General features: G+C 56.4%; 49 protein-coding genes (1 of these 49 cut by a window edge). 17 read left to right on the forward strand and 32 right to left on the reverse strand.

Features of this window, described 5'->3' with window-relative positions:
• Nucleotides 1-123: 123 nt before the first annotated feature.
• The gene (gene amiC / locus B3X29_RS13055) at nt 124-1,377 is read right to left on the reverse strand and encodes an N-acetylmuramoyl-L-alanine amidase AmiC (RefSeq protein WP_290554598.1); all 1,254 of its coding nucleotides are present in this window, start codon (nt 1,375-1,377) and stop codon (nt 124-126) included.
• 229 nt (nt 1,378-1,606) lie between these two features.
• On the opposite strand from amiC, the gene argA reads away from it, so the two are divergent.
• Nucleotides 1,607-2,938, forward strand: a complete 1,332-nt coding sequence (gene argA, locus B3X29_RS13060) for an amino-acid N-acetyltransferase (RefSeq protein WP_159339806.1) — start codon at nt 1,607-1,609, stop codon at nt 2,936-2,938.
• A 48-nt stretch (nt 2,939-2,986) separates the two neighbouring features.
• Here the strand turns inward: argA and recD are convergent, their stop codons facing one another.
• The 12 genes from recD to rppH form a co-directional block, all read right to left on the reverse strand.
• Complete coding sequence (gene recD, locus B3X29_RS13065; RefSeq protein ID WP_159339807.1) at nt 2,987-4,807, reverse strand: exodeoxyribonuclease V subunit alpha; 1,821 nt, start codon at nt 4,805-4,807, stop codon at nt 2,987-2,989.
• Nucleotides 4,804-8,349 (reverse strand): exodeoxyribonuclease V subunit beta, encoded by a 3,546-nt coding sequence (gene recB / locus B3X29_RS13070; RefSeq protein WP_290554601.1) that lies wholly within the window; start codon nt 8,347-8,349, stop codon nt 4,804-4,806. Before recB ends, recD begins: the two co-directional genes overlap by 4 nt.
• On the reverse strand, nt 8,346-11,228 hold the full coding sequence (gene ptrA / locus B3X29_RS13075) for a pitrilysin (protein ID WP_159339809.1): 2,883 nt from the start codon (nt 11,226-11,228) through the stop codon (nt 8,346-8,348). The genes recB and ptrA overlap by 4 nt, the downstream gene beginning before the upstream one ends.
• Nucleotides 11,229-11,369: 141 nt before the next feature.
• Nucleotides 11,370-14,744: an exodeoxyribonuclease V subunit gamma gene (gene recC, locus B3X29_RS13080; RefSeq protein WP_290554603.1), complete on the reverse strand. Its 3,375-nt coding sequence runs from the start codon at nt 14,742-14,744 to the stop codon at nt 11,370-11,372.
• A gap of 11 nt (nt 14,745-14,755) precedes the next feature.
• Nucleotides 14,756-15,079 carry a prepilin-type N-terminal cleavage/methylation domain-containing protein gene (locus B3X29_RS13085; protein ID WP_159339811.1) on the reverse strand — a complete coding sequence of 108 codons (324 nt, stop codon included), beginning with the start codon at nt 15,077-15,079 and terminating at the stop codon, nt 14,756-14,758.
• Nucleotides 15,064-15,468 carry a DUF2509 family protein gene (locus tag B3X29_RS13090; protein ID WP_159339812.1) on the reverse strand — a complete coding sequence of 135 codons (405 nt, stop codon included), beginning with the start codon at nt 15,466-15,468 and terminating at the stop codon, nt 15,064-15,066. The genes B3X29_RS13085 and B3X29_RS13090 overlap by 16 nt, the downstream gene beginning before the upstream one ends.
• Nucleotides 15,465-16,028, reverse strand: coding sequence for a prepilin peptidase-dependent protein (locus B3X29_RS13095; RefSeq protein ID WP_159339813.1), 564 nt, complete (start codon nt 16,026-16,028; stop codon nt 15,465-15,467). The genes B3X29_RS13090 and B3X29_RS13095 overlap by 4 nt, the downstream gene beginning before the upstream one ends.
• Nucleotides 16,019-16,483 carry a prepilin peptidase-dependent protein gene (locus B3X29_RS13100; protein WP_159339814.1) on the reverse strand — a complete coding sequence of 155 codons (465 nt, stop codon included), beginning with the start codon at nt 16,481-16,483 and terminating at the stop codon, nt 16,019-16,021. Before B3X29_RS13100 ends, B3X29_RS13095 begins: the two co-directional genes overlap by 10 nt.
• A 183-nt stretch (nt 16,484-16,666) precedes the next feature.
• The gene (gene thyA, locus B3X29_RS13105; RefSeq protein ID WP_103180965.1) at nt 16,667-17,461 is read right to left on the reverse strand and encodes a thymidylate synthase; all 795 of its coding nucleotides are present in this window, start codon (nt 17,459-17,461) and stop codon (nt 16,667-16,669) included.
• 6 nt (nt 17,462-17,467) lie between these two features.
• A complete protein-coding gene (lgt, locus tag B3X29_RS13110; protein ID WP_103180966.1) occupies nt 17,468-18,340 on the reverse strand; it encodes a prolipoprotein diacylglyceryl transferase in 873 nt (290 codons plus the stop codon).
• Nucleotides 18,341-18,525: 185 nt separating this feature from the next.
• Nucleotides 18,526-20,772, reverse strand: a complete 2,247-nt coding sequence (gene ptsP, locus B3X29_RS13115; RefSeq protein WP_159339815.1) for a phosphoenolpyruvate--protein phosphotransferase — start codon at nt 20,770-20,772, stop codon at nt 18,526-18,528.
• Nucleotides 20,773-20,784: 12 nt separating this feature from the next.
• On the reverse strand, nt 20,785-21,315 hold the full coding sequence (gene rppH, locus B3X29_RS13120; RefSeq protein ID WP_103180968.1) for an RNA pyrophosphohydrolase: 531 nt from the start codon (nt 21,313-21,315) through the stop codon (nt 20,785-20,787).
• 684 nt (nt 21,316-21,999) lie between these two features.
• Between rppH and mutH the strand changes: the two genes are divergently transcribed.
• The 3 genes from mutH (at nt 22,000) to B3X29_RS13135 (ending at nt 24,197) form a co-directional block, all read left to right on the forward strand.
• Nucleotides 22,000-22,692, forward strand: a complete 693-nt coding sequence (gene mutH, locus B3X29_RS13125) for a DNA mismatch repair endonuclease MutH (RefSeq protein ID WP_103822739.1) — start codon at nt 22,000-22,002, stop codon at nt 22,690-22,692.
• A gap of 129 nt (nt 22,693-22,821) precedes the next feature.
• Complete coding sequence (locus B3X29_RS13130) at nt 22,822-23,040, forward strand: YgdI/YgdR family lipoprotein (protein ID WP_039029896.1); 219 nt, start codon at nt 22,822-22,824, stop codon at nt 23,038-23,040.
• A gap of 116 nt (nt 23,041-23,156) precedes the next feature.
• Complete coding sequence (locus B3X29_RS13135) at nt 23,157-24,197, forward strand: NADP(H)-dependent aldo-keto reductase (protein ID WP_159339816.1); 1,041 nt, start codon at nt 23,157-23,159, stop codon at nt 24,195-24,197.
• Between the two features lie 159 nt (nt 24,198-24,356).
• On the opposite strand, the gene lplT is transcribed toward B3X29_RS13135, so the two are convergent.
• Nucleotides 24,357-25,550, reverse strand: coding sequence for a lysophospholipid transporter LplT (lplT, locus tag B3X29_RS13140; RefSeq protein WP_114388371.1), 1,194 nt, complete (start codon nt 25,548-25,550; stop codon nt 24,357-24,359).
• On the reverse strand, nt 25,543-27,702 hold the full coding sequence (gene aas / locus B3X29_RS13145; RefSeq protein ID WP_159339817.1) for a bifunctional acyl-ACP--phospholipid O-acyltransferase/long-chain-fatty-acid--ACP ligase: 2,160 nt from the start codon (nt 27,700-27,702) through the stop codon (nt 25,543-25,545). Before aas ends, lplT begins: the two co-directional genes overlap by 8 nt.
• Before the next feature lie 621 nt (nt 27,703-28,323).
• Here aas and galR point away from each other — a divergent pair.
• Nucleotides 28,324-29,340, forward strand: a complete 1,017-nt coding sequence (galR, locus tag B3X29_RS13150; protein WP_103180972.1) for an HTH-type transcriptional regulator GalR — start codon at nt 28,324-28,326, stop codon at nt 29,338-29,340.
• Here galR and B3X29_RS13155 read toward each other — a convergent pair.
• From B3X29_RS13155 to B3X29_RS13170, 4 genes are all read right to left on the reverse strand, one after another.
• Entirely contained in the window at nt 29,301-29,777 is a 477-nt protein-coding gene (locus tag B3X29_RS13155; protein ID WP_103180973.1) for a GNAT family N-acetyltransferase, read from the reverse strand. The genes galR and B3X29_RS13155 overlap by 40 nt on opposite strands.
• The gene (locus tag B3X29_RS13160) at nt 29,774-30,547 is read right to left on the reverse strand and encodes a GntR family transcriptional regulator (RefSeq protein WP_159339818.1); all 774 of its coding nucleotides are present in this window, start codon (nt 30,545-30,547) and stop codon (nt 29,774-29,776) included. Before B3X29_RS13160 ends, B3X29_RS13155 begins: the two co-directional genes overlap by 4 nt.
• A 90-nt stretch (nt 30,548-30,637) precedes the next feature.
• Nucleotides 30,638-32,065 carry a glycoside hydrolase family 1 protein gene (locus B3X29_RS13165; protein ID WP_103180975.1) on the reverse strand — a complete coding sequence of 476 codons (1,428 nt, stop codon included), beginning with the start codon at nt 32,063-32,065 and terminating at the stop codon, nt 30,638-30,640.
• Nucleotides 32,062-33,399: a PTS sugar transporter subunit IIC gene (locus tag B3X29_RS13170; RefSeq protein WP_159339819.1), complete on the reverse strand. Its 1,338-nt coding sequence runs from the start codon at nt 33,397-33,399 to the stop codon at nt 32,062-32,064. The genes B3X29_RS13165 and B3X29_RS13170 overlap by 4 nt, the downstream gene beginning before the upstream one ends.
• Before the next feature lie 291 nt (nt 33,400-33,690).
• On the opposite strand from B3X29_RS13170, the gene B3X29_RS13175 reads away from it, so the two are divergent.
• Entirely contained in the window at nt 33,691-34,728 is a 1,038-nt protein-coding gene (locus B3X29_RS13175) for a LacI family DNA-binding transcriptional regulator (protein WP_103176844.1), read from the forward strand.
• On the opposite strand, the gene lysA is transcribed toward B3X29_RS13175, so the two are convergent.
• On the reverse strand, nt 34,698-35,960 hold the full coding sequence (gene lysA, locus B3X29_RS13180; protein ID WP_159339867.1) for a diaminopimelate decarboxylase: 1,263 nt from the start codon (nt 35,958-35,960) through the stop codon (nt 34,698-34,700). The genes B3X29_RS13175 and lysA overlap by 31 nt on opposite strands.
• Before the next feature lie 120 nt (nt 35,961-36,080).
• Between lysA and B3X29_RS13185 the strand changes: the two genes are divergently transcribed.
• Nucleotides 36,081-37,019, forward strand: coding sequence for a LysR family transcriptional regulator (locus B3X29_RS13185; RefSeq protein WP_159339820.1), 939 nt, complete (start codon nt 36,081-36,083; stop codon nt 37,017-37,019).
• Here B3X29_RS13185 and B3X29_RS13190 read toward each other — a convergent pair.
• On the reverse strand, nt 37,006-37,698 hold the full coding sequence (locus B3X29_RS13190) for an aspartate/glutamate racemase (RefSeq protein ID WP_159339821.1): 693 nt from the start codon (nt 37,696-37,698) through the stop codon (nt 37,006-37,008). The two genes, B3X29_RS13185 and B3X29_RS13190, sit on opposite strands and share 14 nt — an antisense overlap.
• 137 nt (nt 37,699-37,835) lie before the next feature.
• On the opposite strand from B3X29_RS13190, the gene B3X29_RS13195 reads away from it, so the two are divergent.
• The 6 genes from B3X29_RS13195 (at nt 37,836) to B3X29_RS13220 (ending at nt 44,129) form a co-directional block, all read left to right on the forward strand.
• Nucleotides 37,836-38,159: a cupin domain-containing protein gene (locus B3X29_RS13195; protein WP_039029883.1), complete on the forward strand. Its 324-nt coding sequence runs from the start codon at nt 37,836-37,838 to the stop codon at nt 38,157-38,159.
• Nucleotides 38,160-38,706: 547 nt separating this feature from the next.
• Nucleotides 38,707-39,597, forward strand: coding sequence for a carbohydrate ABC transporter permease (locus tag B3X29_RS13200; protein ID WP_103176848.1), 891 nt, complete (start codon nt 38,707-38,709; stop codon nt 39,595-39,597).
• A complete protein-coding gene (locus B3X29_RS13205) occupies nt 39,590-40,492 on the forward strand; it encodes a carbohydrate ABC transporter permease (protein WP_103176849.1) in 903 nt (300 codons plus the stop codon). The genes B3X29_RS13200 and B3X29_RS13205 overlap by 8 nt, the downstream gene beginning before the upstream one ends.
• A gap of 12 nt (nt 40,493-40,504) precedes the next feature.
• Entirely contained in the window at nt 40,505-41,632 is a 1,128-nt protein-coding gene (locus B3X29_RS13210) for an ABC transporter ATP-binding protein (RefSeq protein ID WP_159339822.1), read from the forward strand.
• 13 nt (nt 41,633-41,645) lie between these two features.
• Nucleotides 41,646-42,935 carry an ABC transporter substrate-binding protein gene (locus B3X29_RS13215; RefSeq protein ID WP_103176851.1) on the forward strand — a complete coding sequence of 430 codons (1,290 nt, stop codon included), beginning with the start codon at nt 41,646-41,648 and terminating at the stop codon, nt 42,933-42,935.
• A 66-nt stretch (nt 42,936-43,001) separates the two neighbouring features.
• Complete coding sequence (locus B3X29_RS13220) at nt 43,002-44,129, forward strand: oligogalacturonate lyase family protein (RefSeq protein ID WP_159339823.1); 1,128 nt, start codon at nt 43,002-43,004, stop codon at nt 44,127-44,129.
• Nucleotides 44,130-44,202: 73 nt separating this feature from the next.
• Here the strand turns inward: B3X29_RS13220 and araE are convergent, their stop codons facing one another.
• From araE to kduI, 3 genes are all read right to left on the reverse strand, one after another.
• A complete protein-coding gene (gene araE, locus B3X29_RS13225) occupies nt 44,203-45,636 on the reverse strand; it encodes an arabinose-proton symporter AraE (RefSeq protein ID WP_259935569.1) in 1,434 nt (477 codons plus the stop codon).
• A gap of 296 nt (nt 45,637-45,932) precedes the next feature.
• On the reverse strand, nt 45,933-46,694 hold the full coding sequence (gene kduD, locus B3X29_RS13230; RefSeq protein ID WP_103176854.1) for a 2-dehydro-3-deoxy-D-gluconate 5-dehydrogenase KduD: 762 nt from the start codon (nt 46,692-46,694) through the stop codon (nt 45,933-45,935).
• A 62-nt stretch (nt 46,695-46,756) separates the two neighbouring features.
• Nucleotides 46,757-47,593: a 5-dehydro-4-deoxy-D-glucuronate isomerase gene (gene kduI, locus B3X29_RS13235; RefSeq protein ID WP_159339824.1), complete on the reverse strand. Its 837-nt coding sequence runs from the start codon at nt 47,591-47,593 to the stop codon at nt 46,757-46,759.
• A 454-nt stretch (nt 47,594-48,047) separates the two neighbouring features.
• On the opposite strand from kduI, the gene B3X29_RS13240 reads away from it, so the two are divergent.
• Nucleotides 48,048-49,223, forward strand: a complete 1,176-nt coding sequence (locus tag B3X29_RS13240; protein ID WP_159339825.1) for an oligogalacturonate lyase family protein — start codon at nt 48,048-48,050, stop codon at nt 49,221-49,223.
• A gap of 153 nt (nt 49,224-49,376) precedes the next feature.
• Here B3X29_RS13240 and B3X29_RS13245 read toward each other — a convergent pair whose 3' ends face one another.
• From B3X29_RS13245 to B3X29_RS13260, 4 genes are all read right to left on the reverse strand, one after another.
• Nucleotides 49,377-50,060: a porin gene (locus B3X29_RS13245; protein ID WP_103176857.1), complete on the reverse strand. Its 684-nt coding sequence runs from the start codon at nt 50,058-50,060 to the stop codon at nt 49,377-49,379.
• 329 nt (nt 50,061-50,389) lie between these two features.
• Entirely contained in the window at nt 50,390-51,568 is a 1,179-nt protein-coding gene (locus B3X29_RS13250) for an acetyl-CoA C-acetyltransferase (protein WP_103176858.1), read from the reverse strand.
• 171 nt (nt 51,569-51,739) lie between these two features.
• Nucleotides 51,740-52,252: a cupin domain-containing protein gene (locus B3X29_RS13255; RefSeq protein WP_103176859.1), complete on the reverse strand. Its 513-nt coding sequence runs from the start codon at nt 52,250-52,252 to the stop codon at nt 51,740-51,742.
• A 74-nt stretch (nt 52,253-52,326) separates the two neighbouring features.
• Complete coding sequence (locus B3X29_RS13260) at nt 52,327-53,202, reverse strand: LysR family transcriptional regulator (RefSeq protein ID WP_103176860.1); 876 nt, start codon at nt 53,200-53,202, stop codon at nt 52,327-52,329.
• 104 nt (nt 53,203-53,306) lie between these two features.
• Between B3X29_RS13260 and B3X29_RS13265 the strand changes: the two genes are divergently transcribed.
• Nucleotides 53,307-53,768 (forward strand): multidrug/biocide efflux PACE transporter, encoded by a 462-nt coding sequence (locus tag B3X29_RS13265; protein WP_103176861.1) that lies wholly within the window; start codon nt 53,307-53,309, stop codon nt 53,766-53,768.
• A gap of 118 nt (nt 53,769-53,886) precedes the next feature.
• Nucleotides 53,887-55,116, forward strand: coding sequence for an amino acid permease (locus B3X29_RS13270; RefSeq protein WP_159339826.1), 1,230 nt, complete (start codon nt 53,887-53,889; stop codon nt 55,114-55,116).
• Nucleotides 55,117-55,153: 37 nt separating this feature from the next.
• Here B3X29_RS13270 and B3X29_RS13275 read toward each other — a convergent pair whose 3' ends face one another.
• Nucleotides 55,154-55,426 (reverse strand): GNAT family N-acetyltransferase, encoded by a 273-nt coding sequence (locus tag B3X29_RS13275; protein ID WP_103176863.1) that lies wholly within the window; start codon nt 55,424-55,426, stop codon nt 55,154-55,156.
• A 10-nt stretch (nt 55,427-55,436) separates the two neighbouring features.
• Nucleotides 55,437-55,667, reverse strand: a complete 231-nt coding sequence (gene yjdI / locus B3X29_RS13280; RefSeq protein WP_040074154.1) for a 4Fe-4S mono-cluster protein YjdI — start codon at nt 55,665-55,667, stop codon at nt 55,437-55,439.
• 185 nt (nt 55,668-55,852) lie between these two features.
• On the opposite strand from yjdI, the gene B3X29_RS13285 reads away from it, so the two are divergent.
• A complete protein-coding gene (locus tag B3X29_RS13285) occupies nt 55,853-56,215 on the forward strand; it encodes a hypothetical protein (RefSeq protein WP_236560468.1) in 363 nt (120 codons plus the stop codon).
• 54 nt (nt 56,216-56,269) lie between these two features.
• On the opposite strand, the gene ompA is transcribed toward B3X29_RS13285, so the two are convergent.
• Together ompA and B3X29_RS13295 are read right to left on the reverse strand one after the other, a co-directional pair.
• Complete coding sequence (gene ompA, locus B3X29_RS13290; protein WP_159339828.1) at nt 56,270-57,313, reverse strand: porin OmpA; 1,044 nt, start codon at nt 57,311-57,313, stop codon at nt 56,270-56,272.
• A 115-nt stretch (nt 57,314-57,428) separates the two neighbouring features.
• Nucleotides 57,429-57,671, reverse strand: the end of a protein-coding gene (locus tag B3X29_RS13295; protein WP_159339829.1) for a helix-turn-helix domain-containing protein. It continues 387 nt past the right edge of the window; 243 of the gene's 630 nt are visible here — the last part of the coding sequence; the start codon falls outside the window, past its right edge — the gene reads right to left on this strand; it ends in the stop codon at nt 57,429-57,431.

Genomic DNA, 57,671 nt, shown 5'->3' on the forward strand with positions numbered 1-57,671 from the left:
AAATCCGGCCCCCGCAACCAACACTTCTTAAAACAATAAACACCCTTCCGGGTGTTTTTTTGTTTTTGTCGTCAGCCCACCCGTAGGCCCGCGCAGGCGCAGCGCCGCCGGGCAGTGTTGATCTTATCCGCGTCTCGCCAGCGTCGCCCCGTCAGAGAAATAGGCTTTAATCCCCGCCAGTATTGACTCCGCCACTTCCTGCTGGAACTTAGCCGTTTTAAGTTTGCGCTCCTCTTCCACGTTACTGATAAAGGCGGTTTCCACCAGAATCGACGGGATGTCCGGCGCTTTCAACACCGCAAATCCGGCCTGCTCGACGCTGTTCTTATGCAGCTTGTTCACATGCCCGAGCCTGCCCAGCACCGCTTTACCAAACTTCAGGCTGTCGGTGATGGTCAGCGACTGGACCATATCGAACATGGTGTGGTCGACATAGCGATCGCCGCTCCGCCCTACCCCACCGATAAGGTCGGAGGCGTTCTGGGTATCGGCAAGATAGCGTGCTGCGGTACTGGTCGCCCCTTTGGTAGAGAGGGCAAACACTGATGACCCGCTGGGCTGACGGCTGGTAAAGGCGTCCGCATGGATAGAGATGAAGAGATCCGCACGCTGCTTTTGTGCTTTCGCCACACGCACTTTTAACGGAATAAAGACATCTTCGTTGCGCGTCATGTAGGCGCGCATGTTGCCTTCTCTGTCGATCATCGCCTTCAGGCGACGGGCGATTTGCAGCACCACATCTTTTTCCCGGGTCCGGTATTTGCCTACCGCGCCGGAGTCTTCGCCGCCGTGCCCCGGATCGAGCATGATCACAATCGGGCGATCGCGTCCCGCTTTGCCGGGCTGCGGGCCACTTTGCGCAGGCGGTACCTGTTTTTCCAGATCGCCTTTGTTGTAATCCTCCAGCAGGGCCAGCAGCGGATCCTGAATATCGGTCGCGTTGGCAGGATAGAGATCCATAACCAGACGTTCTTTAAAACCGGCCACCGGTGCGAGGGCAAACAGCTGCGGTTTGACGTTCTGCTTGAGCTCAAACACCATGCGCACGGTTTTCGGATCAAACTGCCCTACCCGCGCGGATTTGATAAAGGGATCGTCGCCGCGGATCTGGGCGCTCATTCCTTTCAGCACCGAGTTAAGATTTACGCCTTCGATATCCACCACCACCCGCTCCGGGTTGCTCAACGCGAATTGCTTATAGTTCAGCACCCGGTTTGACTCGACCGTCACGCGCGTATAGGTCGAAGACGGCCAGACGCGCACCGCAACAACCTGGCTGACAGCGGCAAACGCGACCTGACTGACGCTAAGCAACCACATTGCTCCGGCCCCTTGTAACAGGCGACGACGACTTAATGCTTTACTGGATCCCGACATGCTTCTCCCGAGCAAAGATATCGAATAACTTTTCATAACGTCCAAATTGACCGAAAACTTTAACGAATGATGCATAACCTGTCATCCCTAAAAGGGTAAACAATCATGCGTTAACGATAACTTAGCTGAATCTTTTCTTTGCTTCGAAGAAAAGTTTGGCTTGCGCACAGAGCGATAATCGAATAAAAATACAAAAATTACGAATAAACATTCATTAAGGGGTTGTGCCGTGGTGAAGGAACGTAGAATCGAACTGGTCCAGGGATTCCGCCATTCTGTTCCCTATATCAACGCCCACCGGGGAAAGACGTTTGTCGTCATGCTGGGTGGCGAAGCCATTGAGCATGAGAATTTCTCCAGTATTGTCAATGATATCGGCCTGCTGCATAGCCTGGGTATTCGTCTGGTTGTCGTGTATGGCGCTCGCCCGCAGATCGAGGCGAATCTGGCCGCGCATCATCACGAGCCGATCTACCACAAACATACCCGCGTCACCGACGCTAAAACGCTGGAGCTGGTTAAGCAGGCCGCCGGTCTGCTGCAGCTGGACATCACCGCGCGCCTGTCGATGAGCCTTAACAACACCCCGCTGCAGGGGGCGCATATTAATGTGGTCAGCGGTAATTTTATTATCGCCCAGCCGCTCGGCGTGGATGATGGCGTGGACTACTGCCACAGCGGACGTATTCGTCGTATTGATGAAGAGGCGATCCACCGTCAGCTCGATGGCGGCGCGATTGTGCTGACCGGCCCGGTGGCCGTCTCTGTCACGGGCGAAAGTTTCAACCTCACCTCTGAAGAGATTGCCACCCAGCTGGCGATCAAGCTGAAAGCAGAAAAAATGATCGGCTTCTGCTCCTCGCAGGGGGTGATGAACGAGCTCGGGAATATTGTCTCTGAGCTGTTCCCTAACGAGGCTCAGGCGCGCGTCGATGCCCTTGAGGCGCAGGGGGACTACTACTCCGGTACCGTGCGTTTTCTGCGGGGCGCAATCAAAGCCTGCCGCAGCGGCGTGCGTCGCAGCCATCTGATCAGCTATCAGGAAGATGGCGCCCTGCTGCAGGAGCTCTTCTCCCGCGACGGTATTGGGACGCAGATTGTGATGGAGAGCGCCGAGCAGATCCGTCGCGCCACCATCAACGACATCGGCGGCATTCTGGAACTCATCCGCCCGCTGGAGCAGCAGGGGATCCTGGTGCGCCGCTCCCGCGAACAGCTGGAGATGGAGATCGACAAGTTCACCATTATTCAGCGCGATAACCTCACCATCGCCTGTGCGGCGCTCTACCCCTTCCCGGAAGAGAAGATCGGTGAAATGGCCTGCGTGGCGGTACATCCGGATTACCGCAGCTCATCGCGCGGCGAAGTGTTGCTGGAGCGGATCGCCCTCCAGGCGCGGCAGATGGGGCTGAGCAAGCTGTTTGTGCTGACGACCCACAGCATTCACTGGTTCCAGGAGCGGGGTTTCACGCCGGTGGATATTGACTCGCTGCCGGAAACCAAGAAAGAGATGTACAACTACCAGCGCCGTTCAAAAGTGCTGATGGCGGACCTGGGATAACGGTCATCACCCACAGGCCGGGCAAACGCCGCCCGGCTTTTCACACGCTTATAAGGCTTCAAAAATCGCGCTCAGGCCGCTGCGTCGCTCTGTACGGGTAGTGACAGCCTGGGTCAGCACCCCTTCATCCGCATACAACGACAACCGCCGACGGGCGCGGGTAATGGCGGTATAGACCAGCTCGCGGGTCACGACGGGCGACATCTGGTTAGGTAAAATCAGCGCCGCGTGATCGAACTCAGAGCCCTGGGATTTATGCACGGTCATGGCCCAGGCGGTTTCATGTTCCGGCAGGCGGCTGGGCTGCACGGATTTCACGCTGCCGTCGGGCATCTGGAACCAGACACGCAGCCCCTGACCCCGATTCAGCGCAATCCCGATATCGCCGTTAAACAGGCCCAGCGCGCTGTCGTTACGTGAAATCATCACCGGCCTGCCTTCATACCAGCGTGAATGCGGCTGACGGCCAATACGGCGTTTTTGCGCCAGGACCTGCTCGAGCTTTTCATTGAGCCCGGCAACGCCGAAGGGGCCATCCCGTAAGGCGCAAAGCAGCTGGTAGCGGCCAAATGCCGCCAGGATCTCCGCTTCGGAGGCTTGCTGCTGCACGCTGTCGAGAAAATGTTGATACCCCTGCAGGGCATCTTCCAGCATCGCCAGATACTCTTCCCCGCTCTGGAGCTGCTTTTTCTCAATATCACTGAATTTGCCATCAAATACCGAGCGGATAGCGTGGCGATCGCCCCGGTTGACCGCGGCCGCCAGTTGCCCGATGCCAGAATCGCTGCCAAAACGGTAGCTTTTTTGCAGCAGGCACAGGCTGTCGCGTAGCGCACCCGCGACCGGGCTGACGTTGCCCTCCATCTCGCATCCCGTCATGCTGGCAAGCTCCTGCGCGCGCCGGACCGTAAAGCCGGCGCTGGCCCAGGTACAGATGTCACCCAGCACCGCGCCCGCTTCGACGGAAGCCAGCTGGTCGCGATCGCCGAGGAAAATAACCCGGGCATGAGGCGGCAGGGCGTCGATCAGACGCGACATCATCGTCAGATCAATCATCGACGCCTCATCCACCACCAGCACATCCAGGTGCAGCGGATTACCTGCATGGTAACGCAGGCGCTGGCTGCCAGGCTGCGCGCCAAGCAAACGGTGCAGCGTACTCGCTTCCGTCGGGAATCGCGCGCGCTGGGCCTCGGTCAGGGGCAGTTTTTGCAGCGCGCCGCCCAGGGATTCGGTCAGACGAGCGGCCGCTTTACCGGTGGGGGCTGCCAGCCGGATCCGGCACTTCTCCTCTCCCGCCATCTGGATCAGCGCCGCCAGCAGGCGGGCAACGGTGGTCGTTTTGCCGGTCCCCGGCCCGCCGGAGATCACGGAAATACGCCGCGTTAACGCGACTGCCGCAGCCACCTTTTGCCAGTTGACGGATTCATCAGAGGTGAACAGCGCATTGAGCGTGCGCTGAACGTCGGCGCTGTCATGGGGCAAAGGCTGGTTGGCTTCGCTAAAGAAGCGGGCCACCGCCCGCTCATAGCGCCACATCCGGTTGAGGTAGAGCCGTTCGCCGGTGAGCACCAGCGGCGTCGGTTCATCCCCTGCACTCACCGCGCGGGAGCGCAGCAGCGTAGCGGTCCAGTCCGGCTCCTGGTCAAACAGCGCAAAACAGGCCTGCAGCGCGGCGCTTTTCGCCTCGGCACGCAGCCGGGACAACGGCAGGCAAACGTGCCCTTCTCCCGCATCACGGCTTAAGATTGCCGCCGCCAGCATCACCGCCGGTTCGTCGTTCCCTGCTACCATCATCGCAAACTGTACATCCAGACGACGCAGCACGCGCTGCTCTACGGCTTCCAGCAAGTGTTCCTGCATCGTCATTGTGTTAGCTCCTCGTTGCTGGTGGAAAACAGGCTATCCATTTGTTCGATTAACGCTTCATCCGGACGGGTGGCAAAGCAACCGGCGCCCGGCGAGCTGCCATCGACGCCACGTAAAAACAGGTAGATCACCCCACCGAAATGTTGTTGATAGTCATAGTCGGCAATACGGTGACGTAAATATCGGTGCAGCGCCAGGGTATAGAGCTGGTACTGCAGATCGTAGCGGTGCGACTGCATCGCCCGGGCCATAGCCTGCGGGGTATAGGCCTCGCTGTTTTCACCCAGCCAGTTGGATTTATAGTCCAGCAGGTAATAGCGGCCATTATGGCGGAAGACCAGGTCGATAAAGCCTTTCAGCATGCCGCGCACCTGACGAAAATCGAGCGGCGGGCAGCCCCGGGAGAGTGGATCGTACTCGCGGATCAACGCATCCAGCGCCCCGGCGGTGAGCGGCCCGGCGATGGGCAGATAAAACTCCATCTCAACCTGCTTATCAGCGGCTGTCAGCTGGCTCAGTGAGATCCCCTCCTCATTGAGCGGAGTTTCCAGCACCTGCGCGATCCAGCGGGTTAACACCGGCTCCCAGCGGGCATCGTACCCCCCTTTTTGCAGCATCTCCAGCACCCACTCCGGGGAGACGGGCTGCGTAAAATCGAGTGCTTCAAACAGGCTGTGTAAAAAGGTGCCCGGCGAGGCGCCGCGCGGAAACTGATGCGGCGTCAGCTCTGGCTCCTGCGGCACTTCGCCGGTGCCTGCGGCATCAACATCGAGGCGCGGCATCAGATCCTGGGCGATACTGTGCCCGTGCTGCTGAAGTCCGGAATAGCTGGTGACCCGCCAGTCGTCATACAGCATGCGAGCCACCTGCCGCGCCTGCAGATCCGGCATCACCGGATCCGGCATATGCCAGCGGGCGGCGTCTGCCACATCGGCAACCTGCAATGCAATGTGGTCATTGCATAACGCCTCCAGACACTGGCGCAGACCGGCGGCATCTTTCGGCTCGCCGCGCTGGATCAGGCGTCCAAGCGCGCTCAGGTGGACGTCGCTGTCACCCGATTTTTCGCCACGCCGACGGAACAGCGGCGCCACGCCTAAGCTGCAGTGCCACACCGAACGGGTCAGTGCCACATAGAGCAGGCGTAAATCTTCCGCCTGCCGTTCAGCTTCGGCCAGCTCCACGCTGTCATCGGCCTTGCTGAGGTCAAGCACCGCTTCGAAGGTCTTACGATCGTGATAAAAGGCCTGATCCTGAACCCGGTAGTTGGCAATGAAAGGCAACCAGACCAGGGGATACTCCAGCCCTTTCGATTTGTGAATGGTGACGATTTTAACCAGATGCTTGTCACTTTCGAGACGCATTTGCTGGCTTGAGGCGTTGCTGTTCGGCTCGGCAATGTGCTGCGCCAGCCAGCGCACGAGGGCATATTCACTCTCAAGCTGGGCCCCCGCCTCCTGCAACAGTTCGCTGATATGCAGAATATCGGTCAGGCGGCGTTCCCCTCCGGCGGTCGCCAGCATATTTTCGGCGATGTTGCGCTGGGTCATGAGGTCGCGCAGCATCGCCATTACGCCCCGCTTCTGCCAGCGCTCACGGTAGCGGGTAAACTCTTCCACCGCCTTATCCCAGAGTGTCTCACTGTTATTCAGCGTATCGATATCCTGGGCGTTAAGGCCGAGCATGGCGCTTGCCAGGGCGCTGCGCAGGGTGCTTTCACGCTCCGGCGCCAGCACCGCCTGCAACAGCCAGAGCATCTCCTGGGCTTCCAGCGTTTCAAATACGCTGTCGCGGTTGGAGAGATAGACCGAAGGAATGCTCAGCAGGGTCAGCGCATCACGGATCAACGCCGCCTCCTGACGGCTGCGCACCAGCACCGTAATGTCTGACGCCTTCACCGGTTGGGCATCGTCGCCCCGGTGCAGAATGGCTTCGCCGCGCACGCCAGCGCTCAGCCAGTCGCGGATTTGCGCCGCGCAGTGCTGGGCCATAAAGGTCTGGTAATCTCCGACGCCACACCCCTCGCCCTCCATCAGCCAGATGCGCATCGCGGGCTGGAAATCGCCTTTATACTCGAAACGCAGCGTGGCGTTTCTCGGGGCAGATTTGACCGGTAAGAAGGGGATTTCACGGAACATGAAAGCATCGTTCATCTGTGAAAAGAGCGTATTCACGCTCTCCACCATGCCGGGCGCCGAACGCCAGTTGGTATCCAGCGTATAGTGCGCGGCCACTTCGCCACGCGCTTTCATGTAGGTGAAAATATCCGCCCCACGGAAGGCGTAGATCGCCTGTTTCGGGTCGCCAATCAGCAGCAGGGCGGTATCCGGCTGCTGGCGCCAGATGCGGCGGAAAATCCGGTACTGCTGGGGATCGGTATCCTGAAATTCATCGATCATCGCCACCGGAAAACGGGTCCGGATGGCGGCAGCCAGCGCCTCGCCATTGTCGCTGTTGAGGGCATCATCGAGACGGCTGAGCATATCGTCGAAGCCCAGCTCACCGCGACGGCGCTTTTCCCGCGCCACCGCTTCGCGGATCTCTGACAGCGCACGGGTGATCATCAGATCGTTAAGGGTTAACGGCTCTGCCAGCAGGTTATCGATGGCGGAAAAGAGCGGGTGTTCCGGTACCTCGCCCCCCGCTTTCGTGCGCTCGGCAAGGAACGACTGGGAGAATTTTTCCAGCGCGTCAGGCAGCTGATAGCTGTGCTTCTCTTCCTGCGCCCAGGCCGTAACGCGCTCGATATATTTTGCCTGGTTGCCGCGGTTGAATTTACGCCGATCGATGCCGGAGCGTTCAATCACCGCCTCGATTTCCGCCACGCTGTCAGACCACTGCTGTTTCATGGCGGCGATCAGGCCGACAATCTTCTCATGGCGTGAAGCCAGCGTTTCGTCCGCAGGCGGGGCAGATTTGATGACCGGGGCTTCCCCCTGCAGATAGCGATCGATGGTCCGCAGTAGCTCGTCCGGGCCTTTCCAGAGATTGTGTACCGCTTCGGCGATATCACGTGGCAGGGGGTAGCAATGGCGACGCCAGAAGTCGGCGCACGCCTGGTAGCGCAGCTGGGATTCATCTTCGATAAGTTGCTGCTCAAAAAGCATGCCTGATTCAAACGCATTCAGGCTGAGCATGCGCTGGCAGAAGCCGTGGATAGTAAACACGGCAGCCTCATCCATCTGCCGTTCCGCCAGCAGCAGCCACTGTGCCGCCTGCTGTTTATCGTCAATCTCATCCAGCAGGCTGGCATACAGCGGGTTATCTGTACTCTGCCGCAGGCAGGCGATGCGCAGCTCATGGATGTTAGCGCGGATACGTCCGCGCAGCTCTTCCGTCGCGGCTTCGGTGAAGGTCACCACCAGCAGCTCTTCCACGTTGAGCGGGCGGCTAAACGCCGCGCTGCCGCCCAGACCGAGCAGCAGTCGCAGATAGAGTGCAGCGATGGTGAAGGTTTTTCCGGTTCCCGCTGAGGCCTCTATCAGTCGCTCCCCCTGTAACGGTAAACGTAAGGGGTTAAGGGACTCAGCGGTATCGGTCATTCGTTCTTACTCCTGGGCAAAGATTGCTGCAATGCGCTCACGCTCTTCCATACCGTCCAGCCCGCAGGCGGGGTGACATCGGCTTTCTTACTCTGGCTACCGGAAACCTGAGACAGGATAGCCATCCCCTGCGGGGCGACCACGGCCTGGTGGAAGAAGTCGGCCACTTTCTGTGGCGTGAGCTGTTTTATCTCGGCCACTACTTTATCATGCGAATCGAAGCGCATATTACCCCGATCAAAATCTTTGCTGATTTTTGATGCTTCTTCAGCCAGCGTCTGCGGCGGCTGCATAATCTGGGCAATGACCGCCTGCTGAATCTGGGCAAACTCTTCCGGCTTCATCGCACGCAGCTTCGCTTCGGCCTGCGGGAAGAAGGCCTGGAAACGCTGCCAGAGATAATCTGGCTGTTTATCACTGCTTTGCAGCAGGAAGCCCATCCCCCACTGGCGACCAACGTTCATCGAAAAGGCAAAGACGGCATAGCCCAGCTGCTCTTCGGTACGTAACTGGGTGTAGAACCAGGGCTGCACGATCTGTCCGAGTACGGCGCTGTATGCTGAACTGGCGTATTCGTCATAGCCGGTCGGGACAAAGACCGCTGCCAGAGCGGAATCCGTGCTGCTGCCCGCTTTTTCGAAAATCACGTTCTGCTGTTTTTCGACCAGCACGTCCTGGTTACGACACCATTCGGTCCCCTTCGCACCCAGCTGAGTACGCACATCCTGCGCCAGGTTTTTCGCCTGATCTTCGCTCATGTTGCCCACCACCAGAAACTCCGGACGGGCATTGGTCTTTAGCGCGGCACGGTAGGCCATTACGTCGTCCAGCGTGATGGACGGCAGCAGCTCCCGGCGCTCCTCGCGCTGGAAGTAGGGAACCTGCGAGAGCATCTGCACCGGCATAATAGCCTGATCGAAGGCTTTGCCCTTTTCTGCGGAATCCATCATCTGCGCATACCAGGACTTAGCCTGCTCCAGCTGCTCCTCGGTGGCGGTGTAGCTGAAATAGCCTTCCAGCAGCGCCTTAAAGAGCTGCGGCAGACGCTGGGTGTAACCGTTGGCGTTGAGCATCAGGCCATTATTGGCGTTGGTGGAGAAACCGATCCCGCCTACCGCGGCCTGGTTGCTGAGCTGATCCAGCGCGATACCGGCCAGATAGTCATTCAGCGCAAACATCACCTGGTTTTTAGCGGTATTCATCGCCGCAGGGTTACGCAGCACCATGCTGACGTTGGCTTTTGGCTCGCTGGCGAAGTAGCGGCTCGGGGTATAGACCACGCGCAGGTCAGGCTCATCCACAATCAGCTGCGGCTGTGGATAATCTTTAGTCGGTTTGATAAGGGTAAAGTCGTCCGGGATGTAAGGGTTCACCTCCGGCAGCTTAAGGGCGATCCCGGCGGCTCGCTTCTGCCAGTCGGCAAAAGTTTGCTCGCTGATTTTGTCCACCTGGTATTCGGCGTTCACAAAGTAAGCGGTCTTGTTATGCGGCTCGTTCGGGCTGATATACCAGATACGGGCGTTCTGCGGCGTCATCATCGCCAGTCGGGCTTTGACGGCGTCGGCATCATATTGATCGGCGATATTGACCGCATCCAGCGTGTGCTCAACCGGCACGCGGATCATGGTGTCAGCCAGCCACTCGACATAGTCCATATCGCGGGTAATGGAAGGATAACGGAAGTCGAGATCCAGCACGTGCGCCAGCTCGTCAAAGTAGCGTTTATCCACCCCTTTTTCACGCAGCAGGGAAAGGTAGCTGAAAATCGCGGCGACGACATCATCGCGATGGGCCAGACCTTTATCGGTTAAGGTGGCGGAGATCGCCAGTACGCCGCTGTTGCCGTTAACGACGGGATCGGAGTCGGCGCGAATACCTTCCACCAGCCCCTGCTTTTGCAGCCAGTCGGAGAGGGTGTCCGGGCTACGGTTGCCAATCAGGTAGTTAACCAGCTCGTCGGTTTTACTGCGAAACTGCGGCGTATTGTTATCAATACGGAACTCCACGCGCAGCACCTTGCGGGGCATCGCGGGAACGTAGTGAATGATCAGGCCTTTCTGCGCGTCGGTGACCACCGGCACGGTGATTTCCGGGCGGGTGATATTTTTATTCGGCACCCGGCCATAGGTCTGGGCAGCCAGCTGCGCCAGTTCCGGCAGCGGCTTATTGCTGTAGACCACGGCCTTCATCAGGTTAGCGGAGTAGTATTTGTCGCGAAACGCGTGCAGCGCATCAAGCACCGGGCTGCCCGGCTTGTCGCTCAGCGTCTCAAGATTTCCGCCGGAGAAACGCGATCCAGGGTGCGCGGAGTTGATGGTTTCGGCGCTGACCTGCGCCATCCGCATCCCGTCCCGGGTACGCGCCAGCGTCAGCTCCGCATTAACGGCATTGCGCTCACGATCGGCATATTTTTTATCCAGCAGCGGGGCAGCAATGGCATCCGCCAGACGATCGACGGCACCTTCCAGCGCATCGTTTTCCACTTCAAGATAAAAAGCCGTGCGGTACGGCGCGGTGCTGGCGTTATGGCTGCCACCGTGCATCTTTAAAAATTCGGCCAGACTGTCAGGCTGCGGATAGTTCTTTGAGCCCATCAGGGTCATATGTTCAAGATAGTGGGCCAGACCGGGATGCGATTCAGGATCTTCCAGCGAGCCCACCGGCACCACCAGCGCCGACAGTGACTTTACGGCCTGCGGATCGGAAACCAGCAGCACGACCATCCCGTTATCAAGGCGGATCGCCTGATATTCACGGGTATCTTTATCACTTTTGCGGATCGTTTCCTGAACGGGTTGCCAACCGGTATTTGCCTGACTGAGGGGGGCCCAAAGAGCGACGAACAAAACTAACGTTTTCAATAAGGTGCTGCCTGGCATTCACTACCTCTTCATCACGGACATCATCATTAACAAGCTTCGTGCCGGACACGCCAGCATCTCTTTGTTTTGGTACATCAGTCCATGACAAGTTGCGCATCATAAATGAATGCCCAAATCCGTGCAATTTTTATACAGCCGTCAGGACTGATTAAATTTATAGAGCGGTAACAGGTAGCGTCGGGCCTCGTTGGTGATGGCCTCGAAGTACTCCGGTTCAAGGGTTCGCCACAGGCGTTGATACCAGACGTCGTCACCTTCCCCGCGGACGATCATGTTGCCTTCGTAGGCCTGCAAAAATTTGCTGCGCGCTTTTTGCAGGGTCGCCTCATCCGTTAACATGGCATCATTTGAGGCGTCATAACAGGTTTTAATCCATGCCCCCCCACTTTCTGGCAGCAACAGCAGCGGCGTGTTCATCCCCTGCTGGTAACCCTCAACCAGCTGCGACAGATAGTTCATGGCCTGTTCAGCAGAGAGCGCCGGGAAGCGCCATTCACCCTCTTTGCGGACAAATAACCGGCTCTCGCCTTCGCCACCGCTCGCACAGTAGACAAGGTGTTCCAGCCAAAGTTGCAGACCTTGCGAAACGCTAAGCATCGACGGTCGCCAGCGCAGCAGCCCGTCGGGCTGTACGTGCTGTAGCCACCCCGTCAGATTCACACCGTTGCAGTTGAGATCGATCTCCATGCTCGTACCCGGCTGACGGCACTCAATCACCCGGCCAGCCAGGGCCTGCATCTCCTGACACTGAGCCTCCCAGACGATCTCACCGAAGGCGCCATAGGGCAGTTGACCTGCCGCGCGATAGTGACGGAACAGCTTCTGGGCATCTTCCTGCTCCACCAGCGCATTCAGCAATTGCTGATTGAGCTGGTAGCGGCTTAAGCCATCCAGCGTAAACGGCTCGGCATCCGGGATCTCGCTCTCTTCGGAGCGGAAGTTAACCTGCAACCGCATCTGGAAAAACGCCCGCACCGGGTGCGCCCAGAAACGCTGAAGCTGTTCAAAGGGAACGGTATCAAGCGCTAACGGCTTCAGCGTCTGGATAAAGTCGCCATGGGCTACGCCCTCCCGTTTCGCGGCGGGCAGCCATTCCCGGGCATAGCTCTGCTGCTCGTTAGCCTTGTAGTTCTCCGCATCAAACGGCATACGGCTGTGACAACAGGTGATATGCGCTTTTACGCGCTTTTCGCTCTCATCACAGTTGAGCGCCTCATCGCCCGGCAGGTAGTGGCTTTGCCCGATGTAGTCCACCAGTTCCTGCACCAGCACGGAGGGGAACCGTTCGCTGTTGTCCTGGATAGAGCGACCGATATAGCTGATATAGAGCTGCTGTTGCGCGGAGATCAGCGCCTCAAGGAACAGATAGCGGTCATCATCGCGACGACTGCGGTCGCCGCGCTGCGCATTCTGACTCATTAAATCAAAGCCCAGCGGCGCCAGCGCGCGCGGGTAAATGCCGTCGTTCATGCCCAGCAGACAGACGACCTTAAACGGGATGGATCGCATCGGCATCAGGGTGCAGATGTTTACCGGCCCGGCGAGAAAACGCTGGCTGATACGCTCCTGGTCGAGACGCAGGGTTAACTCATCCCGCAACAACGACAGGGGGATCGCTTCATCATAGTGCGAGGAGATCCCTTCATCGATGATCGCCTGCCACTGCTGCTCGATTAACGCCATCGCCGCTTCGGTTTCCTGATCCGGCAGGAAGAAATCATTGAGCATCTCGCGACATACCGGCATCCACTCGTCGAGCGGGCGGGCTTTCATCAGCTCCCGACGCCAGCGGTTAAGCTGCATCAGCAGTGACGCCAGATGCCCGACCAACTCGGCAATTAAGCCGCTGGACTCATCATAAGGCAGCACGGCATTCCATTCCCCCTGGCTACTCTCCATGGCATACCCGAGCAGCATACGCGTCAGGCCAAACTGCCAGGTGTGCTGGCCGGTGACGGGCAGCTCAAACTCCTGCACGTTGTCATCGTCCATGCCCCAGCGCACGCCCGACTCGTTAACCCACTGACGCAGGTAGCGCAGCGCCTCCTCGTCAATATCAAAACGAGCCGCCAGGACCGGCACGTCCAGCAGGGCCAGCACATCTTCCGGGACGAAGCGGCTATCCGGCAGGGAAAGCAGGCTGACAAACGCCTGCAGGGCCGGGTGCGATTGACGCGCACGACGGTCTGATATGGCAAACGGCAGGTAGCGGTCGCCCGTCGCACTCCCAAAAACGGCCTGGATATAGGGGCTGTAGCTGTCGATATCCGCCACCATCACCACGATATCGCGCGGCGTCAGCTGTGGATCCTCCTCCAGCATCGCCAGCAGTTTGTCGTGTAGCACCTCCACTTCGCGCTGCGGGCTATGGCACAGGTGAACGGTCACGCTGCGATCGTCAGGATCGAGCCGGCGTTTGCTGTCACTGCGGGCAAACTCCGTAGCAGTGATGCCTGTCACCGCGCGGTTATCCAGCTCCAGAATGTCCCGCTGTATGTTATGCAGCAGGCTGTCCGGGGTGATATCCGCAAAGGCGTCGACATCCCCTTCACCGGAGGCGGTCAGCTCCGAGAGCATATAGATATAGTCGCGCCCCAGCTTGCCCCAGGAGGCGAGCAGCGGGTTCGGCAAGTGCTGGATCCCCTGTTCGTCAAAGAGTTCAGAGGCCGTCTCGCTGTCTTTAAACAGCGGTACCGTGCCGTCGTCAAACAGGCGACGACGCTGGCGCGTCACCATGCGGGCCAGCCAGCGGGCATCCTGAATATCTCCCCAGTAATGGCGGCAGGGGTTGGTGAAGAGAATATGAATGTCGATATGCCTGCCCAGCGCATTCAGCGCTTTCAGGTAGACCGGCGGCAGTGCGGATATCCCGCAGATAAAGACCCGGGACGGCAAACCGGCAGGCGTCTCAGAGGCGGACTCCAGGGTCGCGATAAAACGCTCATATAAATTTGCGCGGTGCCACTGCGGCTGACCCAGCGCTTCAGTATGGGCGACCAACGCTTTCCACAGCGGGGCCTGCCAGATTTGCGCCTGGTCAAGACCGTCGACAAGATCGCCCGCCTCCCAGCGCGTTAACCACTCCGGCCGATAGACCAGATACTGGTCGTAGAGATCCGCCGTACGCGACGCCAGCTGGAACAGCTTCCGTTTATCGGTATCGTCATTCAGGTAGTGGCGCAGCATGACAAACTCGTCATGGGTCAGCATCTCAGGCAGCAGCGACATCAGCTTCCAGCTCATGCTCTGTTTGCTGAATGCGCTCTGTTTTGGGATCTCCGGCAGTACGCGGACAAACATATCCCAGATAAAGCTGGCCGGCAGCGGGAAATCAATATTGGCGGCGATACCAAACTTCTGTGAAAGGGACATCTGTAACCACTGCGCCATACCGGTGCTCTGAACCATGATCATCTCTGGTTCAAAGGGATCGTCGAGCCGCTGCTGCTCGACAATAAATTCCATCAGTGCTTCCAGCACATCAAGACGGTTTGAGTGGTAGACCCTTAACATTGCTGCTCCAACTACTGGCTAACCGGGCAGTGCAGGCGTGTCATTTGACCCCGCCGACCCAGAGGAGAAATAAGTTTGACCGAGATGCTGACACATCCAGCCTGTGTTGTCTGCATCCTGTTTACCTGCCAGCCGCCAGGCGCATCCCCGGCGCTCAGCTGGGACAGCATCTGAGCATGACGCCAGAGCTGGCGATACTGCTCAAGCGCGACAAACCGACTGGCTAAAACACGATGGTAACCTGCCAGCGCGGTGACGACCATGACCATCAGCACCATTGCCAGCAGAACCTCCACGATGCTGAACCCTTTCTGTCTGGCTACTGTGGCTGACATAACGCTCTCTCTTTCAGGGGACAAAAATCGCTCCAGCCGTGGGGCAAAAAATGTACGCCGTCTGCCTTTACCTCGCCCAGACGCCACAACGTGATGCTGTCGCTGCTGGCGATAAGCAGTGCGCGCTCCCCGGTCAGACGCAAACAGACTCGCCAGGGGTGCAGAGGATGCTGCTGGCACGCATAGTCCACCTGCGTTCGCCAGTCGAGCGTTCTTCCCCACTCCAGCGCTGACTGGGCGGCAGCCTGATGCTGTATCGCCTGGCGTTCTGCACTGACGATACGCAGCAGCGCGTCAAGCTGCTGGTTAAGTCCCGCCAGCATCAGGCTACCCAGAATTAACAGCAGAAGCACCAGCGCCAGCGATGACATTCCCCGCTCGCGGCTCATAAATTAAACCCGGTAACGATGTGGCGCACCTCAACGCCGCCGTCATGCTCTCCGTTGACGGCGGCCGACAGCATCAGACTCAGCTCCGGCGCAAAGTCTGCGCGGGCAATGCGCTGCACCTGAAAACGCAGGACCGTGATCCGGTCGGGATCGGTTATTCTCTCCCACCCCTTGCCGCCACACTCTGTCGCGCCGCGCACTGTTTCCAGCGCACCGCCGTTCAGGCGAAACCCGGTCTGTTCCGCCGCAGCAGGCGGGGAGGTTTCCCAGCGGCCATTGCTGTTTTCGTCCCACTGCACAATGACACATTCACCACCCTGCCCCACTTTTAACGCCTCGCCAGTGCACTCGCCCGCGCAATACCCCGCCCGCTGCAGATGTTTACCGATAGTGGTTATGCGTAGCCAAAGCTCTTCTTCAAGCTCCTGCTGTTTCGTGAGCCGCGTGACTGACTGCTGGAGCGCGGGCAAAAACCGCGCTGCGCTTAACAGCAGCACGCTGCTTATCGCCATCGCGATCAGCACTTCCGTGAGGGAAAATCCCCGCTGCTTTACCGGCATGCAAACGCCCCCTTGCCGTTACACATCCGGATACGTCCCCACGAGGAGATGAGAATAAGCCACTCGCCGGCCTGGCTTTGCAGACGCACCCTTCCGGCCCAGGCGGTATCCCGCAAACCGTAAAAACCCAACCCCGGCGTTAACTCGGTAAGGCTGATATCCGCCCACTGCGGGAGTAGCACAAAGGCGCTCTCCGCCTCACACGCAGGAATCCCCGTCTTTAACAGGCACCACCGCTTGCCGTCCTGTTTGAGTGTGATGATATGGTCGCGGTTATTTCGCCAGGCATCATTGCGTAGCACCACCAGAAAATCGCGCACCTGGCGCGCCGTCTGCCATAGCTGCTGTTGCTGCTGCCAGGATCGCCAGCCGTACAGCCCCGCAGCGCTCAGCGTCATGATGAGCGAGAGGGCGATCAGCATTTCCATGAGGGTGAACCCCTTTTCCTTTTTCATGACGGCAGTGTGCCGGGAGGGAAGAAACAGGTCGAGGCGGCGTTAAGCGAATTACGAGGCGTTTTCCGCGCTTTATGAGGGATTGCAGCTCGTTGCAATCCTCGCGGACGCAGGCTCGCAAAAGGCGACGACAGGCATAAAAAAACCGGCGCAGAGTGCGCCGGTTGTGTCAGGATTGCAGCATCAGACCGCTACAGGCGCTTTGATCCCCGGGTGCGGGTCGTAGCCTTCGATTTCGAAATCTTCAAAGCGATAGTCGAAAATGGAGTCCGGCTTACGTTTGATAATCAGCTTCGGCAGCGCGCGCGGCTCGCGGGTCAGCTGCAGATGGGTCTGCTCCATATGGTTGCTGTAGAGGTGGGTATCCCCCCCGGTCCAGACAAAATCACCCACTTCCAGATCGCACTGCTGGGCCATCATATGCACCAGCAGCGCATAGCTGGCGATGTTGAACGGCAGGCCGAGGAAGACATCGCAGGAGCGCTGATAGAGCTGGCAGGAGAGCTTGCCATCCGCAACATAGAACTGGAAGAAGGCATGGCACGGAGCCAGGGCCATTTTATCCAGTTCGCCCACGTTCCAGGCCGACACAATGATACGGCGTGAATCGGGATCGTTTTTCAGCTGGTTCATCACGGTGGTGATCTGGTCAATGTGGCGGCCATCCGGCGTCGGCCAGGCGCGCCACTGCTTGCCATATACCGGGCCCAGATCGCCGTTCTCGTCTGCCCATTCGTCCCAGATAGAAACATTGTTCTCGCGCAGGTAAGCGATGTTGGTGTCACCCTGCAGGAACCAGAGCAGCTCGTGAATAATTGAGCGTAAGTGGCAGCGCTTGGTTGTCACCAGCGGAAAGCCTTCCTGCAGGTTGAAGCGCATCTGGTGCCCAAAAATGGAGAGGGTACCGGTGCCGGTACGATCGTTTTTTGGCGTGCCCTCATCGAGCACTTTTTGCATCAGTTCAAGATACTGTTTCATGATTCCTCAGGAGACCTGTTGCTGTGGACGACGGTACGCCCAGACCATCATCGCGATACCCGCGACGATCATCGGAATGGAGAGGATCTGCCCCATGCTGATGTACTGGACCCATGTCCCGGTAAACTGCGCATCCGGCTGGCGGAAGAATTCCACGATAATGCGGAACGCGCCATAACCGATCAGGAACAGGCCAGATACAGAGCCCGTCGGGCGCGGTTTACGGATGAAGAGGTTCAGAATGATAAACAGCACCACCCCTTCCAGCGCCATTTCATACAGCTGCGACATATGGCGCGGCAGGACGCCGTAGGTATCGAAAATCGATTGCCATTCCGGATGCGACGGCAGCAGGGCCATATCTTCGGCACGGGACTGCGGGAACAGCATGGTAAACGGCACGCTCGGGTCGACACGGCCCCACAACTCGCCGTTGATAAAGTTACCGAGACGGCCTGCACCCAGACCGAACGGGATCAGCGGGGCAATAAAGTCAGAGACCTGGAAGAAGCTGCGTTTGGTGCGCTTCGCGAAAATGACCATCACCAGAATGACGCCAATCAGGCCACCGTGGAAGGACATGCCGCCATCCCAGACGCGGAACAGGTAGAGCGGATCGTTCAGGAAGACCGGGAAGTTGTAAAAGAGCACATAGCCGATACGTCCACCGAGGAAAACGCCGAGGAAACCGGCATACAGCAGGTTTTCCACTTCGTCTTTGGTCCAGCCGCTGCCCGGGCGTTTGGCGCGACGGCCAGCCAGCCACATGGCAAAGACGAAACCGACCAGATACATCAATCCGTACCAGTGCAGCGCGACGGGTCCTACTGAGAAAATGACCGGATCAAACTCCGGAAAATGCAGATAGCCACTGTTCATCTGTCACCACAAGATGTTGTTATTCCGCTGAAAGTGGACAGCGGTAGAGAAGCGCGCAGAGGAGTACCCTGCGCTCCAAAGTTGCGAATCATAGCACAAGCGAGCGTAGAGGTTGCGCCAGAGATGTAAAAGATGTGTATAGGGGTTTGTATCCCCCGGCGCAGACGCTGAGGGATACCTGGTGCCTAACGTCCGCCGCGGATCAGCCCGCCCATGCCGCGACGCTCCATAAAGGCCGCCACCTGATGCCGCACCTCCGTTGCCAGCTGGGCTTCAAGGCTGCGTTTCGCCAGCTGCTGAGCCTCTTCAAAGTCGATATGACGCAGCAGATACTTCACGCGGGCAACGGAACGTCCGTTCATGGACAAGTGGCGGAAGCCGAGACCAATCAGGATCGCTACACACATTGAGTCGCCCGCCATCTCGCCGCATAAACGCAGATCAATACCGTTGGCTTCCGCCTCGCGGGCAATCATTGCCAGCGCGCGCAGCATCGCCGGATGCAGGCTGTCGTAGATGCTCGCCACCCGGGTGTTATTGCGATCCACCGCCAGCATGTACTGGGTCAGGTCGTTGGTGCCCACCGAAACAAAGTCGACGCGCGTGGCCAGCTGCGGGAGCATAAAGACCATCGACGGGACTTCCAGCATCACGCCAATTCGCGGCTTCGGTATTTCGTAGCCGATCATCTCTTCGACTTCGCGTCCGGCGCGCTCAATAAGGCGTCGGGCTTCGTCGATTTCGTCAATGCTGGTGACCATCGGCAGCAAAATACTGAGGTTGCCGGTCGCCGCATTGGCACGCAGCATGGCGCGCACCTGGATCAAAAAGATCTCCGGCTGATCGAGAGTAATACGGATCCCGCGCCAGCCCAGGCAGGGATTCTCTTCGCTGATGGGCATATAGGGCAGTTGCTTATCTGCGCCAACGTCCAGCGTACGTAGCGTCACCGGCTTGTCGTTGAACATCTGCAGCATGCCCTGATACTGCGCTACCTGCTCCTCCTCAGAGGGGAAGCCGCTTTGCAGCATGAACGGGATTTCGGTGCGGTAGAGACCAATACCATCAATACGGCTGCCGAGCTTCTCTTCATGTTCCGGGCTTAACCCGGCATTGAGCATTACCTTGATGCGCTCACCGCTTTTCAGCGCCGCGGGCTGGTTGACGTCATCTTCCGCCAGACGGCTCAGCTCGTTCTCTTCGCTGATAAGCCGCTGATATTCCTGCAACAGCACCGGTTCAGGATCGACCAGCAGCTCGCCGCGATAACCGTCCACCACCAGCGTTCGGCGGTGCAGCGCAGAGGGCTGAATATCGGCCCCCATTACGGTCGGGATCCCGAGCGCCCGCACCATAATGGCGGCATGGGAGTTGGCGGCGCCGTCGCGGACCACGATCCCGGCCAGTCTGTCCTGCGGCAACTCCGCGAGCGTGGTGGCGGAAAGCTCATCCGCAACCAGTACAAAGCGCGGCGGCCAGGTATTGGCAGCCTGAATGGTATCATCGAGATGGAACAGCAGACGCTGACCTAAGGTACGCAGATCCCCGGCACGCTCTTTCAGATAGCCATCGGTCAGGGCGGCAAACTGTTCGGCGAATTTTTCGACGACCTTTTTGACGGCCCACTCCGCCACCGAGCCCCTGTCGACCTCATCAAACAGCTCCCGACGCAGCCGGGCATCAGACAACAGGTGTGAATAAAGATCGAAGATCGCCGCCGTCTCTTTTTGCGCACCTGCGGCATAGCGCTTGCTGTAGCGGCGAAACTCGTTGGCAGCCTCCTCCAGCGCGCCGGTCAGACGTTCGCGCTCAAGGGCGGTGTCCAGCGTGGAGGCTTCGTAAACCTGCTCCATGAGCGGCAGCGTGGCGTCCATCCAGCCTTCGGCGATCGCGACACCGGGTGAGGCCGGCAAGGCGCGAATGCGCGTCTGCCGGTACTGACCAAACAGTGCCGCGAGCTGGGACTGGGAGAGAATAGCCGCCATTTGCGTGGCCAGCGTAACGAGGAATGACTCCTCGCTTTCGTCGTACTGACGCAGTTCGCGCTGCTGCACAACCAGCACGCCCAGCAGTTGGCGACGCTGGATGATCGGTACGCCCAGGAAGGCGCGAAAACGCTCCTCTTTTACGGAGGGGATATATTTGAAGCTGGGGTGTTTTTGCGCATCGGCAAGGTTGATGGGTTCGGCCAGACGCCCGACCAGACCCACAACGCCTTCATCAAACGCCAGCGCAACGGTGCGACCACGCGGTTTTTTCAATCCGCGCGTGGCCATAAGGTAGTAACACCTGCGGTCGTGGTCGGCCAGATAGACCGAACAGACCTCGGTTTCCATCGCAAGGCAGATATCAGTGACCAGAATATCCAGCGCCTCGTTGAGCCGTGGGGCACTGGCCACCTTCTCGACTATTTCGCGCAGGCGGGTGAGCATAATGTGCGTAGCTTAACCTCTTTTACGTCGCCAGGCAGGTGCGCTCTGGGGCTTAGGAGGAACCTCCTGAAGCATCATTACGGCACTTGCGAACTCTTTCATCACCCTGCGGTAAACATCGCGCTTAAACGACACGACCTGCCGAACGGGATACCAGTAGCTGACCCAGCGCCAGCCATCAAACTCAGGCGTGCTGCTGGTTTGCATATTGATATCCGCATCGCTGCTCACCAATTGCAGAAGAAACCATTTCTGTTTCTGGCCGATACATACCGGCTTTGTGTCCCAACGCACCAAACGCTTCGGTAACTTGTAACGCAACCAGTTGCGGGTCGAAGCCAGAATGCGAACATCCTTGCGGCTTAAGCCAACTTCTTCGAACAGCTCCCGATACATCGCTTGCTCTGCGGACTCTCCAGGGTTAATCCCCCCTTGGGGAAATTGCCAGGAGTGCTGACCATATCGCCGGGCCCACATGACCTGCCCCTGGCGATTACAAATTACGATACCTACATTCGGGCGGTAGCCATCGTCATCAATCACCGGACTACCCCAAACTAAACCTTATATATAAATGATTGTTTCACACTCCAGTGAGGCGGTAAACCACTCTCTTTCGGGCCTGGAGCCGAATAACATTTGAATAACTCACAATTATCATCGGAGTTATAAACAGATGACCGCCCGGAAGGGCAATTTTATACACTTTTTCTGTGGATAGAGTTGTGAAGAAGTATGGAATTACCGATGGACAACCCAGATCACTCTGAATATTGCAGAGATTGACATTTTTTACAACTCTCTATTTTTCATTGGGTTAAATGAGATTATCTGTGAAATGCACAGCATTGTGTGATGCAGGTCACCTGAAAGATCGTTGTGCTGATGAAAGATCGAGCAACGTCGGTTTTATCCACAGATTGTGCCAATAAGTTAGGCACATTTTGTCTGAATTTTCGATTTTCGTCGCGCGTCAAGGCTGTAAATGGAAACAGTAGTGGGGGTTATTCCCAGTTATCCCATTTTTCTGTGGATAACTGGGTGTAAGATCCTGTTTATTGTCAGTGACCAGATTTGGACAACCTGGATAACCGACCGGCAGCGCAGTAGAAAGTGGCCATAAAAATACATATAAATCATTAACCTGGCACATGCAAAAAGAAAAAGATAAACTCTCTCAGTGCGGTGGAAAACTACTGTTCATTTTTTAACCAAAAGGCAATTATCATGCTTCCCCTCGCTCCCCTCTCTTCGCCTCCTGCTACAGAAGCGGTGTTACTGCAACAAGCGCAGCGTCTGGCGGGCTATTCGCTGGGTGAACTCGCTGCCCTGGCAGGCCTGCCCATTCCGCCCGATCTTAAGCGCGATAAAGGCTGGACAGGCGTTCTGCTGGAGCTGTGGCTGGGTGCCAGCGCGGGCAGTAAGCCTGAACAGGATTTTGCCGCCCTGGGGGTAGAGCTCAAGACCATCCCCATCGACAGCGCAGGCCGCCCCCTGGAGACGACGTTTGTCTGCGTGGCGCCGCTAACCGGCAATACGGGGATCACATGGGAGAGCAGTCACGTGCGGCATAAGCTGAAACGCGTACTGTGGATCCCGGTTGAGGGGGATCGCGCGATCCCGCTGGCCGCCCGTCGCGTGGGAGCCCCGCTGATCTGGAGCCCGAACGAAGAAGAAGATCGTCAGCTGCGTCTGGACTGGGAGGAGTTGATGGACATGATCGTCCTGGGTCAGGTTGAGCGCATCACTGCCCGCCACGGCGAGGTGCTCCAGCTACGGCCAAAAGCCGCAAACAGTAAAGCGCTCACCGAAGCCATCGGCGCACGCGGCGAACCGATCCTCACCCTGCCCCGGGGCTTTTATCTGAAAAAAAACTTCACGGGTGCGTTGCTGGCACGTCACTTTCTTCTGAATACCTGACTTTTTAGCCAGAATGTTGCTTTTTATCACATATTTCCCTGTTTTTTCAGAATTGACCACTTTCAGAAAAACAACGGCAGAGTTATTACTACACTGATAACTAACACGAGCCAGGCGGAGGTAACAAGAATGAAGAAATGGGCAGTGATAATCTCGGCAGTTGGTTTAGCGTTTGCCGTTTCTGGTTGTAGCAGCGACTACGTCATGGCGACCAAAGATGGTCGTATGATTCTGACCGACGGCAAACCCGAAGTCGACGATGATACCGGGCTGGTCAGCTACCGCGATCAGCAGGGTAACAATATGCAGATTAACCGCGACGAAGTTTCACAGATTATAGAAAGATAATAGTAAAGGTCAGCGGCTTGCTGGCCTTTTGATTTTTCTCTTCCCCTCTGTCATGTTTATAGTCCTTTGTCGGGAGTTTCCTGACGCAGATAACATGTCAAATAAGGAAGCCGGCTATGCATTATCACCGTATCCCCCATAGCGCTCTTGAGATAAGCCAACTGGGGTTGGGCACGATGACATTTGGTGAACAAAATAGCGAAGCCGATGCCCATGCACAACTCGATTACGCCGTCAGCCAGGGCATTAACCTGATTGATGTCGCGGAAATGTACCCGGTGCCGCCGCGTCCTGAAACACAGGGCTTAACTGAAACCTACGTCGGCAACTGGCTGGCAAAGCGCGGTAATCGCGAAAAGCTGATTGTCGCCTCCAAGGTCAGCGGTCCCTCCCGCAATAACGATAGCGGCATTCGCCCGAATCAGGTCCTCGATCGTAAAAACATCCGCGCCGCGCTGGACGCCAGCCTGACGCGTCTGCAGACCGATTATCTCGATCTCTATCAGGTTCACTGGCCGCAGCGCGCAACAAACTGCTTTGGCAAACTGGGCTATAGCTGGAGCGACAGTGCGCCCGTTGTCACGCTGCTGGAAACCCTGGAAGCGTTAACCGAGTGCCAGCGCGCAGGCAAAATCCGCTACATTGGCGTCTCTAACGAAACGGCGTTCGGCGTGATGCGTTATCTGCACCTGGCAGACAAGCACGACCTGCCGCGTATCGTGACCATTCAGAACCCATACAGCCTGCTGAACCGCAGCTACGAAGTGGGTCTGGCGGAGGTGAGCCAGTATGAAGGCGTTGAGCTGCTGGCGTACTCCTGCCTGGGCTTTGGTACGCTGACCGGTAAGTATCTTAACGGCGCAAAACCGGCGGGAGCGCGTAATACCCTGTTCAGCCGCTTTACCCGGTACAGCGGCGAGCAGACGCAAAAAGCGGTGGCGGCCTATGTCGATATCGCCAGACGTTACGGGCTCGATCCGGCGCAGATGGCGCTGGCCTTTGTGCGCCGTCAGCCGTTTGTGGCCAGCACCCTGCTGGGCGCGACCACCATGGAGCAGCTGAAAACGAATATCGAAAGCTTCCATCTGGAGTTGAGCGAAGAGGTGTTAGCGGAGATTGAGGCGGTGCATCAGGTGTATACCTATCCGGCACCGTAATAAACGCAAAAAGGCAACGACAGTTGCCTTTTTAGTTTCACAGGTCGGGTAAGGCGAAGCCGCCATTCGACAAGTCGCTCCGGTGCCGCATGGTTGCCCTGCGGCGCTTCGCTTGCCGGGACTACAAGGACAAAGGCGGATTTCGTAGCCGCCACCTCATCACCGCCGACGCTGCCACACCCACAGCGCCGCTATCGCCACCGCAAACAGCCCGCCAAACCCGACGCCAATGCCCACCACAGGTACGCCCACCTTCACCGCCAGCGAGTAAAGGCCGAGCATCAGCAGCATGGCGGCGTTTTCGCCGAGATTCTGCACCGCGATGGCATTTCCCGCGCCGACGGTATGCTTCCCGCGCTCCTGGAGCAGCGCGTTCAGCGGCACCACAAAGAAGCCCCCGCAGATCCCCATCAGGAAGAGCAGCGCATAGGAAGGCAACAGCGCATGTTGCAGGGCGAAGATCAGCACCACCAGACCGATCAGGACCCCGGCAGGCATGCAGCGGGCAACGGTTTGCAGCGTAACCAGCTTCGCCGCGGCCCCCGCGCCCAGCACGATCCCCACCGCTACCATGGCGTTGAGATAGGTCGGCGTGGCGTTATCGGTGATGCCCAGCGCCGTCGGCACCCAGAGCACCAGCAGGAAGCGCAGCGTCACCCCTGCGCCCCAGAACATGCTGGTGCCCATCAGCGAGAAACGGGTTTCGCCGTTACGCCACAGCACGCGACAGGCGTTAAAGAAGCTGGCGGTCATCGGCGTAAAGCGCCAGGACTGCCCCGGGCGCGCCGCCGGCAGTTTCGGGATAAACAGGTTGGCAATCACCGCCCCGCCATACACCACGGCACAGACCCCCAGCGCCGCCAGCACGTGCCAGTCTGCCAGCACACCGCCGGCTACCGAGCCCAGCAGGATTGCCGCAATGGTGGAGGCCTCCATCAGCCCGTTGGCTTTCACCAGCTTATCGCCGGTGGTGAGTTCACCGAGAATGCCATATTTAGCCGGGGAGTAGGCTGCCGCCCCGACGCCCACCAGCGTATAGCCTACAAACGGATTGACGCCAAAGCAGATACTCGCCGCTCCCAGCAGTTTCAGGCTGTTGGCAAACATCATCACCCGCCCTTTGGCGAAGCTGTCCGCCACCTGGCCGACAAAAGGGGCAAAAATGATGTAAGCGCCCACAAACACCATCTGCAGGATCGGCTGGCTCCAGTCCGGGTAAAACTGGGATTTGAGCAGCGCCAGAGTGGCAAACAGCAGCGCGTTATCACCAAAGGCAGAGAGAAACTGGGCGGCGATAACCGCCATCATCCCTTTCGACCAGATGGATGTGTTAGTGGGTACTGACTCACTCATCATGCGGCTCCGCCTGTTCAACCATGCCTTTCAGGGTGACAAAATCCGGCTTACCACTGCCCAGCACCGGAAGTTGCTTGAGATAACGAATATCACGCGGCACGGCCAGCTCAGGGATGCCATGTTCGCGCGCCTGTTGCAGAAGTCGCTCGCGTTTCAGCTCGCTGTCGGTGGTAAAGAGCACCAGGGCTTCACCTTTACTGGCGTCGGCCTTCACCGCGGTGGCGTGCATTTTGTCAGGGGATACCCCCAGCGCCAGCTGCTCCACCATCTCCAGCGAGACCATTTCACCGGCGATTTTGGCGAAGCGCTTCGCCCGCCCCTGGATCTGCACGTAGCCCTGGTCATCGAAGCGCACGATATCGCCGGTGTCGTACCAGCCGGTCTCCACCTCGCCGTTGGCGTTTTCCGCCGTTGGCGCTTCCAGCACGCCCGGATTTTCGACCCGCAGATAGCCGTTCATGATGTTGGGCCCTTTCAGCTGCAGACGTCCGCCCTCTTCAATGCCCGGCACAGCAAGCAGACGGGCATCCATTCCCGGCAGAATGCGTCCTACCGTTCCCGGTTTGGCCGCCATCGGCACGTTAATAGAGACCACCGGCGCGCACTCGGTGACGCCGTAGCCCTCCAGAATGCGCAGGCCAAATTTATCCTGCCACAGCTGGCGGGTGCTCTCCTGCAATTTTTCCGCCCCGGCTACCACGTAGCGCACGCGATGGAAATCATACGGATTGGCAAAGCGGGCGTAGTTGCCGAGGAAGGTCGAGGTGCCGAAGATCACCGTACAGTTACGGTCATAGGTCAGTTCCGGTACGATGCGATAGTGCAGCGGGCTCGGGTAGAGGAACACTTCGGCACCGGTCAGCAGCGGCGTAAACAGTCCCACCGTCAGGCCAAAGGAGTGAAACAGCGGCAGCGCCGACATAAAGCGATCCCGGGCGGTAAAGTCGGCGATGGTCTTTATCTGCTCGACGTTAGCCAGCAGGCTTTTATGGCTATGAACCACCCCTTTCGGGTTCCCCTCCGAGCCGGAGGTAAAGAGGATCACGGCGGCATCTTCCGGCTGCTGTTTTACCTGCGCCAGGTGCGGCATCAGCAGGTGAGCAAAGATCCACAGCTTATCGCCGAGGGTGACTTCCGCCTTAAGATCTTCCAGAAAGACCCAGCGTACCTGAGTAAGCTGCTCCGGCAGATGCCAGAGTTTGCCTTTATCAAGAAACGTGCGTGAGGTGAAGACGGTGTTGATCTGCGCGGCGGTGAAAGCGCTGCTGAGCCCTTTCACCCCTGCGGTGTAGTTGAGCATGGCCGGGACACGGCCACGGGAGACGGCGCCAAAGATCACCGCCGCGCTGATCCCGGCGTTCGGCAGCATCAGGCCAATCTTCTCCCCTTGCTGGCTGTATTTCTCAAGAATTCGGCCGACAAACAGCGTCTTGGTCAGCAGCTTGCGATAAGTATCAGGCGCAAAATTAATGTCATCGATACAGTTTTTCTTCGCGCCATAACGGTACATCGCCGTCAGCAGCGACTCATACAGCGTTTCACGCGGACGCACCGCCATCCGGGCTTCCATCATGATCTGATGCAGCATCTCCCCGGCGATCTTACGTCGGTCGCGGGCGCGGGGTGCATCGGGCATCGGCAAGGTGGTTGGCGGGAGCAGATGCAGGGTAATACGCGGGAACAGGCGCTGCTTCACCAGCCCTTTCAGGCGGCTGAAAAAGGTGAGTTCTGCGCCTTCAATGCGCACCGGCACCACAGTGGCGCCCGATTTCGCTGCCACAAAGCCCGCGCCGTCATAAATTTTCATCAGCGAGCCGGTGATGGAGATGCGCCCTTCCGGAAAGATCACCACCGGGCGTCCCTGCACGATCAGTCGCACCAGATGTTTGATCATCATCGGTTTGGTGGGATCGAGCGGAACGAACTCAATCACGCTCGACAGCCAGCGCATGTACCACTGCTGGCTGATGGAGGTGTAGACCGCAAAGACCGGGCGCACAGGTAAAAACAGCGCCAGCAGAATGCCGTCAATAAAAGAGACATGATTGGGGGTAATAATAACGCGTTCTGCGTGCAGAGCCTGGGTGTCGCCAGTCAGACGGACGCGAAAGAGGATACGAAACAGCGTGCGGAAAAACCCAAATAACATTTCAACTCCCTTTGCCTTTCAATTAGCCGGGTTACGGTAAATTGTGGCAGATTACACGAGAAGTGCGGTGGGAGCGACAACCGGATAGAGACAAAAAAAAACCTGCGCATCTGCGCAGGTTGGTGCAAGAGATGAGTACGCAGTACGTACTAAGAATTCTCACCAATCAATACCTCTGGGATCTTGATTGTGGCGCCGGGCAATCCACTTCACCAGCGCAAAAAAGCAAGGGAATGAGCCGAAGTGCAACCAGGTGTGAATTTTATCGATAGCTGTTACATGTTGAACAACAAGCAAAAAAAACCTGCGTAAGAACGCAGGCTGGTGTAAAGCGTGTCAGTTAACCCGGGGTCAACTTCACCTATCAATACCTCTGGGATCTCAAATGTAGCAACGCGGCCCAAACCCCTGCCAGCAGACAATCGCAACAGCCTGAGGCAAAGTGTAACCAAAGATTCAAATTCACCCTCTTCTGTCACGCTTCGCTGTGTAACGATTACACCGTTTCCGCCAGCGTTTCTCACCTTTGTGAATTGCCTCACCGCCCTGCGCTTGAATACACCTCACTTTTCCGCAACACTATTGAGTGTGTAAACGCTTACCCTAACAAGAAGGTAGAGAATGGCGACAATAAAGGATGTGGCCCGACTGGCGGGTGTTTCCGTCGCCACGGTTTCACGTGTGATAAACAACTCCCCAAAAGCCAGTGAAACCTCCCGCCAGGCCGTGCTGACTGCCATGGAATCCCTGAACTATCACCCCAACGCCAACGCCCGCGCGCTGGCTCAGCAGTCCACCGATACCGTCGGGCTGGTGGTGGGCGATGTCTCCGATCCCTTTTTCGGCGCGATGGTCAAAGCTGTCGAGCAGGTCGCCTACCAGACCGGCAACTTTCTGCTGATCGGCAATGGCTACCACAACGAGCAGAAAGAGCGTCAGGCGATTGAGCAGCTGATCCGCCATCGCTGCGCGGCGCTGGTGGTGCATGCCAAAAAGCTGCCGGATGAGGAGCTGGTGCATCTGATGAAGCAGATCCCCGGCATGGTGATTGTGAACCGCATTATTCCCGGCTATGAGCAGCGCTGCGTGGCGCTGGACGATCGCTACGGCGCCTGGCTTGCCACCCGCCACCTGATCCAGCAGGGGCATACCCGTATCGGCTATCTTTGCTCCAACCACCCCATCTCCGACGCCGAAGATCGGCTGCAGGGTTATTACGATGCGCTGCGCGAGAACGACCTGCCCTGCAACGATCGCCTGGTCACTTATGGTGAACCTGACGAGCGCGGCGGCGAGCAGGCGATGACCGAGCTGCTGGGACGCGGGCGTAACTTTACGGCGATCGCCTGTTACAACGACTCGATGGCCGCCGGGGCGATGGGGGTGCTGAACGATAACGGCATTGACGTGCCGGGAGATATTTCGCTGATTGGCTTCGATGACATTCTGATCTCCCGCTATGTGCGACCGCGCCTGACCACGGTGCGCTACCCTATCGTCACCATGGCGACGCAGGCGGCGGAGTTGGCGCTGTCACTGGCGGATAAACGCCAGCCGCCGGAGATCACCCACCTGTTTAGCCCGACGCTGGTGCGCCGTCACTCCGTTGTGCCGCCGGCAGAGTCCGCCAGCGAGTAGCGGTAGAGGTGGACGGTTTTGTCCGGGTATTCCAGTCCGTCGCCGATATAGTGCCAGCCGTAGCGCTCATAAAAATCGCGGCAGGCAGACCAGAGATGCAGTTCGCTAAAGCCGCTCTCTGCGGCGTAGCGCTGAACATGCTGCTGTAATTTCCCCGCCAGTCCCTGTCCGCGCGCCGCGTCGTCCACATACAGCGCCGCCAGCCAGGGATGGAGATCCTGACGGGTAATCAGGTCGCAGCGCCATAACCCCACCGTGCCGAGCAGGCGTTTCCCTTCGGTAGCAATAAAGGTGAGCGGCAGCGCGCCGGGGGTCTGGCTGTGGGTCACGACGCTTGTAAAAAACGTCCGAGGCACACCGTCGCCAAAGGCCTGCCACAGCCAGTCAATCACCTGCTCCGCATGTTGCGGAGCCGCGTACAGCGGTTGAATAATCACATCAGTTTCCCCTGAAAAAGGGAAACCGAATCAAACAGATAGCCGTCAAAGTCCGGGGCATCCTCGTCGGAGAGTTCCAGCAGGCTCTTTTTGACATTTTCCAGATGCTGAAACATGGCCTGCCAGGCGCCCATGACGTCGCGACGGCGCAGGGCGGCGAGGATGGTTTGTCTGTCGCCCAGCCACTTCAGGCGATACACCCGACTGGCGATATGGGCGTTGAACTGTTGCCAGAGCGGGCTACTGTCCATGTGATGCCAGATGCTTTCGACGGTGGCCAGCAGCATCTGATTCTGCGTTGCCCCCGCCAGCACCAGATGGAACATCTTGTTGTTGTCCTGGCTGTTATCGTTGGCGGCGATCGCCCGCTGCTCTTGCTCGATGATGCGGCGCAGGTTATCGATGTCCGCCCGGGTCGCCATCTTCGCAGCAAAGGCGGCAATGTTACTCTCAAGCAGCTGGCGCGCCTGCAAAATCTCGAACGGGCCGACGTCGCTGTGAAAGAAGCGCTCTTCCTCGTTCTCATGCTCTTCAGGAATGCGCATCACGTAGACGCCGGAACCCTGACGAATATCCACGGTGCCCTGTAGCTCCAGCATCAGCAGCGCCTCCCGCACGATGGTACGGCTGACGCCGTAGGTTTCCGCAATGTTGCGCTCCGGCGGCAGACGTGAGCCCACGGGATAGTGCCCCTGGACGATCTGGGCGCGTAAATCCTCGCCAATCTCCTGGTACTGCTTCTTTTCCGCCGGGACGACAGCCTTATCCACGTTATCACCTGTACTGAGAGTTAATGCGCGGGCCGGGCAGCTTCCCGGCCAGTTTGTGCCCTATGTTACCAGAAGCGTCGCACTCTTCGCCTACTTCCATTCATCATCAATGGTCAGGGTCAGCACGCGCTTATCGCGCAGTTGCCGGAACCAGCTGGCCGATTTTTTTGGGCGTCGGGCGCGGTTGTCCGCCAGATCGATCTCAATCAGGCCGTAGCGGTTCTTAAAGGCGTTCATCGGCGAGACGTTATCGGTGAAGGCCCACAGCATGTAGCCGTGGCAGTTGGCTCCCTCCTCCCGCGCCAGCAGCGTGTAATAAAGGTGCTCGCTGATGAAGTTGATGCGGTAGCTGTCCTCGATGATGCCATCGCGGTTACGGTACTGGCCTTCGTTTTCCACCCCCATCCCGCTTTCGGCCACGAACCAGTCGATATTGCGGTAGTCGTTTTTGATGCGCATCGCCATGTCGTAGATGATGCGCGGGGCGATCTCCCAGCCGCGGGAGGGGTTCATCCTTCGCCCCGGCAGGTCAAACGGCTCGTAGTAGTATGCCGGATGGAACGGCGTCTCGGGATGCCAGGCCCGGGACGGCGCCTTCACCCGGTGCGGGTAATAGAGATTGATCCCCAGCTCATCGACGGTGTTCTCCGCAATAAGAGCCAGTTCGTCGTCGCTGTACTCCCACCGCACCTGGTGTTTTTCCAGCAGGGTGAAGAGTTCCTGGGGATAACGCCCATGCACCAGCGGATCGAGGAATACCCGGTTGTAGAACAGATCGTAGATCTCCGCGGCCTTGATGTCGTGGGCGGCCCGGGAGCGGGGATAAGTCACTTCCGGGTTGAGGATACAGCCTACGCTGCCGCTGTAGCCTTTTTCGCGGAACAGCTTCACCACCTTCGCCGTCGCCAGCACTTTGTGGTGGTTCCACTGCATCCAGGTATGGGTGTTCTGCTCATAGGGCCAGCGCAGGGCGTCGAGGTATACCCGGGTCTGCACCACTATCGGCTCGTTGAAGGTAAACCAGCGCTTCACCACGTGGTGATAGCGGGCAAAGACCTTTTCAGCATAGCGGGTGAACAGCTCGACCACATGCTTCGACGCCCAGCCGCCGTAGGTTTCCAGCAACGTACCCGGCAGCTCGTAGTGTTCGAGGCAGATCATCGGCTCAATGCCCTGACGATGCATCTCGGCGAACAGGGCGTCGTACCAGGCGGCGTACTCCTCGTCCACTGTGGCATTTTCATAGTCGGTGAGAAAACGCGACCAGTTGATGGAGGTGCGGTAGTGGGTCAGTCCGGCCTGCTTCATGAGCGCCACATCTTCCCGGAAGCGGTTAATAAAGTCGGTCGCCACCGCCGGGCCGTAGCCGTTGTGCCACACCTGACGATCGTTTTTGTACCAGAGATCGATCCAGGAATCCTGCCCGGCTTTTTTGCCGCTCCAGCCCTCGGTTTGCCAGGCGGAGGCCGCGGCCCCAAGGATAAACCCCTCGGGGATAGTCATCTGTTTAATGCTCATGCGTTATTCGTCGCCTCCTGGTTCGCGGCCTGTTGCGCGGCCTGCTCTGCCCGGCGTGAGGCGATCTTCACAAACGGCAGATAGATCAGCACGGCGGTGATAATACAGACCAGTTGGGTTACGACCGCGCCCATCGACCCGGCGGTAGAGAGCCAGGCGTTGATCAGCGGCGGCGTAGTCCAGGGCACCATCACGACCGCTTTGCCGGCAAAACCAGTGACGGTGGCGAAGTAGCCGATGGTGCCGGTTACCAGCGGGGTGATGATGAACGGGATCGCCAGAATCGGGTTGAGCATGATTGGCATACCGAAGATCACCGGCTCGTTGATATTAAAGATCCCCGGGCCGATGGAGAGCTTGGCGATCTCCTTCATCTCTTTGCGTTTGGTGCCGATCATCACGGCGATGAGCAGACCGATGGTCAGACCCGAGCCGCCGATGCTCATATAGACATCCCAGAACGGCATGGTGATGATGTTCGGGATCTCTTTGCCCTGCTCAAAGGCGCTCATGTTGACGGTGATCGCCCCCAGCAGCAGCGGCTCGCGGATCGGCTTGATCATCTGATTGCCGTGGATCCCTATCACCCAGAAGAGCTGGGCCACGAACATCAACAGCAGGATCCCCGGCAGGCTTTGCACCACCCGCTCAAGCGGCTGTTGCACCACCTGGTATACCGCATCGTAGAGGTACATGCCGGTGAGCTGATGGAAGACAAAGCCGAAGGTGGCGATGGTGGTGGTGGTGATGATCGCCGGGATCAGGGCCGAGAACGAGGCCGAGACGTTTGGCGGCACGGTGTCCGGCATCCTGATTTTCAATCCCGGACGCCCCTCCAGCCAGCAGTAGATCTTCACCGACAGGATGGCGATAAACATGCCGAGGAAGAGGCTACGGGTATCCGAGAACTGGCGCAGGAGCACATCTTTTACCATGTGCATTTCGCCATCGACCATCATCTCAACGGTAGTCGGAGTGACGCAGATAAAGCAGATCACCGCCAGCAGCCCCGGGAACAACGACTTAATACCGTTGATGCGCCCCAGCTCAATGCCGATCAGGAACACGGCCCCGATATTGAGGAAGTTGAGCGTGGCGTAGTTCAGGGCGCTGGTGATCGGTTTCAGCGTGGCGAGAAACGAAAGCGACTGAAAGCTGGCTAAGCCGTTTTTCGGATCCAGCACCATGTTGGATATCAGCACCGAAAATGCGCCAACAATGATGACCGGCATCAGGGTGATGAAGGCGGACTTTATCGCCATGATATAGCGATAACTGTTGAACTTCGTGGCGAAACTGCCCAGAGAGTTGATCAGTTTTTCCTGTAATGCCATGGGGTAATACCTCAGTAAAAGGGCCTTTATTGGGATTTAGGTGTTCAGCCGGCTTCTATTGGCATACCAAAAATAGCTTCTGGTGAAGATTTGTTCTGTGATTAAGCTCCCAACGCCGCCAGAGGTATCCCGGAGTATGAATTATCACCACTTTGGTATGCCACTTGTCGTTACTCCCTCATCTGTTGCCAGAAAGCGTGATCGTGGTGGGGGTTTCACCCTCCCGCCCGGCTTATGCCCCTGAACGTCTGTGATAAACTTCCGTGCATAACGTGGAAGCAGGAATAACGAATGGCAACAATGCTGGATGTCTCACTGCGTGCGGGCGTGTCGAAAGCCACCGTGTCGCGCGTACTGAACGGCACAGGTCAGGTAAAAGAGAGCACCCGTCAGCAGGTTTTTAACGCGATGGAAGAGCTGGGCTATCGCCCCAATTTCCTGGCGCGATCGCTGGCGAACCGGACCAGCAACAGCATTGGTCTGGTGGTCTCAACCTTTGACGGTTTTTACTTTGGTCGTCTGCTGCAACAGGCCTCAAGACAGACCGAAACGCACGGGAAGCAGCTGATTGTCACCGACGGTCACGACACCCCGGAGCGGGAAGAGGAAGCGGTGCAGATGCTGGCCGATCGCCAGTGCGATGCCATCGTGCTCTACACCCGCTACATGAGCGAAAAAGCGATCATGAAGCTCATCAACAGCGTGCAGATGCCGCTTATTGTAATCAACCGTGACGTCAGCCAGGCGCGGGAGCGCTGCGTTTTCTTCGAGCAGCAGGAGGCGGCCTTCAACGCGGTGGAGTACCTGATAAGCCAGGGGCACCGGGAGATCGCCTGCATAACCGTGCCGATCCACACCCCTACCGGCAAGGCGCGGCTTACGGGCTATCGCAAGGCGCTTGAGAAGCACCGTATTCCCTGGGATGAGAGCCGGGTGAAGTATGGCGATTCGGGGATGACGCGCGGATACGAGCTGTGTCAGGAGCTGCTGAATGAGAAGGTGGTGTTCAGCGCCCTGTTTGCCTGTAACGACGATATGGCGCTGGGCTCGTCGAAGGCGCTGCACCAGGCCGGGCTGCGCATTCCAGAGGATGTGTCGTTGTTCGGCTTCGATGACGCACCGTGTGCGAAGTGGCTGGAGCCGGGGCTTTCTACCGTCTACCTGCCCATCGACAACATGATCACTACCGCTATCGATCAGGCCATCCGGCTGGTCAAAAACGAGCCGATCGAAGCGATCCCGCCCTTCACCGGCACGCTGGTGTTACGCGATTCGGTGGCGACGGGACCCTGGTGCGATCAGAACAGTTCGAGGGCGAGCAGTTCCTGAATGGTCTGGCGGCGGCGGATCAGGCGCGCCGCGCCCTTATCGAACAGCACTTCCGGCAGCAGCGGGCGGCTGTTGTAGTTAGATGACATAGACGCGCCGTATGCGCCGGTATCGTGCAGCACCAGATAATCCCCCGGCACGACCGGCGGCAGCGCGCGGGTTTCCACTTTTCCGCCCTCCAACTGGGTAAACACATCTCCGGATTCGCACAGCGGCCCGGCCACCACCGTCTCCACGAGATTGGCCTGAGATAAGTCGCGGCCATCGGCAGCCAGCGCCGAAATGTGATGATAGCTGCCGTACATGGCCGGGCGCATCAGATCGTTGAAGCCTGCGTCAATCAGTACGAAATGACGGCTACCCATCGCCTTCACGCTGCGCACCTGCGACACCAGAACGCCCGACTCGGCGACAAGGAAACGCCCCGGCTCGATCTCAAGTTTTACCGCGTGGCCCAGATGCGCGGCGATTTTATCCCGCGCGCCATTCCAGAGGCCGTAGTAGTGATCGGTATCGATCGCCTCTTCCCCTTCGCGATAGGGGATCGACAGCCCGCCGCCCGCAGAGATCGCCTCCAGATTCTGACCAAACTCAATCACCTGGCGCACCATGGCGCCGCACACCTGCTCGAGATGGCCGTAGTCCACGCCGGAGCCGATATGCATATGAATGCCCACCAGCTTCAGGTTATAGCGTTGCAGTACGGTCAGTGCCGCAGGGAGATCGCTGTACCAGATGCCATGTTTGCTGTTTTCGCCGCCGGTGTTGGTCTTCTGGCTGTGGCCGTGACCAAAGCCCGGGTTAACCCGCAGCCAGACGCGGTGGCCCGGCGACACCTGACCGAGCTGCTCCAGCATGTCCACGGAACCGGCATTGACCGGGATCTGCAGCTCATGCACCCGGGCAAGCGTGGCGCTGTCGATCAGATCAGCGGTAAAGACAATCGCATCGCTGTCGATCTTCGGATCGTAGCCCGCCGCCAGCGCACGCTCGATTTCACCCAGCGACACGGAGTCGACCTTGACGCCCTGCTCGCGCATCAGGCGCAGAATATGGATGTTGGAGCAGGCTTTCTGGGCAAAGCGCACCACGTCGAACTGATGCAGGGCGGCAATTTTGTCGCGAATGATCTGCGCGTCGTAGACCCAGACAGGGCAGCCAAACTCGGCGGGCAGGCGCAGCAAATTGTCGGCATTGAGATCGGTATCGGTGTTGTTCAGCGGGCGTGGCATGGTGCTCTCCGGAAAATCGATTTTCATTGATTACGCCACAGCGCGAAGAGAATAAAAAATATCGTTTTATCGCCACTCTATGCAAAAATGATATGGATTATTTTCAACCAGGTTGCTGCCATGCCCGCTGTGAATTTACGCCATATTGAGATTTTCCACGCGGTGATGACCGCCGGGAACCTGACCGAAGCCGCGCGTCTGCTGCACACCTCGCAGCCGACGGTGAGCCGCGAGCTGGCGCGCTTCGAGAAGGTGATCGGCCTGACGCTGTTCGAGCGCACCCGCGGGCGGCTACACCCTACGGTGCAGGGGCTGCGGCTTTTCGAAGAGGTGCAGCGATCCTGGTACGGGCTGGACCGCATCGTCAGCGCCGCCGACAGCCTGCGCGAGTTTCGCCAGGGCGAGCTCTCCGTCGTCTGCCTGCCGGTCTTCTCCCAATCATTTTTACCCGCCCTGCTACAGCCGTTTCTTGCCCGCTACCCGGACGTGAACCTGACCATCGTGCCCCAGGAGTCGCCCCTGCTGGAGGAGTGGCTCTCGGCTCAGCGCCACGATCTTGGTCTGACCGAAACCCTCGCCACCCCAGCGGGCACCGCGCGTCACGAGCTGCTGTCATTAGATGAGGTGTGCGTCCTGCCCGCCAGCCATCCCCTTGGTGCAAAAGCGGTGCTGACGCCGGGTGATTTCCAGGGGCAGAACTACATCAGCCTGTCGCGCACCGACAGTTACCGACAGCTGTTGGACCAGCTTTTTGCCGAGCATCAGGTGAAGCGACGCATGGTGGTGGAGACGCACAGCGCGGCCTCCATCTGTGCGATGGTGCGCGCGGGGGTGGGGATTTCGGTGGTCAATCCGCTGACGGCGCTGGATTATGCCGACAGCGGGATTGTTATTCGCCGCTTCAGTCTCTCGGTGCCGTTTACGGTGAGCCTGATCCGCCCGCTGCACCGCCCGGCCTCGGCGCTGGTGGACGCTTTCAGCGCGCATCTGCAACAGGGGCTGGCGGCGATCACCGACCCGCTGGAAGAGCTTTTAGCCTCGCCCGTTACGAAAGGATAAATTCCACCGCATCGGCGGCGTGGATCGCGGCGGTATCAAACACCGGGATCGGGCTATTATCCGCCGGGATCAGCAGGCCAATCTCGGTGCAGCCAAAGATCACCCCCTGCGCCCCGCGATCGGCGAGCTTGCGGATCACACTCAGGTAGTACTGGCGCGACGCCTCGCTAAAGGTGCCGAGACACAGCTCTTCAAAGATGATCTGATTGATCCGGGCCCGGTCCGCCTCGTCCGGGATCAGGCTCTCGATACCGTACTGCGCCGTCAGCCGCCCGCGGTAAAAATCCTGCTCCATGGTATAGCGCGTACCCAGCAGCGCCACGCGGTTCATGCCCGCCGCGGTAATCGCCCGCCCGGTAGCATCGGCGATATGCAGAAACGGCAGGGAACAGCGGGTTTCAATCTGCTCAGCGACTTTGTGCATGGTGTTGGTGCAGAGCAAAATGGCCTGCGCCCCGGCACCCTGCAAGCCCAGTGCTGCCTCTGCCAGGATCTCTCCCGCCTTTTCCCAGTCGCCGCTGGACTGGCAGGCTTCGATTTCATGAAAATCAACGCTGTGCAGCAGCAGGCTGGCCGAGTGTAATCCCCCCAGGCGCTGTTTTACCCCTTCGTTGATCAGACGATAATAGGGAATGGTAGACTCCCAGCTCATTCCTCCTAACAGGCCAATGGTTTTCATCTTGCTCTCCTTTCCGGTTTCAACCAGTGAAGCAAACTTGTGATCGAGTTTCCAGTTCTCTGGTTCAACATTTCCTTTTAGCTGGCTCTGGGATAAATTAAATGAAACGATGTTTCACTATATAACAGGACATGAGCATGTTTATTTTCCACAAAGAGACACAGCTTGAAGATCTGGGTAATGGCGTGACGCGCCGTATTCTGGCGCACGATGGCAAAATGATGGCGGTAGAGGTCAATTTTGAGCAAGGCGCCGTTGGCCCAATGCATAACCATCCCCACGAGCAGCTGACTTATGTTTTATCCGGTGAGTTCGAATTTACCATCGGCGAAGAAAAGCATGTGGTGACCGCCGGGGATACCCTTTATAAACAGCCGCATATTATGCACGGCTGCGTTTGCCTGAAACCGGGTACGCTGCTGGATACCTTCACGCCGGTTCGTGAAGACTTCCTCAAATAAAGTAATAAGGCGATGCGCGGGCATCGCCTTTTTTTGCTTAAGTGCAATTCGCTTTATTTTCGCGAAAAATCATTCAACAAGTTAATTATATCCTCGCTACCTTCAGGCCTGCGTTACATTTTTGCTACAAATATTAGTAGTTTGTATCTGCCATCAATAATTCCCAGAATAGCTGAGTAAAGTCTTCCGTTTAGCCGATCCTTTACCCTCATTTTTTCGCGCCTACCGATAAAAATGCCACCCATCTCACCTTATTGAAACGCTGTTTCGACCTTGATCACATTTCCACTATTTATCGAATGACGTGGATTTAAATCACAATAAAATAAATTAAAACGACGTTTTACAAATTGAAAACGGTGGTTCATAAGTTTTAAAAAATTGCTTAGCGGGCAGGACAGGCCCGGCATTACCGGCACTCACAAACAGGTAAAAGGAGATACCGCCGTGAAATTTCGCACCAGACGCATTCCGCTGTTCGCTTGCTGTTAAGCGGGCAGAGCCGGGCAGATTCCGTTTTAAACCATTAATTACCAGGTAGGTATGTATGAATGAAAACAAGATGCTGGGGCTAGCCTGGATATCACCCTACATAATTGGGTTGATACTCTTCACTGCCTTCCCCTTTGTCTCATCTTTCTTCCTCAGTTTTACTGAGTACGATTTGATGAGCCCGCCCGTATTTAACGGCGTAGAAAACTATCGCTACATGTTTACGGAAGATACCCTCTTCTGGAAATCCATGGGCGTGACCTTTGCCTACGTATTTTTGACTATCCCGTTAAAGCTGGCCTTTGCGCTGGGTATTGCGTTTGTTCTGAACTTTAAACTGCGCGGCATCGGCTTCTTCCGTACCGCTTATTATATTCCGTCTATTCTCGGCAGCTCCGTTGCGATTGCCGTTCTGTGGCGTGCGCTGTTCGCGATTGATGGCCTGCTGAACAGCTTCATTGGCGTCTTTGGTTTTGACCCGGTGAACTGGCTGGGCGAACCGTCTCTGGCGCTGATGTCCGTGACCCTGCTGCGTGTCTGGCAGTTCGGCTCTGCCATGGTGATCTTCCTGGCTGCCCTGCAGAACGTGCCGCAGTCGCAGTACGAAGCCGCGATGATTGACGGTGCCTCCAAATGGCAGATGTTCATGAAAGTGACCGTGCCGCTGATCACGCCGGTTATCTTCTTCAACTTCATCATGCAGACCACCCAGGCGTTCCAGGAATTTACCGGTCCGTATGTTATTACCGGCGGTGGACCAACCTACTCCACCTACCTGTTCTCACTCTACATCTACGATACCGCATTTAAGTACTTTGACATGGGTTACGGCGCTGCGCTGGCCTGGATCCTGTTCCTGGTGGTCGCTGTCTTTGCCGCTATCGCCTTTAAGTCTTCGAAATACTGGGTCTTCTACTCCGCCGATAAAGGAGGCAAAAATGGCTGATATTCAACAACTCTCCACGGCGAGAAGCATCGCAGAGCGTGAAGTGGCGCGTACTCAGCGTCGTGAAAAAATTAGCGCCACCATTCGCTATGTGATCCTGCTGTTTGTTGGCCTGCTGATGCTCTATCCGCTGGTGTGGATGTTCTCGGCGTCGTTCAAACCGAACCACGAGATCTTCACCACCCTCAGTCTGTGGCCCGCACACGCCACCTGGGACGGCTTTGTAAACGGCTGGAAAACCGGTACCGAGTACAACTTCGGCCATTACATGCTGAACACCTTTAAGTATGTAATCCCGAAAGTGATCCTGACCATTATCTCCTCCACCATCGTGGCGTACGGCTTTGCCCGCTTCGAGATCCCGTGGAAGAAGTTCTGGTTCGCGACGCTGATTACCACCATGTTGCTGCCAAGCACCGTACTGTTGATCCCGCAGTACCTGATGTTCCGTGAAATGGGCATGCTGAACAGCTATATGCCGCTCTACCTGCCGCTGGCCTTCGCCACGCAAGGGTTCTTCGTCTTCATGCTGATCCAGTTCCTGCGCGGCGTACCGCGTGACATGGAAGAGGCCGCGCAGATTGACGGCTGTAACTCCATTCAGGTGCTCTGGTACGTGGTGGTGCCAATCCTGAAGCCGGCCATTATCTCCGTGGCACTGTTCCAGTTCATGTGGTCAATGAACGACTTTATCGGGCCGCTGATTTATGTCTACAGCGTGGATAAATACCCGATTGCACTGGCTCTGAAAATGTCCATTGACGTCACCGAAGGGGCGCCGTGGAACGAAATTCTGGCAATGGCGAGCATCTCCATCCTGCCATCCATCATTGTCTTCTTCCTGGCACAGCGCTACTTCGTACAGGGCGTAACCAGCAGCGGAATTAAAGGTTAAGAGGGAAATATCATGGCTGAAGTTATTTTCAACAAACTGGAAAAGGTCTACTCCAACGGCTTCAAAGCGGTACATGCTATCGACCTTTCAATCGCTGAAGGTGAGTTCATGGTCATCGTCGGCCCTTCCGGCTGCGCGAAGTCCACTACCCTGCGTATGCTGGCCGGTCTGGAGACCATCAGCGGCGGTGAAGTGCGTATCGGCGATAAAATCGTTAACAACCTCGCGCCAAAAGAGCGCGGGATTGCGATGGTGTTCCAGAACTATGCGCTCTACCCACACATGACCGTGCGGGAAAACCTCGCCTTCGGCCTGAAGCTGAGCAAGCTGCCTAAAGCGCAGATTGAGGCCCAGGTGAACGAAGCGGCAAAAATCCTTGAGCTGGAAGAGCTGCTCGACCGCCTGCCGCGTCAGCTTTCGGGCGGTCAGGCGCAGCGTGTGGCCGTCGGCCGCGCGATTGTGAAAAAGCCAGACGTGTTCCTGTTCGACGAACCGCTCTCCAACCTCGACGCCAAACTGCGTGCCTCGATGCGTATCCGTATTTCGGATCTGCACAAGCAGCTGAAGGCCTCCGGCAAACCGGCGACCACCGTCTACGTGACGCACGACCAGACCGAAGCGATGACCATGGGCGACCGCATCTGCGTGATGAAGCTCGGCCACATCATGCAGGTAGATACCCCGGACAACCTGTATCACAAACCGAAAAACATGTTCGTCGCGGGCTTTATCGGCTCACCGGAGATGAACATCCGCGCCAGCAAGCTGGTGCAACAGGAGGGTCAACTCTCCCTGACCATCGGCAACCAGACCATGCCGTTAAGCCCAGAGCTGAAAGAGAAAGTGGCCGGTCACGCGGATAAGGAGATTTTCTACGGCATTCGCCCTGATTTTGTCTCTATCTCCGATGAGCCGTTCGCTGAAGGTTGCTGCACCGGTGAGATGGTCCGCGCCGAAAATATGGGCCATGAATTCTTTGTTTACCTGAAAGTTGGCGAGTACGAACTGACAGCCCGAATTCCTTCCGATGAAGCTAAACCCATGATCAACAAGGGCCTTCACCGTAAGGTTTACTTTAAGTTTGATATGAATAAGTGTCATATTTTTGACGCAAAAACTGAACAGAACATCTCTCTTTAATGGAGTTATAAAAATGAAAAAAGTGCTTTTAAGCGCCGTTATCTCCGCTACCTTTGGAATGAGTGCCCTACCCACTTTTGCTGCGGACAGCACCGATCTGCGTATGTCCTGGTGGGGCGGCAATGGCCGTCACCAGGTCACGCTGAAAGCCCTGGAAGAGTTCCACAAACAGCACCCGGATATTAACGTGAAGTCGGAATACACCGGCTGGGATGGTCACCTCTCGCGTCTGACCACGCAGATTGCGGGCGGCACCGAGCCGGACGTGATGCAGACTAACTGGAACTGGCTGCCGATCTTCTCTAAAACCGGCGACGGCTTCTACGACCTGAACAAAATGAAAGATGTGATCGATCTGTCCCAGTTCGATCCAAAAGAGCTGCAGTCGACCACGGTCAACGGCAAGCTGAACGGTATTCCGATCTCCGTGACCGCGCGCGTCTTCTACTTCAACGATGAAACCTGGAAAAAAGCGGGCGTCGAATACCCGAAAACCTGGGATGAGCTGATGGCGGCGGGTAAAGCCTTCGAGAGCAAACTGGGTAAACAGTACTACCCGGTTATTCTCGAGCACCAGGATACCCTGGCGCTGCTGAACTCCTACATGATCCAGAAGTACAACATCCCGGCGGTGGACGAGAAGGCGAAAAAATTCTCCTACACCAAAGAGCAGTGGGTTGAGTTCTTCCAGACCTATAAAAAGCTGATCGACAGCCATGTCATGCCGGACACCAAGTACTATGCGTCGTTCGGTAAGAGCAACATGTATGAGATGAAGCCGTGGATCGAGGGTGAATGGGGCGGCACCTATATGTGGAACTCTACCATCAAAAAATATTCCGACAACCTGAAGCCACCAGCGAAGCTGGAGCTGGGCAGCTACCCAATGCTGCCGGGTGCAACCGATGCGGGTCTGTTCTTCAAGCCAGCACAGATGCTCTCTATCGGTAAATCGACCAAGAACCCGGAAGCGGCCGCGAAAGTGATCAACTTCCTGCTGAACAGCAAAGAAGGTGTTGAGACGCTGGGCCTGGAGCGTGGCGTACCGCTGAGCAAAGTGGCGGTGAAATACCTGACCGAAAACGGCGCTATCAAAGAGGACGATCCGGCGGTTGCGGGTCTGCGTCTGGCGCAGTCTCTGCCAGCGAAACTCTCTGTGTCGCCATACTTTGATGACCCGCAGATCGTGGCACAGTTCGGTACCTCGCTGCAGTACATCGACTATGGCCAGAAAACCGTTGAAGAGACAGCCGCTGACTTCCAGCGTCAGGCTGAACGTATCCTGAAACGCGCAATGCGCTAATTCCCATACGTTATCAATACCCTACCGTTATGCGGTGGGGTATTTTTTTATCTGAAGGAACATACTATGAAAGGAAAAATCATTCCCCTGCGTTTTCGACCTCGTCAGGACAGTGAAACCGGACACGAGGTGATCCGCCTGACGCCCCCGCACATCATCTGTCACCGTAACTACTTCTATCAAAAATGTTTTATCCGTGATGGCAGCAAGCTCATCTTTGGCGGCGCCTTTGAGGGCCACTGGAACTACTATCTGCTGGACATTGCGCAGCAGCAGGCGATCCAGCTTACCGAGGGCGCGGGAGATAACACCTTTGGCGGCTTCCTCTCCACGGACGATCGCTCGCTGTGGTATGTGAAAAACAGCCGCGAACTGCGGCGCGTCGACCTCGGGAGTCTGGAGGAGTATGTGGTCTATGAGGTCGATGACGACTGGGTGGCCTACGGTACCTGGGTGGCAAACTCGGACTGCACGAAGCTGGTAGGTATCGAGATTAAAAAAAGCGACTGGCAGCCGCTCACCGACTGGAGCAAATTCCGCGCGTTTTACTTTACCCACCCGGAATGCCGCCTGATCAATATCGACCTGCAAACCGGCGAACGCCGCGTGATTTTGCAGGAAAAGCGCTGGCTCGGACACCCGATCTACCGTCCTTTTGACGATAATACCGTGGCGTTTTGTCACGAAGGGCCACGGGATGCGATCGACGCCCGCATGTGGCTGATTAACGAGGATGGCAGCAATCTGCGCAAGGTGCGCCAGCATGCTGAGGGGGAGAGTTTTACCCACGAGTTCTGGGTGCCTGACGGCTCCGCGCTCTATTACGTGGCGCACAAGGAGAACGATCCTCAGCGCTATCTGTTCAGCGCCGATCCCGCCACCCTGGAAAATCGCCAGCTGATGGCGATCCCGCCCTGCTCCCATCTGATGAGTAACCACGACGGGTCGCTGATCGTCGGCGACGGCGCGCCACACAACACCGGCAATATCAGCCTGAACGATCCCTTTATCTGGGTGTTCGATATTGCCAAAGGCACGCAAACCGCCATCTGCCAGCACAACACCAGCTGGAAAGTGCTCGACGGCGACCGCCAGGTGACCCATCCGCATCCGTCGTTTTCACCGGATAATCAGTGGGTGCTCTATACCTCCGACGAAGAAGGGATGCCAGCGCTGTACCTCGCCCGGGTGTAAAAAAGCCGGGTGGCGGCTACGCCTTACCCGGCCTACAAAACCCCATGCCCGGCAAGCGCCGCCGGGCAATCTGTTATACCCCGATATTCCGTAACTTCTCCCCTGTCATCAGCTTGCGCTCAATGTGTTCCAGGGTGACGCCTTTCGTTTCCGGAACCAGCCAGAAGGTGATGCCAATAAATGCCACGTTCAGCACCGTATAAAGCCAGAAGGTTCCCGCCGCGCCGATCGCATCCAGCAGAGTCAGGAAGGTGGCGCCAATGATCATGTTCGACACCCAGTTAGTGGTGGTGGAACAGGTGATCCCAAAGTCGCGGCATTTCAGGGGCTGAATTTCTGAGCAGAGGATCCACACCACCGGCGCGGCACTCATCGCGTAACCGGCGATGCACATCATCGTCATACCCACGGACAACCAGGATAAGCCGCTGGACGCCGTACCGTTATCAAACTGCATCAGACAATAGCCCAGAATCAGCGTCCCCAGCGCCATCACGCTGAAACCAATTTTAAGGGCAGGCTTACGGCCCGCTTTATCGACGGTAAATACTGCAATAAAGGTGGCAAACATAAAGGTCAGCCCCACCACCAGCGTGGCGATCATCTGCTGCTCGGTGGTGGTGAATCCGGCCATTTTAAAAATACGTGGCGCGTAATACATGATGATGTTCATGCCGGTAAACTGCTGCATCGCCTGCAGCAGCATGCCGAGAAATACCGCACGGCGCACGTTGCGGTTGACTCTGAACAACGACCAGCCCCCCTGTTTAAGCTTGAGGCTTTCGCGGATCTCGTTCAGCTCTTCACGCGCTTTCTCAGAGGTATCGCGCAGCATCCGCAGCACTTCTTCCGCCTCGACGTGTCGCCCTTTTTGCGCCAGCCACCGTGGACTGTTGGGCAAAAAAATCACCAGCACAATCAGCAATATTGCCGGTAATGCCAGTACACCCAGCATGGCGCGCCAGTTGCCGCTGTAGCTGAAATAGGTGTCAGAAAGAAAGGCCAGCACAATTCCGAGGGTCACCATCAGCTGGTACATGCTGATCATTTTGCCGCGCACGTCCTCGCTCGCCATCTCTGACAGATAAAGGGGGGCGGTATAGGAGGCGATCCCCACGGCCACACCCAGCAGCACGCGAGAAAGCAGTAACGCTTCAACGCCTGTGGCAAACGCGGAACCCAATGAGCCGACCACAAACAGAATGGCTCCCACCATCAGGCTATATTTTCGGCCCAGGCGGAACGAGAGCCAGCCGTTGAATAGCGCCCCTACGGCTGCGCCCAGCATCATACTGCTCACTACCCACTCCTGCAGGCGATTGCTGAGCGTGAAGTGATCGGTGATAAAGGGTAACGCACCGGCAATGACGCCGATATCCAGCCCAAACAGTAAACCGGCTACCGCCGCGGACACAGAAACAAACAGGTTCATCCTTCGGGTATCGCGAAGGGCGCGGGGCATAAAGGTAGAGTCGTTTATAGATGTCATATTTTCCTGCCTGAACAGCGTAAGACGTTAATCGAAATTACGAGAAACCCTGAAGAAGTGTCAGGTCGTATAACGTGAAAATATGGATTTTTCAGCTGGCAATGTGCGATCTGTGATGGACATTACACTTTAAAACAAGCTTGAAAATTACTCAATTTTTGTTAACTGAATGATTTATAGAAATTAAATGTGTGATCCATGCAATTTTCGTAAAATGCTTATGGATTTTTATATTTTTGCTATATGGACAATGGCTTATCCAGGTCAAAAAAAACCTCCGCCCTGGGGCAGAGGTTTTTTGACCTGAGCAGGAATTAACGCGCCAGCCAGCCGCCATCAACCGCTACGGTGTAGCCATTGATATAGTCAGATGCGCTGGAGGCCAGGAACACCACCGGCCCCATCAGATCGCTTGGCAGACCCCAACGACCCGCAGGGATACGCTCGAGGATAGCTGCGCTACGCTCTTCGTCAGCACGTAGCTGCTGGGTGTTGTTGGTGGCCATGTAGCCCGGCGCAATGGCGTTTACGTTGATGTTGTGCTGCGCCCATTCGTTCGCCAGCAGACGGGTTACGCCCATAACGCCGCTCTTGGAAGCGGTATAAGAAGGCACACGGATGCCGCCCTGGAAGGAGAGCATGGAGGCGATGTTAATGATTTTGCCGCCGTTGCCCTGCGCGATGAAGTGCTTCGCCGCCGCCTGAGACATGAAGAATACGCTCTTGATGTTCAGGTTCATGACGTCATCCCAGTCCTGCTCACTGAAGTTGATCGCATCTTCACGACGGATCAGACCGGCGTTGTTCACCAGAATGTCGATTTTACCGAATTCCGCAACCGCACGGTCAAGCAGCTCAGGGATAGCGTCGATCTTACGCAGGTCAGCGGTCAGGCTCAGGAAACGACGGCCCAGCGCGGTTACACGCTCGATGGTCTCCTGCGGCTCAACGATGTTGATCCCCACGATGTCGCAGCCCGCTTCTGCCAGCCCCAACGCCATGCCCTGACCGAGGCCAGTGTCACAACCGGTCACAACCGCAACTTTACCTTGCAAAGAAAATGCATCCAGAATCATTTTTTATCCTTAGTCTTTCAGCGCCTGAACGAACAGGCAAGTTTATGCTTAACTGTCCGCGACTAGCGCAGATCCTTAACGGCAACGTGGTCCATATCATCGAAGACCTGGTTTTCACCTACCATGCCCCAGATGAAGGTATAGGCACGCGTGCCTACGCCGGAGTGAATAGACCAGCTTGGAGAGATGACCGCCTGCTCGTTATGCATCACGATATGGCGTGTCTCCTGCGGCTGACCCATCATATGGAATACACAGGCGTCTTCTTCCATATTGAAGTAGAAGTACACTTCCATGCGGCGCTCGTGGGTATGGCACGGCATGGTGTTCCACAGGTTGCCTGGCTCAAGCTCGGTCAGACCCATGCTGAGCTGGCAGGTTTCCAGCACATCTGGAACGAAGTATTTGTTGATGGTGCGGCGGTTGCTGGTGAGGTTGTCACCCAGGGTGACCGGAGCAACGTCTGCCGGGGTCACTTTTTTGGTTGGGTAGGTAGTATGTGCCGGGGCGCAGTTGTAGTAGAACTTCGCCGGTTTGTTACTATCGACGCTGGCAAATATCACTTCCTGTGCACCTTTCCCGACGTACAACGCATCGCGATGGCCGATCTCATAGCACTGACCGTCAACGGTAATGGTGCCCGGGCCGCCAATGTTGATCACGCCCAACTCGCGACGCTCCAGGAAGAAGCTGACGCCAAGCTGCTTGCCCACTTCCCCACCCACAGAAACCGTTTTGGCAACTGGCATAATGCCGCCAACGATGATGCGGTCAATGTGGCTGTACACCATGGTGTATTCATCTGCGACAAACACTTTCTCGACTAAAAACTCATCACGCAGACCCTGGGTATCCAGCGTTTTTGCATGCGCGCTGTGGATGCTTTGTCTGACTTCCACATTAACCTCCAGAATTTATCGGCCGCGACGGCCTGGATAATTAACAAAACGGTGTTCCGTTTTCATGATGAGCACATATTATCTGCTGTGAAATAGGTTTTCAATTACATTCAAAACGATGTTTCACTTTTTCTGCATGATAATCTCAAAACTGTAGTTCCGATCACGATTGTCAGGGAGTTGACAAGCTTTTCTTAGATTATTTTTTTAAATCAAGTCAGTTATTTTTCATATTAAACAAAAGGTTATAAAAAAATAAAAAATGGATGAGGTCATGAGAAAAAACTGAACAAAATTAATCATATTGATGAATCAGCACGCTTTTCCTTCAGAAGTGCGCCACCAGTCACACACAGTGAAACATTGTTTTGATATTTTAACACCCAGTTTTTAAACTCATATTTACCAATCGGACCGCAGGCGCGATCCTGCCGTCGAATTCAAGGAGCGCATCATGGCAAAAGGTATGCGGGTCAAACTGAACTATGAGGTCAGCCGCGATCCGGATACAGGCGTGGAAGTGACCCGCCTGACCCCCCCTGAAGTTACCTGTCACCGTAACTACTTCTATCAAAAGTGCTTTTTCAACGATGGCAACCACCTGCTGTTTGCGGGTGAATTCGATGGCCACTGGAACTACTATCTGCTGGATCTGAAAAACGCCGAAGCGGTGCAGTTAACCGAAGGCGCAGGCGATAACACCTTTGGCGGCTTCCTCTCACCGGATGATAAATCCCTCTATTACGTTAAGAATGATCGCACCCTGCGGGAAGTCAATCTGACCACCCTAGAGGAGCGTGAAGTCTATCGCGTCAGCGACGACTGGGTCGGCTATGGCACCTGGGTGGCCAACAGCGACTGCACCAAACTGGTGGGCATCGAAATTGCGAAGAGCGACTGGACGCCGCTCAACGACTGGAAAATCTTCCACGACTTCTTCCATAAAGGCCCACACTGCCGCCTGCTGAGGGTCGATCTGCAGACCGGTGAAAGCAGCGTAATCCATGAAGAGAAGAACTGGCTGGGCCACCCGATTTACCGTCCGTTTGACGACAGTACCGTCGCGTTCTGTCATGAAGGCCCGCACGATCTGGTGGATGCCCGTATGTGGATGGTCAACGAAGACGGCAGCAACGTTCGCAAGGTGAAAGAGCACGCCGCAGGCGAAAGCTGCACCCATGAATTCTGGGTACCGAATGGCTCAGCGCTGGTCTATGTCTCTTACCTGAAAGGTGAGCAAGGACGTACCGTGTATAGCTTCAATCCGGATACCGGTGAGAACCGCGCGGTCATGAAGATGCCTGCCTGTTCACACCTGATGAGTAACTTTGACGGCACGCTGCTGGTCGGTGATGGTTCCGGTACGCCGGTCGATGTGAAAGATACCAGCGGTTACACCATCGATAACGATCCGTATCTTTATGCATTCGACGTGGCGAAAGAGGCGTATTTCCGTATCGCGCGTCACGATACCTCCTGGGCAACCGTGGCAAACAGCCGTCAGGTCACTCACCCGCACCCCTCCTTTACCCCGGATGATAAAGCGGTGCTGTTTAGTTCCGATAAAGATGGCAAACCTGCTCTCTATATTGCGAAGCTTCCTGAGCAACCAGAAATGTTGCGAGAATAATGTTTGTGTTTGTGTTCCTGTAACTGGCCTTGCCCTCCTTTATGGAGGGCTTTTTTTATCTGCTGATAAGGCATAAACCGCAAAAATAATACATTACAGACGCAAAAAAACCGGCTCCTGAGAGCCGGTTTATCCCGGAGGTATTGCTTATTATTAGAATGAATAAGCTACGCCGACACGAAGACGGGTCTGACGCTCATCGGTATCTTTCACACCAACGTTACCCACTTCGCCATACGGAGCCCAGTTCTTATCAATTTTGTACGCCAGCTTAACGTTATATTCCTGGGAGTAATCTTTATTGTTGTTACGAATATTCCCTTCTGTACTTTTCGCGTATACGTAGTTCAGCTCGGTACGCCAGTCGCCCATTACCCAACCAACCCAGGCGTCGCCACGGTTAACTTTATCGTCGTCTTTATTCGCGCTTGACGGATAACGGGTGTAGTCATAGCGATAACGGGCAGCCACATAGAAGCCATTATCGAAGCTATATTGCGCGTGCAGATAGGGTTTATAAATGGTGAAGCTGTCTTTACTTTCGAGGGTAAAGCCTGGTGTTAACGCAATGTTCTGGTTCGCTTTCCAGCGCCAGCTAATCTGATCTTCATGGCCGTTACCCACCACGTCCGCAAATGGCTGGTCAGCTTTATCGCCGCCAGATTTCCATTTTGCTTCTACTGAGAAACCAAAGCCATTTTCGAAACGGTGCGAAACCGAAACACGGTCGGCGTTCGAGCCGCTATCGATATATTCGTGACGCAGATCCACGGTGACAGCCTGAGCTGCGAAAGAAGCGCCAATAAGTGAAGCAAGGACCAGAGATTTCTTAAACATGGAAAAACCCTCGTTTAAAATGATGTTTCGTTTTTATGGAATTGCATTTTATTTTTTAATAAACGTAATTTTAGTGATCTCGATCGTAATTATCTGTTTCATTTTTTTTGGCAAACCCAGCCGTGAGCAATATCAACAAATGTTGACTTTTAAGGGGAATTTAAAGGATCGCGATCACACTAAATCGTTATTAGCGATTCAAGGAATAAGTTAACTATTTTGCGGATGATTGAGATTTTACTGACAGGAGGTAAAAATATGATGAAGCTCACAAACAAATAAGCCTCCGGGATCGGAGGCTTATTTGGATTGATATATATCAACGCGAATTATCTTTCTATAGCCAACGCCACGCCCTGTCCGCCGCCGATACACAGCGTAGCCAGCCCTTTACGCGCATCGCGTTTTACCATCTCATGCACCAGTGAGACCAGGATACGGCAGCCCGATGCGCCAATGGGGTGACCCAGGGCGATCGCTCCACCGTTAACATTCACCCGGCGTTCGTCCCACTCCAGCATTTTGCCCACCGACAGCGCCTGGGCAGCAAAGGCTTCGTTCACTTCGATCAAATCCACATCCGCCAGCTGCCAGCCTGCCCGTTCAAGACAGCGGCGCGTGGCGTGAACCGGGGCGATCCCCATTAAGGCGGGATCAACACCCACGCTGGCAAAGGCTTTGATGCGCGCCAGTACCGGCAGATTCAGCGCTTCGGCTTTGCTCTCGCTCATCATCATCACTGCGGCGGCCCCGTCATTAATCGAGGAGGCATTCCCGGCGGTGACCGACCCGGTGAGCTCAAAGGCAGGGTTCAGCAGCGCCAGCCCCTCTGCGCTGGCATCGGTGCGCGGCTGTTCATCTGTATCCACCAGCAGGTTCTCCCCGCCCTGCTTCTGGGCGACAACCGGTACGATCTCGTCGCGAAAACGGCCCGCGTCGATGGCCGCCCGGGCCTTATGCTGGGAACTGAGGGCATAGGCGTCCTGCAGCTCACGGGAGATGCCATATTCACGCGCCAGGTTCTCTGCCGTGACCCCCATATGGTAATCGTTGAAGGCATCCCACAGCCCGTCATGCACCAGGCTGTCGATAAGCTGGCTGTTGCCCAGTTGCGCCCCGGTACGGCTGTCGGTGAGCACGTGCGGGGCACGGCTCATGTTCTCCTGGCCGCCCGCGATCACCACATCGGCTTCGCCGCACTGGATCGCCTGGGTCGCCAGATGCAGCGCCTTCAAACCGGAGCCGCACACGTCGTTGATGGTGATGGCAGAGACGGTATTGGGTAATCCTCCCTTCAGCGCCGCCTGGCGGGCAGGGTTTTGCCCGGCGCCTGCGGTCAGCACCTGACCGAGGATCACTTCGTCGATCTCGTGTCCCTCAATGCCGCTTCGCTCCACCAGCGCGCGAACCACCACGCTGCCTAACTCAACCGCCGAGTGGCGTGAGAGCGCTCCCTGGAAACAGCCGATTGCGGTACGCAATGCACCCACTATCACGACGTCTTTCATCTCTACCTCTGCGCAAAATGACACCGCTCATAGTAGAGGATTGTTATCAACTAATGATGTAATTGTTTAAAAAAAGTGAGTTTTATCACAAAGGATTCTGGAGGGCCGAGAGAAATGGTTGCTCAGCCGATACCGGGAAACTTAACCTGCGCGGGCGCAGGGCAAGGCGGGTCAAGATCTCCAGTACTGGGTTAAGGCGGGCGAGTTTCCATTGACCGGATCCCGCTCAGGAAAGGGCAACGCAACGATCCGCGCCAGCATGGCCGGCGTCGCCGCCTGCTTGCAGAGATCAACATCCGTCCCCGGCGGATAGGCACCCACCACCAGAAAATCGTCGGTTGCAGATATCCGGCAGTGCCCGGTTCCGGCAGGCAATAACAGTGCGTCTCCCGCTTCTACTTCGATCTCTTCGCCCCCAGGTCCGCCAACGATGAGGCGTGCCGCCCCCCGGGCAATACCTAAGACTTCATGCCCATTAGAGTGGTAGTGGTGATAATCAAAAACCCCATCGCGCCACTGAGGCGGCCAACCGTTGTCGGCAAATCGTTGTTCAAACTGGCTTGCGCGATCGCCATCCGTTATCACCCCTTTATAGAGCAGCACCGGCAAATGGGGATTATTCGGCACCCACTCTCTGGCGGAGAGCATCAGCGTCCGGGGTGTGATTCTCGTTTTAGCGGTCATGGTCTCTTCTCAGTCAGTTATTACACTCCGCTAAGTGTAGTTCGTTTCAATGTCGCCACTGACGGGGGCAGAGATCACCGTGGATCCGCTTTTTGCTGTAAATAATGGCGCAGCCAGTTGCCTGCCGTTCCCGGCGGGGAGCGTTTATTCCAGACCAGATCGATCGCCACCGAGCGCGGCCAGCCCGGCACATTGAGCTGCACCAGCGCTTTCGCCGGCGCAAACTCCTCTACCAGCGCGCAAGGCAGCGCGCACCAGCCAAATCCCTGAACCGCCATGCTGAGCAACATCAGGTAGTTAGGTGCCGACCAGACCGGCCCCTGCGCCAGCACCGGTTCACGCTCCAGATAGGTATTCAGGCGCAGCTCCCGCCAGCTGTGCAGTTCATCGTGCTCCGTTCGCGCCTGCGCGGCCAGCGGATGGCTGGCTGACGTATAAATCGCCATATGGGTCTGCATGGGAAGGCGAACGGCGGCAATGTCGGTGGGATAGTTTTCCCGCGCCTCGGTGAGGCCAATCTGCGCCCGCCCTTTTTGCAGCAGATCGATGACATCTTCCTCTTCGCCAATCAGACACTCAAATTCGGTATGGGGAAAACGCTCATCAAAACGAAACAGCATCTCCTCCAGCACATCCGGATGCAGGGTATCGGAGAGGACAAAGGTGAGCCGTGCTTCGGTCTCTTCGCTAAGGGATACCGCCAGTTCATCCAGCCGCGCGCTGGCCGCCAGAATCGACTGCACATAGCCCAGCACCTGCTTGCCCTGGGCGGTGAGTACCGGCTGGCGGGCACTGCGGTCGAACAGGGCAAAACCCAGGTCATCCTCCAGATGGGCGATGGCGGTGCTGATGGTGGACTGGCTTTTCCGCAGGCGGCGGGCCGCAGCGGAAAAAGAGCCCGCAGCAACCGTCTCGACAAATGCTGTTAACGCTTCGGGTGAGTAGCGCATGTAGTATCTACTTTATCGATGGAATCTCACTTTTATATATCACTTTTAGCGATAAAAATAGCCGCATGATTGGCCGTCCTGGCTTGTTTTTGAGGTAAGAGATTATGCAGCACAACGATGTTCAGCGCAGAAAACTGCCGGAACGCATTTTTCACGCCGTCTGTTTTGAGGGTATTGCCACGGCGATCCTGGCCCCGACCACCGCGTGGCTGATGCAGCGCCCCATACTGGAGATGGGCGGGTTAACTGTTCTCCTCGCCACCACGGCGATGATCTGGAACATCATCTTCAACTACCTGTTCGACAGGCTGTGGCCGCGGCATAAGGTGCCTCGCACCGCGAAAGTCCGCGCCCTGCACGCGCTGGGCTTTGAAGTCGGGTTCATCTTTATCGGCGTCGGGATTGTATCGCTGGTGCTGGGCGTGAGCCTGCTTCAGGCCTTCACCTTAGAGATTGGCTTCTTTATTTTCTTCCTGCCGTACACCATGGTTTATAACTGGGCGTACGATACCCTGCGCGATCGCATGATTAAGCGACGCCAACAGCGGCAGGCTGCCACCTCTTAACTCCCCTGGCCGGAAATGCTTTCCGGCCCGCTTAAAACCGTTCCAACCGCCAGGCCAACTGTTGATTATGGTAAAATAGTCTCCTTTTTGTTGGTTTTATAGTTGATACGTTTATCTCATGTCGAAAATCTGGTCTAAAGAAGAGACCCTCTGGAGCTTTGCCCTCTACGGCACTGCCGTGGGCGCAGGAACCCTGTTCCTGCCCATCCAACTGGGATCTGCGGGCGCTGTCGTCCTTTTCATCACCGCCCTTGTGGCATATCCATTCACCTACTGGCCCCACAAAGCGTTATGCCAGTTCATCCTCTCTGCAAAAACCAAAGGTAGCGAAGGGATCACCGGCGCGGTGACCTACTACTACGGGAAAAAGATCGGCAACCTGATCACCACGCTCTACTTTATCGCCTTTTTTGTGGTGGTGCAGATCTATGCCGTGGCGATCACCAACTCGCTGACCGAACAGCTGGCGAAGCATATGACGGTGGACACCCCCGTGCGGGTGCTGGTCAGCCTGGGCGTCGTGCTGGCGTTAAATCTGATCTTCCTGATGGGGCGGCATGCCACCATCCGGGTGATGGGTTTTCTGGTATTCCCGCTGATCGCTTACTTCCTGCTGGTGTCGCTCTATCTCACCCACAGCTGGCAACCCGCGCTGCTCACCAGCCAGATGAGCGTTGATAAGCACACTCTGCACCAGGTGTGGATCTCCATTCCGGTGATGGTGTTCGCCTTTAGCCATACGCCGATTATTTCAACCTTTGCCGTCGACCGGCGGGAGAAATATGGCGAGGCCGCCATGGGCAAATGTACCCGCATCATGAAGGTGGCCTACCTGGTTATCTGCCTGAGCGTGCTCTTCTTCGTCTTCAGCTGTCTGATGTCGATCCCACCCTCTTACATCGTCGCCGCGAAAGAGGAAGGGGTCACCATCCTCTCGGCGCTCTCGATGATGCCCTCCTCCCCTTCGTGGCTTGGGATCTCCGGGATTGTTGTCGCCATCATCGCGATGTCGAAGTCGTTTCTCGGCACCTATTTCGGGGTGATTGAGGGGGCTACAGCGATGGTGAAATCAGGATTAAACCAGGTTGGCGTAAAGAAAAGCCGGGCCTTTAATCGGGCGGTATCGGTGATGGGGGTCTCCCTGATCACCTTTGCGGTGTGCTGCATTAATCCCAATGCCATCTCGATGATCTATGCCATCAGCGGGCCACTTATCGCCATGATTTTGTTCATCATGCCGACTCTGTCGACATTCCTCATTCCGGCGCTGAAGCCCTACCGCTCCGTCGGCAATGTGCTGACGCTGATTGTCGGGGTGTTATGCGTGTCGGTGATGTTTATCGCTTAAAAAAGAGAACCTGCAGCGCGCTGCTGCAGGTTCAGAATCAGGCGCGGATATCGTCATACTCGCGGGTGTTATCAAATTCGTGTTTCGCAAACGGGCAGAGGGGAATAATTTTACGGTTTTCGGCACGCATCTTTTCCACCACCCTTGCCACCAGCTGTTTGCCCACGCCCTGCCCTTTCAGGCTGGGATCGACATCGGTATGCTCAATGATACTGAGGTGCTCGCCGGTGGGGACAAAGACGATCTCCGCAACCTGATTGCCTTCGGCATCGTTCACGTAAAACTTGTTATGGCCTTCCTGAATATCCATGTTATCTCGCTTATTTGTGGCGGTATTTAAGTGCGCCGCTTGGGCAGGTATCGATCACACGCACGACCGTATCGACATCCACTTCATCAGGGATGATCCACGGTTTACGTTTCAGATTGAAGAGCTTAGCGCTGCCGCGCACGCAGTTTCCCGCGTGTTGGCAGATGCCGGTATTGAAGTAGACGTCAATTTTCTCACCGGTATAGGCCCGGTATCCCGCCTCCAGCAGTTCATTATCCATGACATTGCCTCTGAATTATTATGGTTGGGATTAAGCATAGCGCGACATCTCTATTCAACCTGCTCGTTTAAAAATAAACAACATTAATCTGCAATCTGGCTACCCACGCTGGATAATTAACGCTGTTTTTCAGTAATACAGGTCAGATAATGAGAAAGATATCCCCGCTCATACTGGTATTTAGTATGGTTTTTATCACCGGCTGTAGCAGCCCGGAACCGGACAAAGTTGAACAGATCAACAGATTGCATATTCCATTAGTTCTGCCCGGCAGCAAAGCCCCACCGGCACAGACATCCCATATCGCCTCGCTGTACAATTCCAATAAACAGGATATAGAGAGGCTTACCGACACGCTAAAAAAGCAATATTTACAGGATGTAAAACCCAAAGAGATATTTGAAATGGATAGCGATGTACAGCCCGTTTACGCTTCTCTTTCCCGATTAGAAGCATTAGCCATGATGAATCAGCAATACCTTAAAGATAAGAATGAAATGGGGTTACAGCAGATACATATTGCGCTCAAACCGGTTATTACCGGCTAATATTCGATAAAAAAACCCGGCAGGTTAATGCCGGGTTTAAAGCGTTCCAGAATTTTATTTATTGCTGATCTCTACCACCACCCGTCGATCCGGGGATAGACAACCAATCAGCGCGTTGCCGCTCTGACCATTACATTGCGCTCCTGTCACGGACTCACTCGCACCGCGGCCTGCTGTGGTGATGTTTTGCGCCGGAATGCCCAGCGCAACCAGTTCATCAGCTACAGCCTGCGCGCGGCGTTCAGAGAGTTGCAGATTGTAGTCAGGCGTACCGATACGATCGCTGTAGCCGATAACCACTGTCGACTTGTCGTTGGCAGGCTGTAAACCCGGGCTATTATAGAGCTGGCGAATCGCTGCGTGACCTTCGCTGGTAAGGGTTGCAGAGTCATAGTCAAACATCACATCGGATTTCAGGTTAAAACGCTGTGGCGCCGGGGCCGGTTCAACGGTAGCCGCGGGAGTGGCGACAACAGGTGCGTCCTCATGCTGACCAAAACGGTAGCTCAGCCCGGCCGTAACCGAACTGACATCACTGCTTACCCCAATCTGATTGGCGTTGCCAACGTTGCTTACCCATTGATACTCAAGGCGGCCCGCCCAGTTTTTGTTAAAGGCATACTCGGTTCCTACAGCAGCCAGCGGGCGGACTCCGGTTTCAAAGCGATTATGACCGCTTACATCGGATTCAGCCCGGTATCCCATTGCCCCGGCCCGGCCATACAGGTCCCATTTCGGCGTGACGGCATAGCTGGCTTTCAGGGACATCTGGATCCCCTGACTTTTCATCCTGGCGCCAGCGCCGGCGTGATGGCCGTTTAACTGCATATTCCCTAAATAGTCGTAACCACCTTCCACAGCAAGCCAGGAGTTAATCTGGTAACCGGTATAAATACCGCCACTCACATTATCCTGGTCTAAATCAAAATGGTTTGAGCCACTGTTATTATCCAGCGCTTTGCTACCCGTGTTGGTATCGAAATAGTGCGACCAACCTAATTTTCCACCGCTGTACCAGGTTCCGGCATCACCTGCAGCAAAAGCTGCGGTAGCGGTAAAAGCATTTGCGATAATTAACGCAACAATAGTCTTTTTCATAACAATCCCGTTCACACTTACTGTAGATAGATTTCTTTATTAATTTCAGTAGGCAAACGATATAGAAAAAAAGCTGTCAGGTTAATTATCATTCTGTTTAAAATTAAATTTTCAGTTAAAAACTCTCTGGTAAACTCTTTAGTTCCTGAAGATAACCGCCACGTTTAAAGTTGATATATCCCCCTCGTTTCAGGGCAGAAATGACATTTAACACACTGCTGCGGGAAAGCAGCGTTCTGTCCTGAATATAATCGAGGATCGATATACGCATGCGAGTCTGTTCCGGCAGCGTGATCATCTCCAGCAGGTGGTTACGTATCACGGAATAGGTTCGTTGTTGTACCACTAGCGCATCACG

Source organism: Leclercia sp. UBA5076, from assembly GCF_002416465.1.
Taxonomy (GTDB): Bacteria; Pseudomonadota; Gammaproteobacteria; order Enterobacterales; family Enterobacteriaceae; genus Enterobacter.

Bases quoted from the DNA above. Each gene is read 5' to 3' on its own strand.
- aas (WP_159339817.1), bottom strand. From the start codon at position 27,702: ATGTTATTTGGGTTTTTCCGCACGCTGTTTCGTATCCTCTTTCGCGTC.
- ompA (WP_159339828.1), bottom strand. From the start codon at position 57,313: ATGAAAAAGACTATTGTTGCGTTAATTATCGCAAATGCTTTTACCGCT.
- recD (WP_159339807.1), bottom strand. From the start codon at position 4,807: ATGACGATGCAGGAACACTTGCTGGAAGCCGTAGAGCAGCGCGTGCTG.
- B3X29_RS13265 (WP_103176861.1), top strand. From the start codon at position 53,307: ATGCAGCACAACGATGTTCAGCGCAGAAAACTGCCGGAACGCATTTTT.
- B3X29_RS13130 (WP_039029896.1), top strand. From the start codon at position 22,822: ATGAAGAAATGGGCAGTGATAATCTCGGCAGTTGGTTTAGCGTTTGCC.
- B3X29_RS13170 (WP_159339819.1), bottom strand. From the start codon at position 33,399: ATGGCATTACAGGAAAAACTGATCAACTCTCTGGGCAGTTTCGCCACG.
- B3X29_RS13245 (WP_103176857.1), bottom strand. From the start codon at position 50,060: ATGTTTAAGAAATCTCTGGTCCTTGCTTCACTTATTGGCGCTTCTTTC.
- yjdI (WP_040074154.1), bottom strand. From the start codon at position 55,667: ATGGATAATGAACTGCTGGAGGCGGGATACCGGGCCTATACCGGTGAG.
- B3X29_RS13275 (WP_103176863.1), bottom strand. From the start codon at position 55,426: ATGGATATTCAGGAAGGCCATAACAAGTTTTACGTGAACGATGCCGAA.
- B3X29_RS13190 (WP_159339821.1), bottom strand. From the start codon at position 37,698: ATGAAAACCATTGGCCTGTTAGGAGGAATGAGCTGGGAGTCTACCATT.
- B3X29_RS13200 (WP_103176848.1), top strand. From the start codon at position 38,707: ATGAATGAAAACAAGATGCTGGGGCTAGCCTGGATATCACCCTACATA.
- B3X29_RS13095 (WP_159339813.1), bottom strand. From the start codon at position 16,028: ATGCCGGTAAAGCAGCGGGGATTTTCCCTCACGGAAGTGCTGATCGCG.
- galR (WP_103180972.1), top strand. From the start codon at position 28,324: ATGGCGACAATAAAGGATGTGGCCCGACTGGCGGGTGTTTCCGTCGCC.
- B3X29_RS13085 (WP_159339811.1), bottom strand. From the start codon at position 15,079: ATGTCAGCCACAGTAGCCAGACAGAAAGGGTTCAGCATCGTGGAGGTT.
- B3X29_RS13285 (WP_236560468.1), top strand. From the start codon at position 55,853: ATGGTTTTTATCACCGGCTGTAGCAGCCCGGAACCGGACAAAGTTGAA.
- B3X29_RS13090 (WP_159339812.1), bottom strand. From the start codon at position 15,468: ATGAGCCGCGAGCGGGGAATGTCATCGCTGGCGCTGGTGCTTCTGCTG.
- B3X29_RS13205 (WP_103176849.1), top strand. From the start codon at position 39,590: ATGGCTGATATTCAACAACTCTCCACGGCGAGAAGCATCGCAGAGCGT.
- B3X29_RS13185 (WP_159339820.1), top strand. From the start codon at position 36,081: ATGCCCGCTGTGAATTTACGCCATATTGAGATTTTCCACGCGGTGATG.
- mutH (WP_103822739.1), top strand. From the start codon at position 22,000: ATGCTTCCCCTCGCTCCCCTCTCTTCGCCTCCTGCTACAGAAGCGGTG.
- lplT (WP_114388371.1), bottom strand. From the start codon at position 25,550: ATGAGTGAGTCAGTACCCACTAACACATCCATCTGGTCGAAAGGGATG.
- B3X29_RS13215 (WP_103176851.1), top strand. From the start codon at position 41,646: ATGAAAAAAGTGCTTTTAAGCGCCGTTATCTCCGCTACCTTTGGAATG.
- B3X29_RS13135 (WP_159339816.1), top strand. From the start codon at position 23,157: ATGCATTATCACCGTATCCCCCATAGCGCTCTTGAGATAAGCCAACTG.
- kduD (WP_103176854.1), bottom strand. From the start codon at position 46,694: ATGATTCTGGATGCATTTTCTTTGCAAGGTAAAGTTGCGGTTGTGACC.
- B3X29_RS13100 (WP_159339814.1), bottom strand. From the start codon at position 16,483: ATGAAAAAGGAAAAGGGGTTCACCCTCATGGAAATGCTGATCGCCCTC.
- ptrA (WP_159339809.1), bottom strand. From the start codon at position 11,228: ATGCCAGGCAGCACCTTATTGAAAACGTTAGTTTTGTTCGTCGCTCTT.
- B3X29_RS13210 (WP_159339822.1), top strand. From the start codon at position 40,505: ATGGCTGAAGTTATTTTCAACAAACTGGAAAAGGTCTACTCCAACGGC.
- B3X29_RS13255 (WP_103176859.1), bottom strand. From the start codon at position 52,252: ATGACCGCTAAAACGAGAATCACACCCCGGACGCTGATGCTCTCCGCC.
- B3X29_RS13240 (WP_159339825.1), top strand. From the start codon at position 48,048: ATGGCAAAAGGTATGCGGGTCAAACTGAACTATGAGGTCAGCCGCGAT.
- recC (WP_290554603.1), bottom strand. From the start codon at position 14,744: ATGTTAAGGGTCTACCACTCAAACCGTCTTGATGTGCTGGAAGCACTG.
- B3X29_RS13175 (WP_103176844.1), top strand. From the start codon at position 33,691: ATGGCAACAATGCTGGATGTCTCACTGCGTGCGGGCGTGTCGAAAGCC.
- B3X29_RS13270 (WP_159339826.1), top strand. From the start codon at position 53,887: ATGTCGAAAATCTGGTCTAAAGAAGAGACCCTCTGGAGCTTTGCCCTC.
- lgt (WP_103180966.1), bottom strand. From the start codon at position 18,340: ATGAACAGTGGCTATCTGCATTTTCCGGAGTTTGATCCGGTCATTTTC.
- recB (WP_290554601.1), bottom strand. From the start codon at position 8,349: ATGACCGATACCGCTGAGTCCCTTAACCCCTTACGTTTACCGTTACAG.
- B3X29_RS13195 (WP_039029883.1), top strand. From the start codon at position 37,836: ATGTTTATTTTCCACAAAGAGACACAGCTTGAAGATCTGGGTAATGGC.
- B3X29_RS13260 (WP_103176860.1), bottom strand. From the start codon at position 53,202: ATGCGCTACTCACCCGAAGCGTTAACAGCATTTGTCGAGACGGTTGCT.
- B3X29_RS13220 (WP_159339823.1), top strand. From the start codon at position 43,002: ATGAAAGGAAAAATCATTCCCCTGCGTTTTCGACCTCGTCAGGACAGT.
- lysA (WP_159339867.1), bottom strand. From the start codon at position 35,960: ATGCCACGCCCGCTGAACAACACCGATACCGATCTCAATGCCGACAAT.
- ptsP (WP_159339815.1), bottom strand. From the start codon at position 20,772: ATGCTCACCCGCCTGCGCGAAATAGTCGAGAAGGTGGCCAGTGCCCCA.
- B3X29_RS13165 (WP_103180975.1), bottom strand. From the start codon at position 32,065: ATGAGCATTAAACAGATGACTATCCCCGAGGGGTTTATCCTTGGGGCC.
- B3X29_RS13250 (WP_103176858.1), bottom strand. From the start codon at position 51,568: ATGAAAGACGTCGTGATAGTGGGTGCATTGCGTACCGCAATCGGCTGT.
- thyA (WP_103180965.1), bottom strand. From the start codon at position 17,461: ATGAAACAGTATCTTGAACTGATGCAAAAAGTGCTCGATGAGGGCACG.
- amiC (WP_290554598.1), bottom strand. From the start codon at position 1,377: ATGTCGGGATCCAGTAAAGCATTAAGTCGTCGTCGCCTGTTACAAGGG.